Annotated in this window: 57 protein-coding genes (2 of these 57 running past the window's edge); 13 read left to right on the forward strand and 44 right to left on the reverse strand. The window is 71.5% G+C overall.

Translation table 11 applies throughout. The features are described 5' to 3' along the window. From ABD743_RS28185 to dxr, 5 genes are all read right to left on the reverse strand, one after another. Nucleotides 1-404, reverse strand: partial view of a GNAT family N-acetyltransferase gene (locus ABD743_RS28185; RefSeq protein ID WP_344725370.1) — the 5' portion only. 430 nt of this gene lie to the left of the window's left edge; only the first 404 of its 834 coding nucleotides appear in the window; its start codon is at nt 402-404; the stop codon falls past the left edge of the window. Between the two features lie 224 nt (nt 405-628). Next, complete coding sequence (gene ispG / locus ABD743_RS28190; RefSeq protein WP_344725371.1) at nt 629-1,771, reverse strand: flavodoxin-dependent (E)-4-hydroxy-3-methylbut-2-enyl-diphosphate synthase; 1,143 nt, start codon at nt 1,769-1,771, stop codon at nt 629-631. A 74-nt stretch (nt 1,772-1,845) separates the two neighbouring features. Beyond that, entirely contained in the window at nt 1,846-2,385 is a 540-nt protein-coding gene (locus tag ABD743_RS28195) for a phosphatase domain-containing protein (protein ID WP_344725372.1), read from the reverse strand. Nucleotides 2,386-2,493: 108 nt separating this feature from the next. Further along, the gene (locus tag ABD743_RS28200; protein ID WP_344725373.1) at nt 2,494-3,783 is read right to left on the reverse strand and encodes a M50 family metallopeptidase; all 1,290 of its coding nucleotides are present in this window, start codon (nt 3,781-3,783) and stop codon (nt 2,494-2,496) included. After that, complete coding sequence (dxr, locus tag ABD743_RS28205) at nt 3,780-4,982, reverse strand: 1-deoxy-D-xylulose-5-phosphate reductoisomerase (RefSeq protein WP_344725374.1); 1,203 nt, start codon at nt 4,980-4,982, stop codon at nt 3,780-3,782. Before dxr ends, ABD743_RS28200 begins: the two co-directional genes overlap by 4 nt. Before the next feature lie 110 nt (nt 4,983-5,092). On the opposite strand from dxr, the gene ABD743_RS28210 reads away from it, so the two are divergent. Together ABD743_RS28210 and ligD are read left to right on the forward strand one after the other, a co-directional pair. After that, nucleotides 5,093-5,386, forward strand: a complete 294-nt coding sequence (locus ABD743_RS28210; protein ID WP_344725375.1) for a DUF2631 domain-containing protein — start codon at nt 5,093-5,095, stop codon at nt 5,384-5,386. 6 nt (nt 5,387-5,392) lie between these two features. Then, entirely contained in the window at nt 5,393-6,361 is a 969-nt protein-coding gene (gene ligD, locus ABD743_RS28215; RefSeq protein WP_344725376.1) for a non-homologous end-joining DNA ligase, read from the forward strand. A gap of 64 nt (nt 6,362-6,425) precedes the next feature. Here the strand turns inward: ligD and mug are convergent, their stop codons facing one another. After that, a complete protein-coding gene (gene mug, locus ABD743_RS28220; RefSeq protein WP_344725377.1) occupies nt 6,426-6,986 on the reverse strand; it encodes a G/U mismatch-specific DNA glycosylase in 561 nt (186 codons plus the stop codon). A 95-nt stretch (nt 6,987-7,081) separates the two neighbouring features. Between mug and ABD743_RS28225 the strand changes: the two genes are divergently transcribed. Beyond that, nucleotides 7,082-8,641 carry an HNH endonuclease signature motif containing protein gene (locus ABD743_RS28225; protein WP_344725378.1) on the forward strand — a complete coding sequence of 520 codons (1,560 nt, stop codon included), beginning with the start codon at nt 7,082-7,084 and terminating at the stop codon, nt 8,639-8,641. Nucleotides 8,642-8,715: 74 nt separating this feature from the next. Next, nucleotides 8,716-9,783 (forward strand): ATP-dependent DNA ligase, encoded by a 1,068-nt coding sequence (locus ABD743_RS28230; protein ID WP_344725379.1) that lies wholly within the window; start codon nt 8,716-8,718, stop codon nt 9,781-9,783. 27 nt (nt 9,784-9,810) lie between these two features. Here ABD743_RS28230 and ABD743_RS28235 read toward each other — a convergent pair whose 3' ends face one another. The 11 genes from ABD743_RS28235 to rpsB form a co-directional block, all read right to left on the reverse strand. Continuing rightward, a complete protein-coding gene (locus tag ABD743_RS28235) occupies nt 9,811-10,737 on the reverse strand; it encodes a TIGR03619 family F420-dependent LLM class oxidoreductase (RefSeq protein ID WP_344725380.1) in 927 nt (308 codons plus the stop codon). 219 nt (nt 10,738-10,956) lie between these two features. Beyond that, a complete protein-coding gene (gene rlmN / locus ABD743_RS28240) occupies nt 10,957-12,063 on the reverse strand; it encodes a dual-specificity RNA methyltransferase RlmN (protein ID WP_344725381.1) in 1,107 nt (368 codons plus the stop codon). Then, complete coding sequence (locus ABD743_RS28245) at nt 12,060-12,275, reverse strand: hypothetical protein (RefSeq protein ID WP_344725382.1); 216 nt, start codon at nt 12,273-12,275, stop codon at nt 12,060-12,062. Before ABD743_RS28245 ends, rlmN begins: the two co-directional genes overlap by 4 nt. Nucleotides 12,276-12,326: 51 nt before the next feature. After that, nucleotides 12,327-13,199: a hypothetical protein gene (locus ABD743_RS28250; RefSeq protein ID WP_344725383.1), complete on the reverse strand. Its 873-nt coding sequence runs from the start codon at nt 13,197-13,199 to the stop codon at nt 12,327-12,329. A gap of 76 nt (nt 13,200-13,275) precedes the next feature. After that, entirely contained in the window at nt 13,276-13,815 is a 540-nt protein-coding gene (locus tag ABD743_RS28255) for a hypothetical protein (protein WP_344725384.1), read from the reverse strand. 62 nt (nt 13,816-13,877) lie between these two features. Next, nucleotides 13,878-14,615, reverse strand: a complete 738-nt coding sequence (locus ABD743_RS28260; RefSeq protein ID WP_344725385.1) for a class I SAM-dependent methyltransferase — start codon at nt 14,613-14,615, stop codon at nt 13,878-13,880. After that, a complete protein-coding gene (locus ABD743_RS28265) occupies nt 14,615-15,451 on the reverse strand; it encodes a phosphatidate cytidylyltransferase (protein WP_344725386.1) in 837 nt (278 codons plus the stop codon). Before ABD743_RS28265 ends, ABD743_RS28260 begins: the two co-directional genes overlap by 1 nt. A 34-nt stretch (nt 15,452-15,485) precedes the next feature. Next, on the reverse strand, nt 15,486-16,043 hold the full coding sequence (gene frr / locus ABD743_RS28270) for a ribosome recycling factor (RefSeq protein ID WP_241040025.1): 558 nt from the start codon (nt 16,041-16,043) through the stop codon (nt 15,486-15,488). Next, nucleotides 16,040-16,807 carry a UMP kinase gene (pyrH, locus tag ABD743_RS28275; protein WP_241040024.1) on the reverse strand — a complete coding sequence of 256 codons (768 nt, stop codon included), beginning with the start codon at nt 16,805-16,807 and terminating at the stop codon, nt 16,040-16,042. The genes frr and pyrH overlap by 4 nt, the downstream gene beginning before the upstream one ends. A 40-nt stretch (nt 16,808-16,847) precedes the next feature. Then, nucleotides 16,848-17,663 carry a translation elongation factor Ts gene (gene tsf, locus ABD743_RS28280; protein WP_344725387.1) on the reverse strand — a complete coding sequence of 272 codons (816 nt, stop codon included), beginning with the start codon at nt 17,661-17,663 and terminating at the stop codon, nt 16,848-16,850. Nucleotides 17,664-17,749: 86 nt separating this feature from the next. Beyond that, nucleotides 17,750-18,649, reverse strand: a complete 900-nt coding sequence (rpsB, locus tag ABD743_RS28285) for a 30S ribosomal protein S2 (RefSeq protein WP_241040022.1) — start codon at nt 18,647-18,649, stop codon at nt 17,750-17,752. An 879-nt stretch (nt 18,650-19,528) separates the two neighbouring features. Here rpsB and ABD743_RS28290 point away from each other — a divergent pair. After that, the gene (locus ABD743_RS28290) at nt 19,529-19,942 is read left to right on the forward strand and encodes a M23 family metallopeptidase (RefSeq protein ID WP_344725388.1); all 414 of its coding nucleotides are present in this window, start codon (nt 19,529-19,531) and stop codon (nt 19,940-19,942) included. 18 nt (nt 19,943-19,960) lie between these two features. Here ABD743_RS28290 and ABD743_RS28295 read toward each other — a convergent pair whose 3' ends face one another. From ABD743_RS28295 to ffh, 18 genes are all read right to left on the reverse strand, one after another. Continuing rightward, entirely contained in the window at nt 19,961-20,851 is an 891-nt protein-coding gene (locus ABD743_RS28295; protein ID WP_344725389.1) for a FliA/WhiG family RNA polymerase sigma factor, read from the reverse strand. After that, a complete protein-coding gene (locus ABD743_RS28300; RefSeq protein ID WP_344725390.1) occupies nt 20,826-21,740 on the reverse strand; it encodes a tyrosine-type recombinase/integrase in 915 nt (304 codons plus the stop codon). Before ABD743_RS28300 ends, ABD743_RS28295 begins: the two co-directional genes overlap by 26 nt. A gap of 249 nt (nt 21,741-21,989) precedes the next feature. Continuing rightward, nucleotides 21,990-23,153: a DNA-processing protein DprA gene (gene dprA, locus ABD743_RS28305; protein WP_344725391.1), complete on the reverse strand. Its 1,164-nt coding sequence runs from the start codon at nt 23,151-23,153 to the stop codon at nt 21,990-21,992. Continuing rightward, nucleotides 23,150-24,658 (reverse strand): YifB family Mg chelatase-like AAA ATPase, encoded by a 1,509-nt coding sequence (locus ABD743_RS28310; RefSeq protein WP_344725392.1) that lies wholly within the window; start codon nt 24,656-24,658, stop codon nt 23,150-23,152. The genes dprA and ABD743_RS28310 overlap by 4 nt, the downstream gene beginning before the upstream one ends. After that, nucleotides 24,658-25,014, reverse strand: a complete 357-nt coding sequence (locus ABD743_RS28315) for a YraN family protein (RefSeq protein ID WP_344725393.1) — start codon at nt 25,012-25,014, stop codon at nt 24,658-24,660. The genes ABD743_RS28310 and ABD743_RS28315 overlap by 1 nt, the downstream gene beginning before the upstream one ends. Before the next feature lie 441 nt (nt 25,015-25,455). Further along, the gene (locus tag ABD743_RS28320; protein WP_241040015.1) at nt 25,456-25,779 is read right to left on the reverse strand and encodes a DUF2469 domain-containing protein; all 324 of its coding nucleotides are present in this window, start codon (nt 25,777-25,779) and stop codon (nt 25,456-25,458) included. Next, nucleotides 25,776-26,621 carry a ribonuclease HII gene (locus tag ABD743_RS28325; RefSeq protein WP_344725435.1) on the reverse strand — a complete coding sequence of 282 codons (846 nt, stop codon included), beginning with the start codon at nt 26,619-26,621 and terminating at the stop codon, nt 25,776-25,778. Before ABD743_RS28325 ends, ABD743_RS28320 begins: the two co-directional genes overlap by 4 nt. Before the next feature lie 122 nt (nt 26,622-26,743). Next, nucleotides 26,744-27,688: a signal peptidase I gene (gene lepB, locus ABD743_RS28330; RefSeq protein ID WP_379659116.1), complete on the reverse strand. Its 945-nt coding sequence runs from the start codon at nt 27,686-27,688 to the stop codon at nt 26,744-26,746. A 411-nt stretch (nt 27,689-28,099) separates the two neighbouring features. After that, nucleotides 28,100-28,459, reverse strand: coding sequence for a 50S ribosomal protein L19 (gene rplS, locus ABD743_RS28335; protein ID WP_344725394.1), 360 nt, complete (start codon nt 28,457-28,459; stop codon nt 28,100-28,102). Between the two features lie 148 nt (nt 28,460-28,607). Further along, nucleotides 28,608-29,354, reverse strand: coding sequence for a tRNA (guanosine(37)-N1)-methyltransferase TrmD (gene trmD, locus ABD743_RS28340; protein WP_344725395.1), 747 nt, complete (start codon nt 29,352-29,354; stop codon nt 28,608-28,610). A gap of 22 nt (nt 29,355-29,376) precedes the next feature. Continuing rightward, complete coding sequence (locus ABD743_RS44600) at nt 29,377-29,940, reverse strand: Clp protease N-terminal domain-containing protein (protein WP_379659098.1); 564 nt, start codon at nt 29,938-29,940, stop codon at nt 29,377-29,379. A 13-nt stretch (nt 29,941-29,953) separates the two neighbouring features. Continuing rightward, nucleotides 29,954-30,169: a helix-turn-helix domain-containing protein gene (locus ABD743_RS28355; protein ID WP_241040012.1), complete on the reverse strand. Its 216-nt coding sequence runs from the start codon at nt 30,167-30,169 to the stop codon at nt 29,954-29,956. Between the two features lie 144 nt (nt 30,170-30,313). Further along, on the reverse strand, nt 30,314-30,892 hold the full coding sequence (rimM, locus tag ABD743_RS28360) for a ribosome maturation factor RimM (protein WP_344725396.1): 579 nt from the start codon (nt 30,890-30,892) through the stop codon (nt 30,314-30,316). Further along, nucleotides 30,870-31,109 (reverse strand): RNA-binding protein, encoded by a 240-nt coding sequence (locus ABD743_RS28365; RefSeq protein WP_142049011.1) that lies wholly within the window; start codon nt 31,107-31,109, stop codon nt 30,870-30,872. The genes rimM and ABD743_RS28365 overlap by 23 nt, the downstream gene beginning before the upstream one ends. Beyond that, nucleotides 31,106-31,558 (reverse strand): 30S ribosomal protein S16, encoded by a 453-nt coding sequence (rpsP, locus tag ABD743_RS28370; RefSeq protein ID WP_344725397.1) that lies wholly within the window; start codon nt 31,556-31,558, stop codon nt 31,106-31,108. Before rpsP ends, ABD743_RS28365 begins: the two co-directional genes overlap by 4 nt. A 175-nt stretch (nt 31,559-31,733) precedes the next feature. Beyond that, nucleotides 31,734-32,948: a CPBP family glutamic-type intramembrane protease gene (locus tag ABD743_RS28375; protein ID WP_344725398.1), complete on the reverse strand. Its 1,215-nt coding sequence runs from the start codon at nt 32,946-32,948 to the stop codon at nt 31,734-31,736. 89 nt (nt 32,949-33,037) lie between these two features. Next, nucleotides 33,038-34,123, reverse strand: a complete 1,086-nt coding sequence (locus ABD743_RS28380) for an amidohydrolase family protein (protein WP_344725399.1) — start codon at nt 34,121-34,123, stop codon at nt 33,038-33,040. A gap of 3 nt (nt 34,124-34,126) precedes the next feature. Then, nucleotides 34,127-35,665, reverse strand: coding sequence for a signal recognition particle protein (gene ffh, locus ABD743_RS28385; RefSeq protein ID WP_344725400.1), 1,539 nt, complete (start codon nt 35,663-35,665; stop codon nt 34,127-34,129). Between the two features lie 680 nt (nt 35,666-36,345). Here ffh and ABD743_RS28390 point away from each other — a divergent pair. The 6 genes from ABD743_RS28390 (at nt 36,346) to ABD743_RS28415 (ending at nt 42,507) form a co-directional block, all read left to right on the forward strand. Continuing rightward, nucleotides 36,346-37,419 carry a LacI family DNA-binding transcriptional regulator gene (locus ABD743_RS28390; protein WP_344725401.1) on the forward strand — a complete coding sequence of 358 codons (1,074 nt, stop codon included), beginning with the start codon at nt 36,346-36,348 and terminating at the stop codon, nt 37,417-37,419. Nucleotides 37,420-37,498: 79 nt separating this feature from the next. Then, nucleotides 37,499-38,734, forward strand: coding sequence for a sugar ABC transporter substrate-binding protein (locus tag ABD743_RS28395; protein WP_344725402.1), 1,236 nt, complete (start codon nt 37,499-37,501; stop codon nt 38,732-38,734). Beyond that, on the forward strand, nt 38,727-39,740 hold the full coding sequence (locus ABD743_RS28400) for a carbohydrate ABC transporter permease (RefSeq protein WP_344725403.1): 1,014 nt from the start codon (nt 38,727-38,729) through the stop codon (nt 39,738-39,740). Before ABD743_RS28395 ends, ABD743_RS28400 begins: the two co-directional genes overlap by 8 nt. Before the next feature lie 7 nt (nt 39,741-39,747). Next, nucleotides 39,748-40,587: a carbohydrate ABC transporter permease gene (locus ABD743_RS28405; protein WP_344725404.1), complete on the forward strand. Its 840-nt coding sequence runs from the start codon at nt 39,748-39,750 to the stop codon at nt 40,585-40,587. Between the two features lie 37 nt (nt 40,588-40,624). Further along, on the forward strand, nt 40,625-41,404 hold the full coding sequence (locus ABD743_RS28410; RefSeq protein WP_344725405.1) for a ThuA domain-containing protein: 780 nt from the start codon (nt 40,625-40,627) through the stop codon (nt 41,402-41,404). After that, nucleotides 41,401-42,507, forward strand: a complete 1,107-nt coding sequence (locus ABD743_RS28415; protein ID WP_344725406.1) for a Gfo/Idh/MocA family protein — start codon at nt 41,401-41,403, stop codon at nt 42,505-42,507. The genes ABD743_RS28410 and ABD743_RS28415 overlap by 4 nt, the downstream gene beginning before the upstream one ends. 49 nt (nt 42,508-42,556) lie before the next feature. On the opposite strand, the gene ABD743_RS28420 is transcribed toward ABD743_RS28415, so the two are convergent. The 8 genes from ABD743_RS28420 to ABD743_RS28455 form a co-directional block, all read right to left on the reverse strand. Continuing rightward, entirely contained in the window at nt 42,557-42,976 is a 420-nt protein-coding gene (locus tag ABD743_RS28420; protein WP_344725407.1) for a DUF6924 domain-containing protein, read from the reverse strand. Between the two features lie 88 nt (nt 42,977-43,064). Next, entirely contained in the window at nt 43,065-43,688 is a 624-nt protein-coding gene (locus ABD743_RS28425; protein ID WP_344725408.1) for an AAA family ATPase, read from the reverse strand. 61 nt (nt 43,689-43,749) lie between these two features. After that, complete coding sequence (locus ABD743_RS28430; RefSeq protein WP_344725409.1) at nt 43,750-46,107, reverse strand: [protein-PII] uridylyltransferase; 2,358 nt, start codon at nt 46,105-46,107, stop codon at nt 43,750-43,752. Then, the gene (locus tag ABD743_RS28435) at nt 46,104-46,442 is read right to left on the reverse strand and encodes a P-II family nitrogen regulator (RefSeq protein ID WP_344725410.1); all 339 of its coding nucleotides are present in this window, start codon (nt 46,440-46,442) and stop codon (nt 46,104-46,106) included. Before ABD743_RS28435 ends, ABD743_RS28430 begins: the two co-directional genes overlap by 4 nt. A gap of 111 nt (nt 46,443-46,553) precedes the next feature. Beyond that, nucleotides 46,554-46,892: a P-II family nitrogen regulator gene (locus tag ABD743_RS28440; protein ID WP_241039997.1), complete on the reverse strand. Its 339-nt coding sequence runs from the start codon at nt 46,890-46,892 to the stop codon at nt 46,554-46,556. Nucleotides 46,893-46,895: 3 nt separating this feature from the next. Further along, on the reverse strand, nt 46,896-48,251 hold the full coding sequence (locus ABD743_RS28445) for an ammonium transporter (RefSeq protein WP_379659114.1): 1,356 nt from the start codon (nt 48,249-48,251) through the stop codon (nt 46,896-46,898). A 189-nt stretch (nt 48,252-48,440) separates the two neighbouring features. Further along, nucleotides 48,441-50,150 (reverse strand): signal recognition particle-docking protein FtsY, encoded by a 1,710-nt coding sequence (gene ftsY, locus ABD743_RS28450; RefSeq protein ID WP_344725412.1) that lies wholly within the window; start codon nt 50,148-50,150, stop codon nt 48,441-48,443. A 104-nt stretch (nt 50,151-50,254) separates the two neighbouring features. Further along, nucleotides 50,255-53,239, reverse strand: coding sequence for an ATP-binding protein (locus tag ABD743_RS28455; RefSeq protein ID WP_344725413.1), 2,985 nt, complete (start codon nt 53,237-53,239; stop codon nt 50,255-50,257). 134 nt (nt 53,240-53,373) lie between these two features. Between ABD743_RS28455 and ABD743_RS28460 the strand changes: the two genes are divergently transcribed. After that, on the forward strand, nt 53,374-54,249 hold the full coding sequence (locus ABD743_RS28460) for an alpha/beta fold hydrolase (protein ID WP_344725414.1): 876 nt from the start codon (nt 53,374-53,376) through the stop codon (nt 54,247-54,249). Between the two features lie 337 nt (nt 54,250-54,586). Continuing rightward, on the forward strand, nt 54,587-54,919 hold the full coding sequence (locus ABD743_RS28465) for a DUF732 domain-containing protein (protein ID WP_344725415.1): 333 nt from the start codon (nt 54,587-54,589) through the stop codon (nt 54,917-54,919). 4 nt (nt 54,920-54,923) lie between these two features. Here ABD743_RS28465 and smc read toward each other — a convergent pair whose 3' ends face one another. Beyond that, nucleotides 54,924-57,172, reverse strand: the 3' portion of a protein-coding gene (gene smc, locus ABD743_RS28470; protein WP_344725416.1) for a chromosome segregation protein SMC. Its footprint extends 1,345 nt past the window's final position; the window shows 2,249 of its 3,594 coding nt (coding positions 1,346-3,594); its start codon lies beyond the right edge, outside the window — the gene reads right to left on this strand; it ends in the stop codon at nt 54,924-54,926.

Consider the following 57,172-nt stretch of genomic DNA (forward strand, 5'->3'; position numbering starts at 1 on the left):
GCGGCGACCGCTGGCGCGCCCGCCAGCGCCATCAGCGGCTGGTCGGCACGCACCTCACGGGCGGGCGCCCAGTGCCCGGCGAGGTCGTCCCACAACGGCAGCACCAGCTCGGCCCGACCGACCAGCGAGGAGCACGTGCGCCCGTATCGGCGGGCCCGGTCGGCGAAGCTGCGTAGAGCCGCGCGCTCACCCCGCAGCGGCACGAGGTTGGCGCCGGAGAAACACAGACCGTCGAAACGGGAGCCGACGCCCCACAGCTCACCCCCGAGACGCCAGGGATCCAGCCCCGCCACCTCGACGCGGGCGGCGACCATGCAGGCGGCAACGGGATCACTCTCGAGGACCGCGCAGACGTCCGCGCGGTCCCGGTCGTCGAGGAGCCGCGCTCCGGCGACACGAAGCACCCCATCACGATGCCAGACGGCCGCCGCCATGCACACGACGGGATGGGTCTGAGCACTCCGAAATATCGCCGCGCACGGTAGTCGTGCACCCGATGGCACCCATGCGAGAACCGCCCCGCTCGTCCGGGACATGATCGTGGCGCCCGTTGTGTGCTCGCTCGGCGCTCTGGCCGCGCGAGACCGGGCCGCTCACCAGAGGGCGACGGAACGCAGGTCCGCTGCGCTCACCCCACGGTGACCTGCGGCTCGCCCTCCTCCTCGATCGACTCGGCGATCTTCATCGCCTCCTCGATCAGCGTCTCGACGATGGCGTGCTCCGGGACGGTCTTGATCACCTCGCCGCGGACGAAGATCTGACCCTTACCGTTGCCTGACGCCACGCCGAGATCGGCTTCACGGGCCTCCCCCGGACCGTTGACGACGCAGCCCATGACGGCCACCCGCAGCGGCACCTCCATGCCGGTGAGGCCGGCCGTGACCTCGTCGGCGAGCTTGTAGACGTCCACCTGGGCGCGCCCGCACGACGGGCAGGAGACGATCTCGAGCTTGCGGGGTCGGAGGTTGAGCGACTGCAGGATCTGCGTGCCGACCTTGATCTCCTCCACCGGAGGCGCGGAGAGCGAGACGCGGATCGTGTCGCCGATGCCCTGGCGCAGCAGCGCGCCGAACGCCACGGCCGACTTGATCGTGCCCTGGAACGCCGGTCCCGCCTCCGTGACGCCGAGGTGCAGCGGGTAGTCGCAGGACTCGGCCAGCAGCTCGTAGGCGCGCACCATGACGACCGGGTCGTTGTGCTTGACCGAGATCTTGATGTCGTGGAAGTCGTGCTCGGCGAAGAGGCCCGCCTCCCACAGCGCGGACTCGACGAGCGCCTCCGGCGTGGCCTTGCCGTACTTCTCCATCAGGCGCTTGTCGAGCGAGCCCGCGTTGACGCCGATGCGGATCGGGGTGCCGTGGTCCTTGGCGGCGGCCGCGATCTCCTTGACCTTGTCGTCGAACTTCTTGATGTTGCCCGGGTTGACGCGCACGGCGGCGCAGCCCGCCTCGATCGCCGCGAAGACGTACTTGGGCTGGAAGTGGATGTCGGCGATCACCGGGATCTGCGACTTCTTCGCGATGGCGGGAAGCGCGTCGGCGTCGTCCTGGCTGGGGCACGCGACCCGGACGATGTCGCAGCCCGCCGCGGTGAGCTCGGCGATCTGCTGGAGGGTCGCGTTGACGTCAGAGGTGAGGGTGGTGGTCATCGACTGCACGGAGATCGGGTACTCGGATCCGACTCCGACGGGACCGACCTGCAGCTGCCGGGTGGACCGGCGAGGGGCCAGGGTCGGCGCGGGAGGTGCGGGCATGCCCAGTGAGACGCTCACGGCGCCCAGTATCCTCCGACACCCTCCACCGCCGCTGGCGGCGTGCTCGGGAGCACTCTCTCGTGCACGGAGGGCTACGTGCGGCCCGTGTCCTCCTGGGCCTTGCGCAGCGTCGACGAGTGCGGCAGCCAGGTGGCGAGCTCCACCGGCCATCCGTCAGCCTCGAGCAACGAGACGACTGCGGGGTCGTCGTCGAGCACCGACACCACACTCCGCACTGTGGAGAGCTTCCGCAGCACCTCGCGCTTGACCCAGCGAGCCGGCCGCCGGTCGTCGTCGGCGCGCATGACGAGCGGCTCCACCGGTAGGTCGTGGCGCACCAGCCAGTCCTCGGTGAGCCGCCGGGTGCGCTCGGGCCGGCCGGTCAGGTAGAGCACATCGTGGGCCGCGAGCGCGGCACGAACCCGCTCAGCGCCCTCGACGAGGAGCGGATCGCGGTCGGCCGACTGGAAGAAGTGCTCCCAGCGCTGGGGGCGGGCCTCCAGGTGGTGCAACCGGTGACGGACGTCGGCGAGCACACCGTCGATGTCGAACACGGCGAGAGGGTTGCCCTCGGAGTACGGGTCACGCGGAACCACGGGTGGAGCGGGGACACCCGCCGCGCTGATAGTCACACCTTCAATTATCCAGGTCGCGCAGCAGCCCGCCGCAGGTCGTGGCGGGCACCACGTTTCCGGCGATGACCTGCGGCGATGCCGTCAAGCGCGCTGCCAGGAGAGCCGTCAGAAGAGCTGGACCGGGTTGATGATGTCGGCGACGAACAACAACGCGCTCCACCCGATGAACACCAGCGCCACGACGTAGGCCACCGGCATCAGCTTCGCGACGTCGACCGGACCAGGGTCGGGCAGCCCGCGCAGCTTCGCGATCCGGCGCTTCACCGCCTCCCAGATCGCCGGGAAGATCTGACCGCCGTCCAGCGGCGGGATCGGCAGCAGGTTGAACAGGAACAGCGAGATGTTCAGCCCGGCCAGGAGCTGCAGGAACACCGAGAGCTCGGCGAGCGGAGGAGCGTCGGAGGCCAGGATCTCCCCGCCGATCCGAGAGGCACCGACGATGCCGATCGGACCGTTGACGTCACGCTGCTCGCCGAGGAACACCGCCCCGAACAGACCCGGCACCCGCGCGGGCAGCTGCACGATCGCGTGCCCGGTGCGGCCCACGATGTCGCCGATCTGACCGAAGACGGCACCGACGTCCTTGCGCTCGTAGGCCGAGACGAGGCTGACACCGAGGAACCCGCCCTGGACGGTCTGCGATCCGTCGTCGAAGCTCGCCAGCTCGGTGCGGATCGGGGTCGGGTGCAGGTCGATGCGCTGCCCGTCGCGTTCGACGGTGACCGTCACCGTGCCCGAGGACGCCCGGATCGCCTCCTGCAGGTCGCGACCGTCGAACTGCGTGTACGGGTGCCCGTTGAAGGCGAGGATCCGGTCGCCGGGCCGAAAGCCCGCGGCGGCCGCTGGAGTGGGGGGCGCGCCCGGCGGGCACTGCTCGGTGGCCGGAGCGGTGGCCGAGACGACGCAGGCGCTCACCTCACCGACGTCCGTGGTGGACGTGGGCACACCGATGCCCATCAGCACGATCGCGAACAGGAACACCGCGAGGACGAGGTTCATGAACGGGCCCGCGAACATCACGATGACGCGCTTCCACGGAGCCCGCAGGTAGAACTGGCGGTCGGCGTCCTCGGGCTTCACATCCATCGCCGACTGCTGGCGAGCGTCGTCGATCAGGCCCTGGAACGGACCGGTGCGACGGCTCCTGCCGAGCGTCTCACCCTTGGCGGGCGGGATCATCCCGATCATCCGGATGTAGCCGCCCAGCGGCACGGCCTTGAGTCCGAACTCCGTCTCGCCGACCTTGCGCGACCAGATCGTGCGACCGAAGCCGACCATGAACTCGGGCACCTTGATGCCGAACCACTTGGCCGTGGTGAAGTGACCGAGCTCGTGCCAGGCGACCGAGAACAGGATCCCCACGAAGAAGATCACGATACCGATCACGGTCATCATGTGGTCGCTCCAGCTTGTCCGGTACCGATGCTCGCTCCGCCGGCGCCGCGGGAGACGGCCTCGCGCGCGTGGGCCCGCGCCCACTGCTCGGCCGCCAGCACCTCAGCCACGGTAGCGGGGTCGGCGCGCCAGCCGTCGGCGGCGTCGAGCACGTTCTCGAGCAGGTCACAGATCCCGAGGAAGGGAAGGGCACCGGCGACGAAGGCGGCCACGGCCTCCTCGTTGGCGGCGTTGAGCACGGCCGGCAGACAACCGCCCACGGTGCCCGCCGCGCGGGCCAGCCGGACACCGGGGAAGGCCTCGTCGTCGAGGGGCTCGAAGGTCCAGCTCTGAGCTGCGTCCCAGCGGCACGGCGCCGCGGCCCCCGCGAGCCGGTCGGGCCAGCCGAGCGCGAGTGCGATGGGTAGCTTCATGTCCGGAGGGCTGGCCTGCGCGAGCGTCGAGCCGTCGATGAAGGTGACCATCGAGTGCACGATCGACTGGGGATGCACCACCACGTCGATCCGCTCGTAGGGCACGTCGAACAGCAGGTGCGCCTCGATCAGCTCAAGGCCCTTGTTCACGAGGTTCGCCGAGTTGATCGTGACGACGGGACCCATGTCCCACGTCGGGTGTGCCAGCGCCTCCGCCACGGTGACGCCGGCCAGCTCGGCGCGCCGCCTGCCCCGGAACGGGCCGCCGGACGCGGTGAGCACCAGCCGGTCCACCTCGTCGACCCGGCCACCCCGCAGGCACTGGGCGAGCGCGGAGTGCTCGGAGTCGACAGGGACGATCTGGCCCGGCGCGGCCGCTCCTGTGACGAGGGCTCCCCCGGCCACCAGCGACTCCTTGTTGGCGAGCGCCAGGGTGGCCCCGGAGGCGAGGGCCGCGAGAGTGGGGCCGAGCCCGACCGAGCCCGTGATCGCGTTGAGCACGGTGTCGGCGCCCGCCGTGCCCGTGAGCTCGGTGGCCGCATCCGGACCGGCCAGGACCTCGACGTCCGGCAGCAGCTCCCGCAGCGCCACGGCGGCGTCCGCACGGGCCACGGCCACTCGGCGCACGCCGTGGTCGCGGGCCTGCCGGGCGAGGAGATCGAGGTCGCCACCCCCCGCGGCGAGCCCCGCCACCACGAATCGGTCCGGGTGGGCCGCGATGACGTCGAGCGCCTGGGTGCCGACGGAGCCCGTCGAACCCAGCACGAGAACGGAACGCTTACTCATCGCACTCCCCCGCCGCGCCCGGTCAGCGCATCGCCCAGGCGCAGTGACATCGACTCGCTCACACGCGCACCCATCACCACCCATCATCCCTGCTGCCCTGTTGTGCGACGATGAGGCCCACATCCGTGGATCTGGAGGACGGCGTGGCGAGGAACTCCCGAGAGCTGGCGCAGCGACCCGCGGTCGACCCGTTGGACGAGCCGTCGGCCGAGTGGGGCTGGCACGGCGGATTCCCGCGCGGCTCCGTGATCGCAGGCTGGGTGTCCGTCGTGATCCTGCTGCTGCTCACGATCGGCAACCACGAGGGCAGCACCGAGGACATCTGGCTGGTCGGCACCGCCGCCCTGATCGCGTTCGGCCTGATCCTCCACGCGATCCGCCGCCGCCACGCCTGGCGCCGCTGAGCGACGATGGCCGGTCCCGCCGTCGAGCTGGAAGTCGGTGACCGCGTTGTCCGGCTGACCAACCCGGACCGCGTCTACTTCCCGGCCCGCGGGGAGACGAAGCTCGACCTGGCCCGCTACTACATCTCCGTCTCCGACGGGATCGTACGGGCGCTGCGGGACCGCCCGTGCATGCTCCACCGGTTCCCCACGGGCGTCACCGGCGAGAAAGTGCACCAGAAGCGGCTCCCCAAGGGTGCGCCCGAGTGGGTCCGCACCGTTCGCGTGCATTTCCCGCGCTGGAACCGGCACGCCGACGAGTTGTGCGTCCAGCACCCGGCCGACGTGGTGTGGGCCGTGCAGATGTCCACGGTGGAGTTCCACCCGTGGAACAGCCGCGCCACCGACACCGAGAAGCCCGACGAGTGGCGCATCGACCTCGACCCGATGCCCGAAGCGTCCTACGACGACGTGCGGCGGGTCGCGTACGTCGCCCACGAGGTGCTCGACGAGCTGGGTGCCACCAGTTGGCCGAAGACATCAGGTGGCAAGGGTATGCACGTCTACGTGCGGATCGCGCCGGACCACGGCTTCTCCGACGTCCGCCGGGCCGCCCACGCGTTCGCCCGTGAGGTGGCCCGTCGCTGCGATCTCGTCGATCTGACGTGGTGGCGCAAGGACCGCGACCCGAGGTCGATCTTCGTCGACTACAACCAGAACGCCCGCGACCACACCATCCGCAGCGCCTACTCGGTGCGCGGGGTGCCCGAGGCGGTCGTCTCCACGCCGATCCGGTGGGACGAGGTGGGCGACGCCAACCCGCAGGACTTCACCATCGCCACCGTGCCGGCGCGTTACGCCCAGCTCGGCGACCTGCACGCCGGTATCGACGACACCGTCTTCCTCATCGACGAACTCCTGGAGTGGGCCGACCGCGACGCCCGCGACGGAGCTGCCGAACCGCCGGCCGAGGACGTCCAGAACCTCGACGCCTGATCGGACGCGCGGACGACCCCGGACGCCGCCGGCGGCGCACCTCCGGACGGCCTCCAGCGCAAGGTCAGGAGTCGGCCGCCGCCTCTCGCAGCCGGCCGTACTCCTCCACCATCGCCGCGAGCGACCAGTGCGCATTCAGGCCACTCGGATTGGGCAGCACCCAGATCCGCGTGTCCCCCAGCCGCTCGTCCTGCGGGCCGACCACGGCGCGCGGCGCGTCGAACGCAGCCCTGTAGGCCGTCACGCCGACCACGGCGAGCCATCGGGGCCGACGCTGTTCCACCAGCTCGTGCAGCCGCACCCCGCCCGCCACCATCTCGGCCACCGTGAGCTCGTCGGCGCGTGCCGTGGCGCGCGGGGCCATGTTGGTGATGCCCAGCCCGAGCCCACGCAGCTCATCCTGTTCGGCCGGCAGCAACAGTCGCGGCGTGAAGCCGGATCCGTGCAGGACCGGCCAGAACCGGTTGCCGGGTCGGGCGAAGTGGTGGCCGGTGGCCGCCGATACGAGACCGGGATTGATGCCGCAGAACAGCACACGCAGGGACGGATCGTCGGGCCCGGGCAGCACGTCCTCGAGAGTGCGATCGCGTGCCGCCTCGAGCTCGGCCCGGGTCAGACGGGGCACACGAGTGCCTTCACGGGAGCGCTCACCCCTTGATGATCCCCCTGGTGTTTCCAAAAGCCGGTTCCGGGTGACGAGGTTGACGTAAGGTCGAACGCATGTTCGAAGAAGCCGCGGCGCCGCCTCTCAACGAGGAGAACGCGGTGTTCTGCGACGGGGAGGATTACCGGCGCTGGTCACGCACAGGTCCGCCGGACGCGCACGACGAGCCGTCACGCCGGGGGGCACCGGAGCCGGCCCCTGCACATGAGCAACCGTCGGGATGGGCGGCGTTCGAGCTGGACACCGACACCACCGATCCGTCCAGGCTCTCGGACGCGCAGCTGATCGACGCCATGGTCGGATGTGAACGCACCGCCGCGTGGGCCGAGGCCCGTCAGGCCCGCCTGATGGCGGAGTTCGCGAAGCGCCGCCCGCCCGACGACCCCGCCCCGGCGGCCTCCGACCGGCTCCCGGTCACCAGCCCGTTCGCACCCGACGAGGTCGGGCTCGCCCTGCGGCTGTCACGGGGGAGCGCGAATGCCCGGATCGCCCGGTCCCTCGAGCTCGTCCACCGCCTGCCCGAGACGTTGCAGGCCTGGGAGAGCGGGCAGCTCGACGAACGCCGCGTCACCGCGATCTGCGACTCCGTCCGCCACCTGTCTCCCGAGAAGGCACAGGCCGTGCAGCAGCGGGTTCTCGCCCGTGCCTCCGAGCAGACGCCGGCCCAACTTCGGGCAGCGCTCAACCGGGCGGTGCTGAGTGTCGACCCGGACGGCGGGGCCGAGCGGCACCGCAGGGCCCGCTGCGACCGGCGGGTTGCCGTCGGCGACGAGAGGGACGGGATGGCGTCGCTCTGGGCCCTGCTCTCCGCGCCCGATGCCCGCTCGGCCTACCAGTGGCTCTCGCGCCTCGCCCGAGGCATCGGCGCCGACGACCCTCGTGGCATGAACGCCCGCCGGGCCGACCTCCTCGTCGACCTGCTCACCGGCAAACTCACCTACGCGGCCGCCACATCGGAGAGCAGAGAAGTCGATGGTGTCGATGGTGGGGGTGGCTCGGTCGCCACCGGGGATGCCGGCAACGGCGATGGAGCCGATTCGGTGCCCCCGCGTCCGGTGAGCCCCGGCAAGCCTCTGGTCCAGGTGATCATGCCGTTGTCCACCCTGATGGGCGCCGACGACCAGCCCTGTGAGTTGGTCGGACACGGCGCCGTCCCCGCCGACCTCGCCCGTGAGATCGCCACCGACGCAGTGCTGAAACGCCTGGTCTACGACCCGCTCTCGGGAGCTCTGCTCGATCATGGCCGCACCACATACCGGCCACCGGCCGCCCTCGCCGACTTCGTCCGCGCCCGTGACGTCTACTGCCGCTCACCGATCTGCACGCGCCGGGCCATCGACGCCGAGCTCGACCACATCGTCCCTCACCCCAAGGGCCCCACCAGCGCCGACAACATGGCCGGCTGCTGCTCCCACGACCACCACATGAAGCACGCCCCCGGCTGGCAGGTCCGCGCCCTCGACGACGGTGTGATCGAGTGGATCACTCCGACCGGGCACAGCTACCTCAGCCACCGCTACGACTACCGCCCCGATCAACCGACTTCGCTACCGCCACCAGCCACAGGGGAACCTCCTCCCCCGCAGGAAGCCCACCACTCTGATCCGCCGCCCTGACGCACACCCACCCTGACGACTGTCAATGCGTCGACAGGCTCGACCGGAGCGCCGGTAGTCGCCAGACTGGCGGCGTGCACCTACCTGTGATGCCGCCCGTAGCGCCGATGCTGGCGAAGCCCATCGGCGATATCCCTGCAGGTCAGCTGTACGAGCCGAAATGGGACGGCTTCCGGTCGATCATCTTCCGGGACGGCGACGAGGTGGAGATCGGCAGCCGTAACGAACGTCCGATGACGCGCTACTTCCCTGAGATCGTCGAGGCCGTTCTCGCAGAGTTCCCCGAGCGTGCCGTCGTCGATGGGGAGATCGTGGTCGCCGACACCGCGCGCAACACCCTCGACTTCGAGGCACTCCAGCAGCGGATCCATCCGGCCGCGAGCCGCGTCAAGCTGCTGTCCGAGCAGACGCCCGCCAGCTTCATCGCGTTCGACCTGCTCGCTCTCGGCGACGACGATCTCACAGAGCAGCCGCTGGAAGACCGCCGTGCCGCACTCGAACGTGCCTTCGCCAACGCGGCTCCCCCCGTCCATCTGACACCCGTCACCCGGGATCTGGACACAGCGCGGAAGTGGTTCGAGCAGTTCGAGGGTGCCGGTCTGGACGGGCTCATCGCGAAGAAGCTCGATCTGCGGTATCAGCCCGACAAACGCGTCATGAGCAAGATCAAGCACGAGCGCACCGCCGACTGCGTCGTAGCCGGCTACCGGGTGCACAAGTCCGGCCCCGATGCGCTCGGCTCGTTGCTCCTCGGTCTGTTCGACGACCGCGGCGTGCTCAACTCTGTCGGTGTGGTCGGCGCGTTCCCGATGGCGACGCGACGATCGCTGTTCACCGAGATGCAGCCGCTGGTGACGACGTTCGACGAGCACCCCTGGAACTGGGCGGCGCACGAACAGGGCGAACGCACGCCCCGCAAGAACGAGACCAGCCGCTGGAACGCCGGCAAGGACCTGTCGTTCGTCCCACTGCGCCCGGAGCGTGTCGTGGAGGTCCGCTACGACTACATGGAGGGCGACCGGTTCCGCCACACCGCGCAGTTCGTGCGCTGGCGGCCGGACCGTGATCCGGAGTCGTGCACCTACGACCAGCTCGAACGGCCGGTCCGCTTCAACCTCGCCGACGTCCTCACCAGCGGCTGAAGACGCCGACGAGATCTCCGGGCATCCTCAGACGCGGGCCGCGGTCACCCGTTCCTTGATCTCCAGGGCCGTGTTGATGATCCACGAGGTGCCCTGGAAGGGCTCGCTCTGGGAGAGGTCGATGAACAGCTCGTCGGCTCCGAGCCGGGCCGTCTCGACGATGTCCTCGACCACCTGGTCCATGCTGCCGACCATCGGCCGGCGCTCGCCGCCGATCGGCTGGTCGCTGAGCTCGACGTTCGCCCTGATCACACACTCCATCGCCGAGACGTCCCGGCCGTAACCAGTCGCCTTCTCCCGGATCTGGTCCCAGAGCCGGGCGGTCATCGCCACCGGAATGGCGGCGGGTGTCCACCCGTCGGCGCGGCGAGCCACCTTGTCCAATGCCTTCTCGCCGTGCCCGGATGCGATCACCGGGAGCTTCGACACCGGCTTCGGCCCGACGAACGCTCCGTCGATCGTGATCCGCCCACCCCTGTACTCGACGGGGTCGGCTCCCCAGACGGCCTCGAACACGTCGAACGCCTCGTCGAGCAGTCGGTTGCGGTCGGCGAAAGGCACCCCGACCGCGTCGAAGTCGGAGTGGGCCCAGCCCGATCCGATGCCGGCGACGACGCGGCCGCCACTGATCTGGTCGATGGTGGCCAGTGCCGCCGCGAGCTGGGCCGGATGGTGCAGGGCCGGCACGAGGACGCTGCTGCCGATCCGTACGCGCTCGGTCACCGCGGCGGCGGCTGCCATGGCGGTCAGCGGTTCGCACATCCCCTTGTATGCCTCGGGCCACGGCAGGCCGGGGATGCCGTACAACCCCTCGGAGCCAGGGGCGGCAAAGGTCGGTCGCTCCCCTACCCACACGCTGTCGAAGCCCTGTTCCTCCGCGAGCTTCGCGACTTTGACCACGTCACGCTGCAGGTCGACCCCGTAGCGCTGGGGAAGGGCAAGCCCGAGCTTCATGGCCATCTCCTCTTCTGTCGGCTCTGGCAGCCGGCCCGTTCGCCTGGGCATTCGGAGACAGGAACGTCACGGCTCTCCGCTACGTCGTATTTGACGTGTCAACTACCACTGTTGAGCCAAGCAGCGACGGGATTCGGGGTCAAGGAAGGTGCTCACTATGCCCAGTTCATCCCGCCGACCGGACGTCGTTCGTCCGTCGAACGGCCGCGGGGTCGGGGCTCAGGCTTGCGACGCGGCGAGCTGACCGCAGGCGGCCGCGATCTCCCGGCCGCGCGTGTCGCGCACCGTGCACGCAACCCCCGCCGCCTGCACCCGCGCGACGAACTCGTCCTGCACCCGCCGCGGCGAGGCATCCCATTGGCTACCCGGGGTGGGATTCAGCGGGATGAGGTTCACGTGAACGCGCTTCGTGCCGACCTGCTGGCGGAGCAGCGTTCCGAGGAGGTCGGCCCGCCACGGCTGGTCGTTGACGTCGCGGATCAAGGCGTACTCGATCGACACCCGGCGTCCGGTGGCCTGGGCGTAGCGACGCGCCGCCGCGAGAACCTCGCTCACCTTCCAGCGGTTGTTGACGGGCACGAGCGTGTCGCGCAACTCGTTATCCGGCGTGTGGAGCGACACCGCGAGGGTGACGGGCAGCCCTTCGGCAGCCAGCTTGTCGATCGCCGGAACCAGCCCGACAGTGGAGACGGTGACGCCGCGCGCGGAGATGCCCAGCCCGTCCGGCGACGGCTCGGTGATCCGCCGCACCGCGGCGACCACCCGCTTGTAGTTGGCCAGCGGCTCACCCATCCCCATGAACACCACGTTGGAGAGCCGGGCGGGACGGCCCAGCGCGCCATCGCGGGCAGCGGCCGCGGCCTGCCGGACCTGCTCGACGATCTCGCCCGTGGACAGGTTGCGCTGCAGCCCGCCCTGCCCGGTAGCGCAGAACGGACAGGCCATGCCGCAGCCCGCCTGGCTGGACACACACACGGTGGCGCGGTCCGGGTAGCCCATCAGTACCGACTCGGCGCGGGTGCCGTCGTGGCCCTTCCACAGGGTCTTACGGGTGGCGCCGTCGTCGCACGACTGCTCGAGGACGGGCGTGACGAGCGGTGGGAGCAACGCACGGAGAGTGTCGCGGGCGCCGGCCGGGAGGTCGGTCATCACGTCGAGGTCGGCGGTGAAGCGGCCGAAGTAGTGCCGGGCCAACTGATCGGCGCGGAAGGCGGGCAGGCCGAGCTCACCGGCCACGGCCCGGCGGTCGGCCGGATCGAGGTCGGCGAGATGGCGCGGCGGGGTGGCGCGCTTGGGCGCGTCGAACACCAGAGGCAGGGCAGTCATGACCCATCGATTGTGCCAGGCCCAGCCGTATCGCCCCGCCGGCGAAGGGCGTAGGCCAGAACGGCAGCGCCGAGCGCGGGCCCCCAGACGGGGAACGGGAAGTAGAGCAGCATCTCGGGCCTCCCGCTCGTGACCGTCATGGTCGAGAACGGGATGGCGGCCACCGTGAACAGGGTCGCCACCAGTGTGCCCGGCACGACGGCTGCCGCCACCGGGACGGGCCGTCCCCGCAGCACCGGCAGCCAGCGGGGCCAGACCTCGCCCTAGCCTGCGACGAGGCCGGTGGTGAGAACGGCGCCGGCCAGAGCGGCCAGGCCGAGCAGCAGTCCGTGCAGTCGCATCTCGGGATGGGCAGCCAGTTCCGCGGCGCTGCCGCCCACCGGCCACGGGGTCAGCCACGTGAGCCGGACCAGGCCATAGGGCAGCGCGCAGACTGCGGCGATCATCACCGCCGCCTTTCCCCACCGCGCGGCAGCGTCGGGCCGCATCCATGCAGGGGCCGGACGGCCGGTCCGGGCCTGTAGCAGCGTGTGCGTGCCGAACAAGCCCCAGGCCAGGCCTCCGATCAAAAAGAACAGCAGCACTGCCGCCGGTCCTGCCCGCTCCGCGCTGGTCGTGATGACGTCCAGGTAGCGCAGCAGTACGGCTCCGTCCGCGAGCCCGCTGAGCCAGGCCAGCGCCGCCAGCAGCAGGAGAACGCCGACCGCCCAGGGGCCGCCGCGCCACCGCCAGGCCCCGGCGAGCACCGCGCCGAACAGCACGGGTGGCCCGAGCATCGCCATTGCGTAGCCGACGAGGGTAAGCGGTTGGATTCCGGGAGCGACCAGCCCGAAAACCACGGCGTACACCGCAGCGGTTCCCACCACGGCGACCCTCGTGCCCCGTGTCGGCTGCCGCCGCGCGGCGAGCCACGCGACCACTGTCCCCCAAGCCCCCGCCGCGACGAGGAGGGGTGGCATCGCGGCAGCGGGCAGCACGCCCAGCAGAGTGCCGAATGTGGCCGGATCGCCCGGGGTAAAGGGGTAGCGCTGCGGCTGCGACAACCACCAGAGGCCGAGGCAGACCGCCAGGGCCGACCAGATCAGGGCCGGGACGGACGAGGGAGCAGTGAGTCTGCGTTCACGCGCGATGACCATGGCGGAGACGATCCACCGATCACGCTGTTGTGCCCTCCCAGCTGCGAGGGAACCCGGTCCCCCGCGAGAGGGAGGGTCAGTGCCGGACGCGCTGCCGAGCCTCGTCGAGCAGACCAGTGCGGTACGCGCCGGCCAGCCAGAGGATCCCGCCCGCGACCAACCCGACCAGTCCCTGCGGGTACATGTTCCCCGCGGAGTCCAGGGCGAGCAGCGCGCCCACCGCTCCGAGCACCATCAACCCGCCCCCGGCGGCGAGGAAGACCCGTTCGTCCAGCTGCGACGACAAGAGAATCAGGGCCACACCCACCATCGCGCACGCGATGGGGACCGTGAGCTCGCCGAGGCCGAAGTAACCCAGCACCGTGCCGGCCACCGCCACCAGCGCCACGGTGATGCCGAGCAGTCGGAGGAACCGTCCTCGGCCCCGTGGAGGCAGTGGGACGCCGGTTCCGTATCGCTTCTTCAGGGCGACGATCAGGCCGGCGGTGACTCCCAGGCCCCCCGCCAGCACGACAGTGCCCACGCCGGCGTCGAGCGCCGCCGCACCGATCGTCCACCACGCCCCGCCGGCGATCGGCTCGACGTAGGGCACGTAGGGCTCCGCGGATCCGCGCATGGCTCCACGGTATCCAGAGCGGGCCGCATCTTGTCGGCGACCACCCTCAGCGACCGAGCCACTCACGCCTGCGATATGGCCACTTTTCGGCGCACGTGCACGCGATACCCGACAGGCACCGTGACCCCGGCGGTCTCGGCGACAGCACGCTCGGCCACCGCACGGGAGAACTCGATCCGCAGCACCGCCTCACACGAGGCGCGGTCGGGGAAGCGCCAGGTAGTAGGCACCCGGCGCAGGCTGAAGCCCTGCTTCTCGAAGAAGCGCTCGACGCGCGCCGGGTCGTAGCGCGGGATGTCGGCGCGCATCCAGCGGCCGTAAGGTTCCACCGTTGCGTCCAGGTCGACGATGGCGATCGCCCCACCGGGACGCAACACGCGCTGCGCTTCCGCCAACCCGGGCTCGCAGCCAGGCCCGAAGAAGTACGCGGTGCGCGCGTGCACGACATCGACGCTCGCGTCCGGCAGCGGAAGCGCGGCAGCACCCGCCCGCAGCACCCGTACACCCGTTCCGACACGGCGGCGAGCGCGTTCGACCAGGGGCGGATGCGGCTCGACGCCGGTCACCGACGCCGCCTCCGCAGCGAAAACCGGGAGGTGAAATCCGTCGCCACAGCCCACGTCGAGCACGTCCAGCCCGGCCCACGGCGCGAGCTCACGCAGCACCGTCCACACGGCACCGTCGGCGTCCTGTGCGCGGTTCTCCTGCTCGTAGACCTCGGGCCAGTTCCAGATGTTGGGGCTCGGGATCAGCGGGTCCGCGCCTGCGGCCGCAGCCACGGCAGCGCGCAGCGACCGCATCACTGCACGGGCACGACGATGCTGAGCAGCAACCAGGCCACGACGGCCGTGGGGAGCAGCGAGTCCAGCCGGTCCATCAGTCCACCGTGGCCGGGCAGCAACGTGCCCATGTCCTTGATCCCGAGATCGCGCTTGATCATCGATTCGACGAGGTCGCCCAGCGTGGCGCTGACCACCAGCAACGCGCCGGTGAGCGCTCCCCACCACCAGGCACCACCGAGCAGGAAGTGGACGGACAGCGCTCCCGCGAGCATGCCGGCCACCTGCGATCCGGCGAAGCCCTCCCAGGACTTCTTCGGGCTGATCATGGGCGCCATCGGATGCCGGCCGAGGAAGACCCCCGCGGCGTAGCCACCGATGTCGGACGCCACGCCGCAGATCAGGAACGTGAGCACTCGGCCGAGACCGTCGTCGGCCACCACCATGAGCGTGGCGAAGGAACAGAAGAGCGGCACGTAGGCGGCCGTGAACATCCCGGCCGTGACGTCACGGACGTAGTGCACCGCCCCGGTACGCATCCGCCAGAGCAGCATCGCAAGGGCCGTGAGCACGAACGAGATGGCCAGGCCGCGCAGCCCGAACGGCCACGACAGCCACACCATCGCCTGCCCGCCGAGGAGCAGCACCGCGATCGGCACCTCGATGCCTGCGCCGCGACGCAACGCACCAGCAAGCTCCCAGGTGCCCACCGCCGTGGCTATGGCGAGGACGCCGATGAAGAAGTGCCGTTGGAACAGCAGCGAGGAAAGGATCACCACGCCCAGCGCGACACCGACAGCGATGGCCGCCGCGAGGTCGCGTCCTGCGCGGGAAGGCCGACTGGCCGGAGAGACCATGGCCGTGGCGTGAGAAGAGGAGGCCGTCACCGGGTCAGACTTCGAGGAGTTCGGCTTCCTTGTGCTTCACCAGATCGTCGACCTGGTGGACGTACCGGTCGGTGGTGGCCTGCAGCTCCTTCTCGGCCCGCCCGACCTCGTCCTCACCCGCGTCGCCGTCGCGAACGATCCGGTGCAGCTCGTCCATCGCCTTACGACGGATGCTGCGGATCGTCACACGGGCATCCTCGCCCTTGCCGCGGGCGACCTTGACCATCTCGCGGCGGCGTTCCTCGGATAGCTGAGGAATGACCACGCGAATGATCTGGCCGTCGTTGCTGGGGTTGAGCCCGAGGTCGGAGTCGCGGATGGCCTTTTCCAGCGCCTTCAGCTGACCGGCGTCGTACGGCTTGATGACGGCCATGCGCGCCTCCGGGACGTTGATGGAGGCGAGCTGGTTGATCGGCGTCATCGTGCCGTAGTAGTCGACGGCGACTCGCGAGAACATGTTCGGCGTTGCCCGACCGGTGCGGACGCTCGCGAGGTCGTCCTTTGCCACCGAGACGGCGCGTTCCATCTTCTCCTCGGCGTCGAAGAGCGTCTCGTCTATCACGGCTGCTCCTGCGGGTAGTCGGGCGTGCTGACCAGCGTGCCGATCCTCTCACCCCGCACCGCTCGGGCAATGTTGCCCTCCACCAGCAGGTTGAACACGATGATCGGCATCTTGTTGTCCATGCACAGGCTGAATGCGGTGGCATCAGCCACCGCTAGCCCCTGCTCCAGCACTTCACGGTGGGTGATTTCGTCGAACAACTTCGCGCTGGGGTCGACCTTCGGGTCGGCGGTGAACACGCCGTCGACGCTCTTGGCGAGCAGCAGCGCCTCCGCCCCGATCTCCAGCGCGCGCTGCGCACCCGCCGTGTCGGTGGAGAAGTAGGGCATGCCCACCCCGGCGCCGAAGATCACGACGCGGCCCTTCTCCAGGTGCCGGATCGCGCGGCGCGGGATGTAGGCCTCCGCGACCTGGCCCATCGTGATGGCCGTCTGCACCCTGGTGTCGACGTGGTGCTCGCGCTCCAGGAAGTCCTGCAGCGCCAGGCAGTTCATCACGGTGCCGAGCATGCCGATGTAGTCGGCACGTGCGCGGTCCATACCCCGCTGCTGCAGCTCGGAGCCGCGGAAGAAATTGCCGCCGCCGATCACCACCGCGACCTGGGCCCCGGTGGCGACCACCTCGGCGATCTGGCGAGCAACCGTCTCGACCACCCTCGGGTCGACACCGACGGACCCGCCGCCGAACATCTCGCCGCCGAGCTTGAGCAGCACGCGGCGGAAGCCGGGGTGGGCGCCGTCGGCGCCGGTCCGAAGGTCGGTCATGACTTCCCGTCACTCATCTCGGATCGGAGCAGCCGGCCCGTCAGGCCTGGCCGACCTCGAAGCGGACGAACTCCTTGACCGTGACGCCCGCTGCATCGAGCAGCGCCTTCACACTCTTCTTGGAGTCCTGGACGGACGGCTGCTCGAGCAGGACGACGTCCTTGTAGAAGCCGTTGATCCGGCCCTCGACGATGCGGGGCAGGACCTGCTCGGGCTTGCCCTCCTCGCGAGCGGTGGCCTCGGCGATGCGCCGCTCGTTCTCGAGCACGTCGCCGGGGACCTCGTCGCGGGTGGTGTACTGCGGCCGGGCGGCGGCGATGTGCATCGCAACCCCACGGGCGGCGTCGTCGTCGGCCCCCTCGTAGGAGACCAGCGCGCCGATGGCCGGCGGCAGGTCGGAAGCCCGCCGGTGCAGGTACAGGGCGACCGGCCCGTCGACGTGGATGTAGCGCTTGAGCTCGAGCTTCTCGCCGATGCGAGCGGACAGTGCCAGCACGGCCTCCTCGACGGTGCTCCCGTCGAGCGGGGCCTTCTTCAGCGCGTCGAGGTCGGCGGGCTGCTGGTCGACCGCGACCCGCAGGATCTTGTCGGCGAGCGCCTGGAAGTCGGGGCTCTTCGCCACGAAGTCGGTCTCGCAGTCGAGCTCGACCATCGTGCCGCCCTCGGCGGCGACGAGGCCGTTGGCGGTGTCGCGCCCGGCGCGCTTGCCGACGTCCTTCGCGCCCTTGATGCGGAGCAGCTCGACGGCCTTCTCGAGGTCGCCCTCGGACTCCTCGAGGGCCTTCTTGCAGTCCATCATCCCGGAACCGGTGAGGTCCCTGAGCTTCTTGACGTCGACGGCGGTGTAGTTCGCCATTTCGGTGCCTCTGGTCCGTTTCTCTTCAGGCTGTCGGGACGAGCGACGTTCGGAGCCGGTACCACCGGCCCCGAACGGGAGCGGGATCAGCCCGCGGTCTGCTGCGTGCCGTTGCTGGTGGTGGCCGGCGCAGGCTCGGAGGCAGGGTTGGGCGACTCGCTCGCGGGACCGCTGGCCGTGAGGCTGGCCCCGTCGGAACCGGCGCCGTTGGTGAGCAGGTTCTGCTCCCACTCGGCCAGCGGCTCGTCGGTGGCGACACCCGCCTCCGGCTTGTCCTCGCCGTCTCCCCGGCTGCGGGCCGCCCGCGCCATGAGCCCGTCGGCGGCGGCGCGTGCGATCACCTTGGTGAGCAGCGCAGCCGACCGGATGGCGTCGTCGTTGCCAGGGATCGGGAAGTCGACCTCGTCGGGGTCGCAGTTGGTGTCCAGGATGGAGACCACCGGGATGCCCAGCTTGCGAGCCTCGCCGACGGCGATGTGCTCCTTCTTGGTGTCGACGATCCAGACCGCGCTCGGGACCTTGGTCATGTCCCGGATACCGCCGAGCGTCTTCTCGAGCTTGGTCTTCTCACGGGTGAGCATGAGGATCTCCTTCTTGGTGCGACCCTCGAAGCCCCCCGTCTGCTCCATCGACTCCAGCTCCTTCATCCGCTGAAGGCGCTTGTGCACGGTCTGGAAGTTGGTGAGCATCCCGCCAAGCCAGCGCTGGTTGACGTACGGCATGTTCACGCGGCCCGCCTCGTCGGCGATGGCCTCCTGCGCCTGCTTCTTCGTGCCGACGAACATGATCGTGCCGCCGTGGGCAACGGTCTCGCGGACGAACTCGTAGGCCCGGTCGATGTACGACAGGGTCTGCTGCAGGTCGATGATGTAGATGCCGTTGCGCTCGGTGAGGATGTAGCGCTTCATCTTCGGGTTCCAGCGCCGGGTCTGGTGCCCGAAGTGCACACCCGAGTCCAGCAACTGCTTCATGGTGACGACGGCCACGGCCGGTGTTCACCTCTCATTCGGGCGTGGCCGCTCAGCGGCCACGCGCGCGGTTTTGCGGAGCGCCGGGTTGGCGGCACCGCCCTGGCGTCGCGCCGGTGGCCGGACCCACATGGTGCTGAGCGGGACCGCCCGTCCACCGTTTCCGCCGGCGGGCCGGAATGGCCGAACCGGGCAGGGCACGCGAGCGCGCGAAGTCACCCCTGACAGCAGTCGGGATGCAGGAGAAGTGTACGCCGAGGCGGGGAGGCCCCTCTCCCCGCATCCCCCGGTTGTCCACAACCGCACCCGGCCGTCCACAACAGGGACGAAGGCGGTGGCTTCCGCAGGCCACGGGGTCAGGCTGGGGCGGTGACCGAGGAACGACGGCCGGCGGCATCCCGGGTGCCTACGCGGCCCGGACGCCCGGTGCACGTGGTCGTGTGGGCACTGACCTCGGCGCTGGCTACCGGAGTGATCGTGGCCGGCGCCGGTCCATCCGGCGAAGCCGCCCACCTCACCCTGCACAGGGCCGCGGCTTACGGTCCCGCCTGGCACGACGTAGGGCGTGGGCATCGGACGGGAACGCCGGGAAGCCTCGCACCGCACTCATCGCTCGACGTCGTTCCGGCTGCCACCCCCGACGCTCGCCATCCACCGGCCGGGGTCCCCGCGGCGCCGACCACGGTCAGCGGTAGAGCAATCACCGCCGCAACCGGCTCCACCGCATCCTCACCCCCAACCGGCCCGGCCCCTCCCCCGGAGGTGGCTGATGTCCCTCCACCCAGTGCTTCAGATCCCCGCGCCGGGGCCGGCTCCACCGCACGTCCGCCTGCAGCCGGCATTCCTCCTCCGCCCGGCGCCGGGATCGCCGCTCCGGGGGCCGGCTACGCGTGGCCGATGCTCCCTGCGCCGGCGGTCGTCACGCCGTTCCGGGCGCCCAGCCACCCCTACGGGCCGGGGCACCGGGGCGTCGATCTCGACGGAGCGGCGGGCGGGCCGGTTCTTGCCGCGCGGGCCGGCACCGTCGTGTTCGCGGGGCCGGTCGGTGGCCGCGACCTCGTGTCCGTGCTGCACGACGACGGCCTGCGCACCACCTACGAGCCGGTGCAACCCGTGGTCGAGACCGGTGCGGTGATCCGCGCGGGCGAGGTCATCGGGCTCCTCCAACCCGGGCACGCAGGCTGCACGGCGCAGGCATGCCTGCACTGGGGTGTCCGGCGGGATCGCAACGAGTACCTCGATCCCCTCGTACTGCTCCGGCCGCCGCGGGTGCGCCTGCTACCCGTGCCGATCCCGTGGCCGGATGGCTGAGCGTGAGCGGTCCCGGCGTCACCCTGCGGCGAGCTCCTCGAGCCGGCCCCGCAGCCGTCCCACCAACCGTGAATGCAGCTGGCAGACCCGCGACTCGGTCACACCGAGCAGAGTGCCGATCTCGGCCAGCGTCCGATTCTCGAGGTAGTAGAGCCGCACCACCGTGCGGTCGCGCTCGCCGAGCTGCCCGACCGCCACCGAGAGCTGCCGCAACGTCTCATGGGCCTGCACGATCGCCATGGGGTCGGGGGCACTCTCGTCGGCGAGCAGCTCCGACACGCCACCGCTGTTCTCCTCCAGCGCCTCCACGCTGATCACCTGCACCTGCCGCGTGAACGAGCGCAGCTCGTCCACCGCCACACCCAGCTCGTCGGCCAGCTCCCGCTCGGTCGCCGCGCGGAGCAGGCGCCCTTCCAACCGCTCCTGGGCCCGCTCGAGCTCACGCACGCGCCCACGCACGCTGCGAGGCACCCAGTCCTGCGCCCTGAGCTCGTCGAAGATCGCGCCGCGGATGCGTTGGGCGGCGTAGCTCTCGAACCGCGGGCAGCGCTGCGGGTCGAACCGCTCGATTGCGTCGATGAGCCCGAAGATTCCGCACTGCACCAGGTCGGCGTGTTCGACGTAGGACGGCAGCCCGGCGGCCACCCGGTTGGCCACCGAACGGACTAGTGACGTGTAGTGCACCACCAGCCGGTCGCGGAGCGCACGCGTCGGCTGCTCCAGATAAGCGGCCCAGACGTCATCCACCGGAGACGGCTCGGCCGTTCGAACGGCGGCGTCACCGGGCTCGACAACCTCCGCAAGTTCGGGCGGAGGCTCCACTGTGGCCATGACGACCGGCGGTCCCACGGCTCTGAGCTGCGCCGACTGGACCAGGACACGGTCACGCCCTGGGATGCGCCTGCTCATGAACCACCTTCAACCGCTCGACGGTGACGTGCGTGTAGAGCTGAGTGGTTGCTAGCTTAGCGTGACCGAGCAACTCCTGTACGTAGCGGAGGTCCGCGCCGCGCTCCAACATGTGAGTTGCTGCGGCATGCCGCAGTCCGTGCGGTCCGACGTCCGGTGCGCCCGGAACTGCGGATAGCGCCTGGTGGACGACACCACGGGCCACCCGCGGATCCAGTCGGCCTCCACGGGCCCCCAGAAGCAGGGCAGGCGGCGACCCGCTGCGCACCAGCGCCGGGCGGCCGCAGGCGAGCCACCGGCGGAGTGCGCCCTCCGCCGGCACTCCGTAAACGACCGTGCGCTCGCGATCGCCCTTGCCCACCACACGCAGCGCCCGCCGACCGGCGTCGATGTCGTCGAGGTCGAGGCCGCACAGCTCGGCGACACGGACCCCCGTGGCGTAGAGCAGCTCGAGGACCAGCAGATCCCGCAGCGCGACGGGCTCGCCCTCCGCAGCGCCCGAACCGGCGGCATCGAGCAGCGCGGTGGCCTCTGCCATCGTGGGCACCGCAGGTAGCGCGGAATTCGGCCGCGGCGACGCCAGGCGCGCTCCGGGATCGGAGGGGATCCGGCCGGTACGCCGGGCCCACGCGGTGAAGGTGCGGGCGGCCGCCGCCCGCCGGGCCAGGGTGGAGCGCCCCGCCCCTGCGGCGTGTCCGGCAGCAAGCCAGCGGCGCAGGACCGGGAGGTCGAGATCCCGGAGATCCGCGATGCCGGCAAGCAGACCGGTGAGGTCCGAGCGGTACGCACGCACCGTGTGGGGCGAGCGGCCGCGTTCCAGCGCCAGGTGTCGCAGGAACTCCTCAAGAGCCGCCGCGACACCGGAAGTGAGCTGCGCCGACGAGGTCACAGATCGACGGTGGGCGGCGGAACGCTCCTGGTCAAGCCCTACGGCGAATGCATACCGTACGCAGTTCGATCATGTGCGTCCTGAGGGCACCACTCGCCGCTTTCAGCCATCGTTGCGCCACCTCCGCCCCCGATACCGGAGCGTCCAGCGGCCGACCCTGCCCCACAGCCCGGCACCGGCGTGCACCCGCGCCCCACATCGTCGAGCCGATGCCAGAGCCAGTGGTCCTCGCATCAGACGCGCCACAGTTCAGAGCTGTTCGCCGCGAGGCCGACGCCATCGGCCATCGCAGTGCTCCACGAGACCTCGACGCTCCAGGTCGACGAGGGCGACGCGCACCGCCCCGATCGGCACTCCCGCCTCCATCGCGAGCCACCGTGTGTCCCGGTGGGCCCGGGCGGGGAGGGCGTCGTGCACCACCGCCGCCACGGGATCGAGACCGTCGGTGGGCCGCGCGACGCTCGAATCGAGTGGGTCGGCCAGGTCGAGCCCGAGCCGGCCGACCGCCTCCAGCACTTCCTCCGTGCGTGTGACGAGAAGCGCTCCCTCCCGGACAAGGCGGTGGCAGCCCGCCGAGAGCCCCGACGTGACGGGCCCCGGCACCGCCATCACCAGCCTGCCCAGGGCCGACGCGTCGGCAGCGGTGCGCTGTGCGCCGCTGCGCAACCCCGCCTCCACCACGACCGTGCCCGCGGCCATACCCGCGATCAGCCGATTGCGTACGAGGAACCGGTGGCGGCCGGGAACGGACCCGGGCGGGTACTCGCTGACGACGAGCCCGCTCGTCGCGATCCGCTCCAGCAGCATCTGGTGCGCTGCCGGGTAGGCACGGTCGACGCCGCACGCGAGGACCGCGACCGTCGGCCCCTCGACGGCGAGCGCACCGCGGTGAGCCGCGCCGTCGATCCCGATCGCGGCACCGGAGACGACGGTGAACCCGCGATCGGCCAGGCCCGCCGAGAAATCCCCAGCCACGTGGGCGCCATAGCTGGTGGCCGCGCGTGCGCCCACCACCGCGACGGCCTGCTCGCAGAGCTCTGCGAGCAGGCCGGGGCCACGGACCCACAACGCCAGGGGCGGTGCGAGCTCGCGCTGCCCGGTGAGGGAGAACGCCGCGAACGGCCACTGTGGCCACTCGGCGTGCTCGGGCGTGATCAGCCGGGCGCCGGCAGCCGCGGCGGCGTCGAGATCGGCCGCGGCCCGTCGGACGACCCGCCGGGCGCCCGTCTCCCCCGCTACGGCCTCGCTCACCCGCCCCTCCTGGACCCGTTGCGCCGCCTCCACGGGACCGACCTCGGCGACGAACCCCGCGAGCGCGACGGCGGGGGCCTCGGCCACCCGCGACAGGTAAGCCCTGGCGAGCAGCACGTCCTCCGCGACCTGGGGCGCGCTCGCGGACATCTGCTCGGTCATGCCGCCCTCCGATCGCGGAAGAAGAGGGCGGTCTCCACGAGCTCCCGATCCGGGCGGTCGCGGCCGGCCAGGTCAGCAAGAGTCCAGGCGACACGCAACGCCCGGTCGGCGCCGCGGGCGGTGAGCTCGCCGGCGCGCAGCCCGGCATCCAAGGGTCGGACGGCGCTGCGAGGCAGAGCGAAGCGGGTGCGCAGTACGGGCCCTGGGACCTCGGCGTTGGTGCGCCAGCCCTGCCCCGCCCAGCGCTCGGCTGCCGCCGCACGGGCAGCCAGGACCCTCTCGCGGACCGTGGCCGTGCTCTCGGCGAGGCCGGACGCGTCGGAGAGCGCGGTGACCGGGAACATCCGGGCCCGAAGGTCCACCCGATCGAGCAGGGGGCCGGACAGCCGGCCCAGGTAGCGCCGGCGCACCAGGGAGGAGCACACGCAGTCGCGGTCGTGGGCGGGAGCGCACGGGCAGGGGTTGGCGGCGAGCACGAGCTGGAAGCGCGCCGGGTACTGGACCGTGCCATCGGCCCGTGCGAGCCGTACCTCGCCCTCCTCCAGCGGGGTGCGCAGGGCGTCGAGCATCTGAGCTCCCCATTCCGGAGCCTCGTCCATGAACAGCACGCCGCGGTGGGCGAGCGACACCGCGCCGGGACGGGCCAGGCCGCTACCGCCTCCCAGCAGCGCAGCCATCGAGCTCGAGTGGTGGGGCGCCACCATCGGCGGCACGGTGCTGAGCCCGCTCCCGGGCGGAAGCTTCCCTGCCACCGACCGCACCGCCGCGAGTGCGAGCGCCTCATCGGGGCCGAGCCGCGGGAGCAGCCCGACGAACCGCTGCGCCAGCATCGTCTTGCCCGTGCCCGGCGGGCCCACCAGCAGGACGTGGTGGCCGCCCGCTGCCGCGATCTCCAACGCGTGCCGGGCGTCGTCCTGCCCGACGACGTCGGCGAGGTCGGGCGGCTCAGGACCCTCGTGGCCCGAGGCCGGAACGGCCACAGGCAGGTCGTACTCACCCCTCAGGAAAGCCAGCACCTCGGCAAGGGTGTGTGCCCCGTGGACCTCGATGCCCTCGACGAGCGCGGCCTCCGGCAGAGCGGCGGCCGGCACCACCACCCGCCGCATCCCGGCGCTCCGCGCGGCCAGCAGGCACGGCAGCACCCCGCGCACCGGGCGCAGCCTGCCGTCGAGGGCAAGCTCGCCGAGCAGCACCGTGCCGTCGAGCGACCGCTGGCCGACCACCTCGGACGTGCAGAGGATGCAACACGCGAGCGCGAGATCGAACCCGCTGCCTGCCTTGCGGAGCGTGGCGGGCGAGAGCGCCAGCAGGATGCGTTCGTTGGGCCACGTGCACCCGGAGTTGACGATGGCGGCACGCACCCGGTCCTTGGACTCGTGCAGCGCCGCGTCCGGCAGGCCCAGCAGGTGGACCCCTGGGAGGCCGCCGCCGACGTCGGCCTCGATCTCCACGACGTGGCCCTCCACGCCGAGCAGGGTGACCGACCAGGCGCGCGCGAGCCCCATCAGAACGCCGCCTTGTAGTGGCGCACGGTGACGGGCTTGCCCGGCTCGGCGACGACCGCGAGCACGTCGAACCGGATCTCGCACCACCGCACCTGGTGGGCGGCGAGCCAGGCCTGGGTGACCCGCCGGATGCGGGCTGCCTTGCGCCGGTCGACGGCCTCCGCGGGCTCACCGAACCGGACACCCGAGCGCGTCTTGACCTCGCAGACCACCAGCCGGTCGGCATCGGTGGCGACCAGATCGAGCTCGCCGTGCCGGCACCGCCAGTTGCGGGACAGGACCACAAGACCCCGTTGCTCCAGGTACGTCGCCGCGAGGTCCTCGCCGTGGCGACCGAGCACGTCCTTCGCTGCCATGCCGACAACGATCGACGTCCGGCGTGTGCCGGGGCAGGCGGTTCTCACAACTGTGGACAGTTCGGGGGCGATGGGGACAACCCCGCCTACGGCGCCCGGCGAAGGCCGATGCCATCAGGAGGACGGTGTAGAGCCACGAACTCGGCGTGCCCGATGTGGACGACGGGCGCGTTGCCGATGCACTCACGAAATCCACATCGGAACGTGCAAGTGAAAGTCGTGCGCATCATTCTGGACGCACGTGCGCAGAGCGGCGTTGATCGGTGGAATCGAATTGATCGAGTCCTACCGGGCCGCTCTCGCTGCAGAGGCCGCGGACGGTCCCGAGCTCACCCGCAGTGAGGGGGATGCTCGAACCGACCGTCGACATCGCGACCGTAGCCTGCTCGGACGACCACCGGATGCCCGGCGAATTCCGGTGCAATAGGAAGGAAACCGACGTCAGGAACCGAACTGGTCGCCGCCGGGTAGCCGCAGATCCGGCTTGTCCAGCTCCTCGACGTTCACATCCTTGAAGGTGAGAACCCGGACGTGCTTCACGAACCGAGCCGGCCGGTACATGTCCCACACCCATGCGTCGGACATGCGGACCTCGAAGTAGATCTCGCCGTCGGCGTTGCGTGCGGCGACATCCACTGAATTGGCGAGGTAGAACCGCCGCTCCGTCTCCACGACGTAGGAGAACTGGGCCACGATGTCCCGGTACTCCTTGTAGAGCGTGAGCTCCATCTCGGTCTCGTACTTTTCGAGATCCTCGGCGCTCACGGTTCCATCCCTCCCTCTGCCCCCACCTCGGTCGGCCCGACGGTGACTGTCCCATTGTGGACCAGGGCCGTGGGAAGCCCGACAGCGGCAGCGGCCTCGAGTGCGGCGACGTCGTCATCGTCCTCGACCGCAGCCCCGACGACACCGCCACCGACGCCGACAGGGATGGCGACGTCGCCACGGGCCGCCCGCACGTTGACGAAGGAGAAGCGGTGCACCCGGCTCGGCCCGTGCTCCGTCAGCGCAGCGTCGTGCACCGTCGTGCAGTAGCCCTTGTGCTCGGCAAAGCCGTACTCCGGGAACTCGTCGTGCAGAGCGACCATGATCCGGTCCCGAGTCACCTTGGCCAGCACGGATGCCGCCGCGACGCACGCTGCCACCTGGTCGCCCTTGGGCACCGCGAGCGCGGGGCTGCCGAAGCCACGCACCGGGAACCCGTCCGTCAGAACGTATCCGGGGCGATCGGTCAGCCCCGCCACGGCGCGGCGCATGCCCTCGATGTTGGCGACGTGCACACCTCGCCGGTCCACCTCCTCGGGCGGGATCACGACCACGGCGCTGTCCTGCGCCCAGCGTGTGATCAGCGCGTAGTACTCCTCACGCGCGGCGGGCGTGAGCAGCTTCGAGTCGGTCAGGCCGTCGAGCCGCTTGGCGTCACCCGGCCGGAGGACGCAGGCCGCGACGACGAGCGGGCCGGCGCAGGCACCGCGACCGGCCTCGTCGACCCCCGCCACTGGGCCGAGGCCGTGGCGCTGCAGCGTGGATTGCAAGGTCCAACTGCCCGCGGAACGGCGTACGACGGCACGGGCTGGACGGAGCTCGGGAGGAAGCGTCGGCCGCATCGGGCGGCGGGCCGGCGTACGACGAGGAGCAGGGCGTGCGGGCATCAGATGAGAAGTCTCCACCGGGCGGGCAGGGTCGTACGACACGGGTCCGACGGTCGGGCTCCGAGTCTCGACGGCGATCAGGAGCGGGGGCGACCCGGGAGGAAACCCCATAGCTCCGGATCCTGCCGGTACAACCTGCGCCGCCACGCCGCGAGCGGGAGCGTGCCCAGTAGCCCGAGGCCGAGGGGTGCTCCGGCCGGCGCTGCGGGTGCCGGCATACCGACGGCGGTGGACTGCGGGTCGATGGAGGAGATCCAGCCGAAGCGCGAGACGGGTAGCACGATCACCCGAGCTTGGCCGATCACGTTCGCCACAGGGACGGGCCCGTGGTCGGGCACCCGCGAGTCGGCGGAGTTGTTGCGGCTGTCGCCCATCATCCACAGCTGCCCCTCGGGCACCGTGACCGGCCCGAACGGGCTCTGCTTCGGCGGCCCCGCCGCAGGCAGGTAGTAGATGTAGGGCTCGGTGAGCGGTTCGCCGTCGACCATCACCCGGTTGCGCGAGTCGCAGCAGGAGACCGTCTGGCCCCCGACCGCGATGACGCGCTTCACGAAGTCCTTCTCGTCGGGCGGCGCGAGTCCGATGAGCGATCCCAGCCCCTGCAGAGCCCTGGTCAGCGGGTTCGTCGGCTCCTGTACGTTGATCTCGCTGCTCCAGCTGTCCGGGCCGCGGAACACCACGACGTCGCCCGGAGCCGGGTCGGAGAACCGATAGGTGATCTTGTCGACGAGCACGCGGTCGTTGTTGCACCCGGTGCAGCCGTGCAGCGTGGTCTCCATCGAGCCCGACGGGATCACGTAGACCTTGGCGACGAAGGTCTGGATCAGGAACGTCAGCACCAACGCCACCACGATGAGCAGCGGCAGTTCCTTCCAGAACGCCGGTCGCCTGCGGCGGCCGCCGCGCTTCCTGCCCCCGCCCTGCGCGGACTGGTCGTCGTCGCGGGGGGGTGGGGTTGCGCCGGCCCGGCGGCGGTGCCGACCGGGAACCTCGGGGTTCTGGTCGGACGCGTCGTCGTCGATCAGGCCGTGGTGGATGACAGTCGTCTCGTCGTCGGCGGGATCACGGCGCCTCGGGGGCGGGGGCCGTTCCGCAGCCCGCTGGCCGTTGACGGGCGGGCCGGCGGGGCGACGCGGAGGTGCATAGGAACCTCCGGGCGCGCCTCCGTTGACGGGCGCTCCGTTGTACGTGCCCCCGCGCTGCGGAGGGGCCCCGAAGCCGGGAGGCTGACCTCCCGTAGCCGGCCCGACCGGCGAACCGCCGTAGGACCCCGCATACGGCCCGCCCGGTGACGCGGCGTTGGGACGCTGCCCCTGGGATCGCCCGGGCGCCGGCTGGTCCGCCGGCGGATAGCGCCGGGGCGGGGCCCGCCGGTCGTCGGGGAGCTCGGGTAGGGCCACGCCCACGAGGCTACGTCAACCTGACCGGGACAGTCAGGACGCGGACGGAGTCTCGCGCTTCTCCTTGATCTTCGCGGCCTTGCCGCGGAGCTCGCGGAGGTAGTAGAGCTTCGCCCGGCGGACGTCACCGCGGGTGAAGACCTCGATCTTGTCGAGGTTCGGCGAGTGCACCGGGAAGGTGCGCTCCACGCCGACACCGAACGACACCTTGCGGACCGTGAAGGTCTCCCGCGACCCGGCTCCCTGGCGGCGGATGACGACGCCCTGGAACACCTGAACGCGGGATCGAGTGCCCTCGACGACCTTCACGTGCACCTTGAGCGTGTCACCCGGCCGGAAGGCGGGGATGTCGGAGCGCAGCTGCTGTGCGTCCAGGGCGTCCAGGGTGTTCATCGCGAAGATCCGTCCTCGGTCCGTGATAGCGGTCGTGCGGGGGCGCCCTTCCAATCGTCGAGGATCGGTGGCGCCGACTGGCCCGACGCACGTGCGTCTGACGCTGGCAACCCGTCCATAGTGCCAGACGCGATCGGGTGCAGTGAAATCACCCGCCCCTCAGGTGGGTGAGAAACTCGCGGTCGGCGTTGTCGAGGGCCTCGTCGGGCATGGCGGCGAGCAGATCCGGGCGCCGCTGCGCCGTGCGTTCGAGAGCACGATCACGCCGCCAGCGTGCGATCGCGGCGTGGTTTCCGCTGCGCAGCACCTCGGGGACGGTGAGCCCCCGCCAGGTCACCGGCCGGGTGTAGGCCGGCCCTTCGAGGAGGCCGTCGGAGAAGGAGTCCTGCTGCGCCGATGCCGGATTGCCGAGCACGCCGGGCATGAGGCGCACCACCGCCTCGACCATCACGAGCACGGCCGCCTCACCGCCGACGAGGACGTAGTCGCCGATGCTCACCTCGTCGACGGGCATCCGGGTCGCCGCCTCGTCCATCACCCGTTGGTCGATCCCCTCGTACCGGCCGCAGGCGAACACCAGGCGCGGCTCGGTGGCCCAGGCCTCGGCCGTGGCCTGGGTGAACGGCCGGCCCGCCGGTGTGGGCACCACCAGGCGCGCCGGACCGTGTTCCGCCAGCACGTCGTCGAGCGCTTGCCCCCACACCTGCGGGCGCATCACCATCCCGGGCCCGCCGCCGTAAGGGGAGTCGTCGACGGCCTGGTGGACGTCGCGCGTCCAGCTCCGTAGGTCGTGCACCGCAAGATCGACGAGGCCCGCCGCGATGGCCCGGCCCAGGAGCGCCTCCCGCAGCGGGGCGAGGTAGGCGGGAAAGATGGTGACGACGTCGATCCGCACCGGGGCACCGTACGCGGGACGGTCAGCCGGCCTGCCGGCCGCGGACCAGCTCGTCCACGATCACGCGCGTGGCGTCGAGGCCGACTCCGTGGGAGGCGAGGATCTGCTGCGCCGCCCCGGTCTCCGAATGCAGCATCCCCAGCAGGATGTGCTCGGCGCCGATGAAGTTGTGCTTCAACCGCAGCGCCTCACGCAGGGCCAGCTCCAGCACCTTCTTCGCCGCGCGGTCGAACGGGATGTGACCGCGCGGGGCGCGTCCACGGGCGGCCCGGGTGCGTTCCAGCGCACCCGGCCCGAAGGCCTCCTCGACCTGGCGGCGCACCTCGTCGAGGTCGATGCCGAGGGTGGCGAGCGCCTCGGCGTCCGGGGGAGGGCTTCCGTCCGGCCGTAGTCGGCTGATCTCCGCATTCACTACGGCGCCGTCGACGCCCAGGGACTTCAGGATCACAGCAGCCGGATTGGGCCGCCCCACGACCATCGCGGCCAGCAGGTGCTCGCTGCGAATGGAGTCCGCCGCCCTGCCGCGCGCCTGCTCCTGCGCGGCCACCACCACCAGGCGTGCCTCGTTACTGAAACGTTCGAACATCTCCCCGCTCCCCTCAGAACCCGAACCGGCGGTACTTCTTGTGCACTGCCTGCCTGCTGACCCGCAGCACCTCGGCGATCTGCTGCCAGGACCACCCCTGCGCCCGCGCGTTGGTGACCTGGAGCTCTTCCAATGACTCGAGCAGCACCCGCAGGGACGCCACCGCGGCCAGGCCGACCGCCGGATCCCTGCTCGACGCGGCTGCCGCCACTTTCGTCGCATCCGTCATGCCGTCAACCTACGTTGACAGCAGACCCGTGTCAACCCTGGTTGACGGCGGGCGCGTACCCCGCGCCGAATGCAGGCCGAATGCAGCCGGAAAAGCAGCACGGCCCCCGCAGCTGTGCTGCGGGGGCCGTGAAGGTCGCTCAGTTCATTCCAGGTCGAGCAAGCCCTCGGGCGGGGTGAGCACAACCCTGCCGCCGTCGATGTCGACGGTGGGCACGATCGCGCGCACGAACGGCACGAGCGCATCCGGCCGGTCGGGCCGGACCAGCACGAGGAGCTCCCCGCCCGGACCGTGCACGACCTCACGGACCGACCCCACGACGGAGCCGTCCTCCAGCTCGGCCCGCAGACCTTCGAGCTGGTGGACGTGGAACTCGTCCGGATCCGTCGGCGGCGCAACCGTGTCGGAGCCGATCAGGAGGCGGGCGCCGCGCATCGCCTCGGCGGCGTCGCGGTCGGGCACCTCGACGAACCGCACGAGCAGCCGGCCGGAGTGCGGCCGGGTGGACTCGACGGTGACCGCGGCATCCGGCATGCCGGCGCGCCGCGCGGTGAGCACGGAACCGGACGTGAACCGCTCGTCGGGCGAATCGGTGTGGACGTCGACGACGAGCTCGCCGCGCAGGCCGTGGGCCCGGGCGGCGATGCCGACGAGCAACTCGGTGCTGTCGCTGACCGGCACCGCTCGCTCGGCAGTGCCGTTACCGGTCGGTGTCGACGACATCGACCCGCACGCCTCGGCCGCCGATGCCACCCACGACCGTGCGGAGCGCGGTGGCCGTGCGGCCTCCGCGGCCGATCACCTTGCCGAGGTCCTCCGGGTGCACGCGCACCTCGAGAGTGCGTCCCCGGCGCGTGGTGACGAGCTCCACCTGCACGTCGTCCGGGTGGTCGACGATGCCCCGGACGAGGTGCTCGAGAGCGTCCGCGAGGACACTCACGACTCGGTGGCCTCGGTGGCCGTGGTGGCCTCACCCTCGGCGGAGTCGGCCTTGGGCCGGCGGTCGCCCCGCTTCTTCGGGGTGGTGGCCTCGGTGGTGGGCTCCTCGCTCGCGGCGGCGAGCGCAGCCTGGAAGCGGGCGAGCTTGTCGGCCTTCTCCGGCTGCGGCTTGAGGGTGCCCTCGGCGCCGGGCAGGCCCTTGAACTTCTGCCAGTCGCCCGTGATCTCCAGCAGGTGCTGCACGGGCTCGGTGGGCTGCGCGCCCACGCCCAGCCAGTACTGCGCCCGCTCGGAGTCGACCTCGATCAGGCTCGGCTCGTTCTTCGGGTGGTACTTGCCGATGGTCTCGATCGCCCGGCCGCTGCGGCGGTTGCGGGCATCGGCCACGACGATGCGGTAGTACGGCTGACGGATCTTGCCCAGCCTCATCAGCTTGATCTTGACGGCCACGCTGGTCGTTGCTCCTCGCGGATCGTGGTGCTTGTGGTGAGTCCGCGCGGCTCGCGTGGGGTTACGGGCAGCGCTTCGTCGACGTGTGCGGCCGCGGCACGGTAGAGGGCCAGCCGCATGACCGATCCGTCATTCTGCCAGACACCTTCGGGCGATGACGCACGGAGCCGCCAGGTCACCCGGTCGGCATGAGGCCCAGGAGGCCGAGCATCAGCACGACTCCGGGCAGGAGGTTGTTCACCTGGTGCGCAACGATGCTGGGCAGCAGCCTGCCTGTGTACAGGCGCGCCACCGCGATCGGGATCGCGACGATGAGCAGCAGCGGCGTACGGGTGAACTCGAAGTGGGCCATCGCGAAGAGCAGTGTCGTGACGCCGAAGGCCACCCAGCGGTTGGCGAGCCGCTCGATCCCGCCCCACAACAGGCCCCGGTACACGATCTCCTCGCACAGTGGAGCGAGGAACACCACGATCACCAACACCACCGCGGCCAGCACCGGACCGGTCCTGACCGACCCGAACACGTCTCCGACCGCCGAGCTCGCATCCGGCCCGACGATCGCGACGTACACGAGCGAGGCCGGCACCGTGAGGGCCAGCCCGCCGAGCCCGAACGCGACACCGAGCCCGACGTCGCTCCACGACCACTGCAGACGTAGGTCGGTGCGCGGCCCGTTGCCGCGCAGCACGGTGATCAGTACCGCGGTGGCGGCCGCCAGCACGGTGGGCACGGCCAGCGCGAGGATCAGCCCGGCGACCACCGGCAGGTTGCCGAGCACGGCCCAGCCGATGAGCACGGACGTGAGCAGGAACACCGCCTCGACGAGCACGTAGGCGCCCAGGCCCCAGCGATGCGTGCGGGCCGGGGCACCGGCGAGTGCCCGTCCCGCCGGATGCCGGGGCGACCGCCTGCCGACGGGAAGAGGGGCGGACGGGTGGGGGTCCGGCATCGATGGGTACGCGCTCGGCGGATACATCGGGTAGGGGCCCGACGTCCCCGGCCCGGCCGCGTACGGCTGGTAAGGACCGGGCGGGTACGAACCCTCGGCGTACGGCCCTGGTCCGGGCTGGGCCACAGCGGCGCCGGGGGGCTCTGCCGGCGCCCCTGATGCCGCCTCCTGCGACCACGGGGACCACTCCGGGGCAGCCCATGGCGAACCGGCGGCGGCCCCGGAGTGGGTGGCGCCGTTGTGGCCGTTGCCGTTCGAGCCGTTGCCGTTGGGGGAGCTGCCGTTGCCGCTGCTGTCCGGGCTGCCGTCGCTCGTTCCGCCGGCGGCGGCGTTACCGGTCAGGCTGCTGTTCGCGCCGGTCGGACCGACGTCGCTCGGCTCGAGGCCGTCAGGTTCTCGCGAACCCTCCTCGGGCGACTCGTTCCCGTCCGCTGTTGCCACATATCTGACGCTACCGGCCACGGGCTTCGGGCGTCTGCCCTCGCCCCGCAGGCGTGATCACGCCGGAATACAGCGCGCAACCGCCCGCTTCAGCCCGTGGCGTGCACCGGCCGTCCGCGGAGCATCACGAGCGCCGGCTCGCGCAGGACCGAGAGGTCGGCACGCGGGTCGGACCGGTAGACCACGAGGTCCGCCCGCGCACCGGGCTGCAACCCCGGACGCTCGAGCCACTCGCGGGCCGACCAGCTCGCAGCGCCGATCGCGGCGGTGGCGGACATCCCTGCGCCGTGCAGGGCCTCGATCTCGTCGGGCAGCCGCCCATGGACGATCCCGCCGCCCGCGTCCGTGCCGGCGTACACGGGAACCCCCGCCTCGACGGCCCGCCGGACGACGCCCACGGCGCCCGCGTGCAGCTTCCGCATGTGCGCCGCGTACGTCGGGTACCTGGTGGCCGAGTCGGCGATCTTCGGGAACGTGTCGAGATTGATCATCGTGGGGACGAGTGCGGTGCCACGGGCGGCCATCTCCCCGATGAGGTCGTCGGTGAGCCCGGGCCCGTGCTCGATGCAGTCGATACCGGAGCGGATCAGGCCCGGAAGGGCATCGGCGCCGAACACGTGGGCGGTGACCCTGGCCCCGGCGGCGTGGGCCGCCTCGACCGCGGAGACGAGCACGTCGTCGGGCCACAGCGGGGCCAGATCCCCCACCGACCGGTCGATCCAGTCGCCCACCAGCTTCACCCAGCCGTCGCCGTCCGCGGCCTGCTCGGCGACCACGTCGGGCAGGAGCGCCGGATCGTCGAGCTCGGCGGCGACCCCGGGGATGTAGCGCTTGGGCCGCGCGACGTGCACGCCTGCGCGAATGATCTCCGGCAGGTCGGCGCGCGCCTGCAGAGGGCTGGTGTCGAGCGGCGAGCCGCAGTCGCGGATCAGCAGGGTGCCGGCATCACGGTCGGTGCGCGCCTGCGCATCGGCCTCCTCGAGCTCGACGGCGCCGGACGAGCCCAGCCCGATGTGGCAGTGCGCGTCGACGAGCCCCGGCACGATCCAGCCGCCGTCGATGAGCGTCTCGGCGCCCGGGATGCGGTCGACGAGCACACCGGACCCGTCGACGAACAGCTCCACCGTCTGCTCGTCACCGTCGGGCCCGAGCAGCACCCCCCGCACGCGATACACGCGCTACTTGCCCTTCGGGAACTTCAGCTTGCTCGGGTCGAAGCCGGGCGGAAGCTGGTCGAGCCCCGGCGGGAGCTCACGCAACGACGGCGGCAGGCCCGACAGGTCGGGGACGCCGCCCCCGAACCCGGCCGGCAGGGCACCGGCGCGGGCCGGTGTGGGGCCGCGGCCCTTGCCCTTCTTCCCCTTGCGACCCTTCGCCTGCTTGCGCGTGGCACTGCGACCGCCGAAGCCGAACTGCCCGGCCATCTGCTTCATCATCTTGCGGGCTTCGAAGAAGCGGTTGACCAGCTCGTTCACGTCGCTGACGGAGACACCGGAGCCGTTGGCGATGCGGAGCCGCCGCGACCCGTTGATGATCTTGGGATCGGCGCGCTCCCCCGGGGTCATGCCGCGGATGATCGCCTGCAGCTTGTCGAGGTGCTTGTCGTCGACCTGGGCGAGCGCGTCCTTCATCTGGCCGGCGTTGGCGCCCGGGAGCATGCCGAGGATGTTGCCGATCGGCCCCATCTTGCGCACGGCGAGCATCTGCTCGAGGAAGTCCTCGAGTGTGAGCTCCCCCGAGCTGATCTTGGCTGCGGCCTTGGCCGTCTGCTCCTCGTCGAACGCCTGCTCGGCCTGCTCGATCAGCGTGAGCAGGTCGCCCATCCCGAGGATGCGGCTGGCCATCCGGTCGGGGTGGAAGACGTCGAAGTCGGCGAGCTTCTCACCGCTGGACGCGAACAGGATGGGCTCGCCGGTGACTTCCCGCACCGACAGCGCCGCGCCACCGCGGGCGTCGCCGTCGAGCTTGGTGAGCACCACGCCGCTGAAGCCCACGCCGTCGCGGAACGCCTCGGCGGTGGCAACCGCGTCCTGGCCGATCATGGCGTCGACGACGAAGAGCGTCTCGTCGGGACGGGTGGCGTCGCGGATGTCGGCGGCCTGGCGCATCAACTCCTCGTCGACACCGAGGCGGCCCGCGGTGTCGACGATGACGACGTCGTAATGCTTCTCGCGGGCGTGCCCGACGCCGCGGCGCGCGACGTCGACAGGGTCACCCACGCCGTTGCCGGGCTCCGGAGCGAACGTCGGCACCCCGGCCCGCTCACCGACGATCTGCAGCTGGTTGACCGCGTTGGGCCGCTGGAGGTCGCACGCCACGAGCAGCGGTGTGTGCCCCTGCCCCTTGAGCCAATGGGCGAGCTTGCCGGCCAGGGTGGTCTTACCGGAACCCTGGAGGCCGGCGAGCATGATCACGCTCGGCGGCTCCTTCGCGAGCCGCAGGCGGCGGGTCTCGCCACCGAGGATCGCGATGAGCTCGTCGTTGACGATCTTGACGACCTGCTGGGCGGGGTTGAGCGCGCCAGAGACCTCCGAGCCCTTGGCCCGCTCCTTGATGCGCGCGATGAATCCGCGGACCACCGGCAGCGCGACGTCGGCCTCCAGCAGCGCGATGCGGATCTCGCGCGCGGTGGCGTCGATGTCGGCGTCGGAGAGGCGCCCCTTGCCACGGAGATTGGCGAGGGTGCCGCTGAGGCGCTCGGAGAGGGTGTCGAACACCCGTCCCAGGGTACTGGGGCCGGATCGACGCGCGCTGCCCCGGAGCGCGGTCGCGGCACAATCGGAATGACCCCCGTGCCGCCACATGCACGGGGTTCGGCAAGACCGAGCCGCATCGGATGAGATTCCGGGAGACATCGGCCGGCTGTGCGGGTGCTGCGGATCGACACCGCGCGGTCGACGTGCTACTGCTGGTCCCAAGCTCTGACCGCCCGACGGGCGCTGGTTCCTCTGCGCCGGTGCTGAGCCGCGGATCCCCAGAGTTGCGGCGGACGGCGTGGCCGCTGGGGCGGACCATTGCCGGGCCTCGGTGTTCCTCATGATCATCGGTTCGGGGTCAGGAAGCGGGTCTCTGTGCAGCTGCGAGGCCCCAAACGTTGATCAAGGACCACGGGCGGCGCACCTGGCAGGGGCGCCTCGGCTTCCTGGCCGATCACCCCCGCTGACATCCGACCCGGCGGCGCCGCTCTCCGACGATGGACCGCCGAGCCAGGTCAGGGGTGCTGGTTTGGACATGATCACCAGTTCGGGCCCGGCGGCCGGGTTATGTCCTGCCGCCGGGCCCGAAGTATTGATCACGGGGTCGGGCCGCCGGTCGGAGGAGGCGGCTGGCCGACCCAGGGACGCCGCGATCAGGTTTGACGGTCATCGCCTCAAGGTCTTGCACGTCGATCCCGTCCATGACTACGTTCACTGCGCTGTCGATCCGTATCGACACCAACGGGGGGCGACGCCGGATGGTGACCAGTAGGGACGTCGCCCGGGTCGCGGGGGTCTCGCAGAGCACGGTCTCCTACGTCATGAGCGGCCGACGCTCGATCTCGGCCGCGACCCGCCGCCGCGTCGAGGCGGCGATCGAAGAGCTCACCTACCACCCCAACGCAGGGGCCAGGGCACTCGCGAGCCAGCGCACCCAGGTGATCGGTCTCGTCGTGCCGTTCACGCCCGGCGCCGACACCACGGGCCTGCTGCCGTTCATCGAGACCATCGCCTCGTGCGCGCGGGAGGCCGATCACGACGTCCTCCTCGTCACCGCGAACGAGGGGTCGGCGGGGCTGAAGCGGCTGGCCGGCCGGTCGTTGTGCGACGCGATCGTGATGATGGACATCGAGACCGACGACGCCCGGATCCCGGTGGCCGCAACGCTGAGCGTGCCGGTGATCCTCATCGGCGTTCCCGCCGACAACGCCGGCCTGCATTGCGTCGACCTGGACTTCCCGCTGGCCGGACGCATGGCGGTGGACGAGCTGGCCGCGCTCGGGCACCGGCGGGTCGTTCTCGTGGGGCACCCGGCCGAGGTCGTGGAGCGCGGCGTCAACTTCGTCGGCCGCTTCGAGCGCGGAGCCACCGACGCGGCGAGCGCCCACGGGGTCGCACTGGAGGTGGTGGCGCCGGTGGCCCCCGGCCGGGACGGTGCCGAGGCCGCCGTGGAGCAGGTGCTCGCCGTCGGCGGTGAGCGGCCGGGGGTGGTCGTGCCGAACTCGCAGGCACTCCAGCCGGTGCTGCAGGTCCTGATGGATCGCGGACTCCACCCGGGTCGCGACCTGTCCCTCATCGCGCTGTGCACCGACGCCGCCGCCGAGGCCGTCACGCCGGCGGCCACCAATGTCTCGCTCGAACCGCGCGACGTGTCGCGGCGGGCGATGCAGATCCTGTTCCAGCTGCTCGACCGCGGCCAGGAGCCGCCCGACGAGCTCGTACAACTCATCCCCCCACGCCTGACCCGACGACGAACCACCCTCCCCTCCCCCTGACCGCGGGTTGCGGTCGTACCGGTTCCACCAGGCGTGCGATCGATACGTATCGACAGTGAGATCGACGAGAGGACCAGACATGGCTCGACGAGGAGCACGACTGGGCAGAACCGCACTGGCGACGGCCACCGCTCTCGTAGCGGCAGCCGCTCTCGCCGCCTGCGGAGGAGGTGGTGGGAGCGGCTCCGGAGGGCCGGTCACCAGCATCCGCGTCCTCGACTACTACAACAACGAACCCGATCGCACGGTCTACGCCCAGACCCTGGACGCGTGCGGCCGGCAGGCCGGCGTCACGATCGAGCGCGAGGTCGTGCCCGGGGCCTCGCTGATCGCCAAGGTCCTGCAGCAGGCCTCGTCCCGGACCCTCCCCGACGTCCTGATGATCGACAACCCCGACCTGCAGCAGATCGCGGCGACCGGCGCCCTCAACCCGGTCACCGACTTCGGCCTCTCCGCGGACGGCTACGCCGAGGGCATCGTCAGCGCCTCGACCTACGAGGGCAAGGTGTACGGGCTCCAGCCGGTGACCAACACGATCGGCCTCTTCTACAACGAGGACATGCTGGCTCAGGCCGGCGTGACCCCGCCGAAGACGTGGGACGAGCTCAAGGCGGCCGCCGCGAAGCTCACCTCCGGCAACCGGTACGGCCTCGCGTTCTCCGCTCCCGCGAACTACGAGGGCACCTGGCAGTTCCTGCCGTTCATGTGGTCCAACGGCGGCGACGAGACGAACATCGCGAGCCCGCAGGTCGCGCAGGCGCTGCAGCTGTGGGTCGACCTGGTCGGCTCGGGATCCGCGTCGAGGTCGGTCGTCAACTGGACACAGGCCGACGTCGCGGAGCAGTTCGGCGCGGGCAACGCGGCGATGATGGTCAACGGTCCGTGGCAGTTCCCCGTGCTCGACGAGATCGCCGGCCTGAAGTACGGCGTGGTGCCGATCCCCGTGCCCCAGGCAGGGGTCACCGAGGTCGCCCCGCTCGGCGGCGAGACGTGGACACTCCCCCGCACCGGCGACGACGCGCGTCAGAAGAAGGCAGCGGAGATCGTCGCCTGCCTGAACTCCGACGCCAACCAGATGGACCTCGCCACGAAGCGCAGCACCGTCCCCACGAAGACGGCGCTGCTGGACTCCTTTGTCGCAAAGGCCCCGAAGATGGCCGCGTTCACCGAGCAGGTGAAGACCGCGCGGTCGCGCACCGGCAAGCTGGGGGCCGACTGGCCCGCCGCCGCCACCAAGATCTACACGGCCGTGCAGAGCGCGATCACCGGCGGCGCCACGCCGGACGCCGCCCTGCGCCAGGCCCAGAATGGCTGAGCGCAGCCGGCCGGTCGGGGGCGCCACCACCGACCGGCCGCCGATCATGACGGTGGCACCGCCGGGCCCCGCGGCGCAGGGACCCTCGCCCGTCGAGCGACACCGCGCGCCGTGGGCCTCGGCGCGGGGTCGGGAGCGGCTGCTGCAGCTGGCGTTCCTGCTCCCGGCCGTCGTCTACCTGTTGCTCTTCTTCGGCTACCCCGTGGTGCAGAACGTCCTGATGGGGTTCCAGGAGTACACGACCGCCACGTTCTACACGGGCGAGGCGCCCTGGGTCGGGTTCGCCAACTACGGCGCGGTCCTGACGTCGGCGGTGTTCGACCAGGCGCTGCTCAACACCGCGCTGTTCACCGTGGGGTCGATCGCGGGGCAGTTCGTGATCGGGCTGGCGATCGCGGTGTTCTTCCAGCGCCGCTTCCCGCTCAGCGGGGTGCTGCGGTCTTTGCTGCTCCTGCCGTGGCTGATCCCGCTGATCGTCTCCGGGGCGGTGTGGCGCTGGATCCTCGACCAGGACAACGGTGCCCTCAACCGCTTCCTCGGCGGGCTGGGCCTGGTCGGGGAGAACCCGGGCTGGCTCACGAGCACGTCTCTCGCGCTCATCGCGGTGATCGGCGTCAACATCTGGATCGGGATCCCGTTCAACACCACGATCCTCTACGGGGGTCTGCAGGACATCCCCGAGGAGCTCTACGAGGCCGCGGCCCTGGACGGGGCCACCGGGTGGCGCGCGTTCCGGCACGTCACGTGGCCGTTGCTGCGGCCGGTGGTGAACGTCGTGCTGGTGCTCGGCGTCGTCTACACGATCAAGGTGCTCGACATCATCCTCGGGCTCACCGCCGGCGGCCCGGCGAACGCCACCCAGACGATCGCGACGCAGTCCTACCACCTGTCCTTCCAGGAGTTCGAGTTCGGGCAGGGCGCCGCCCTGGGCAACGTCCTGATCGTCATCTCGCTCGTTTTCGCGCTTCTCTACCTGCGCGCCAACCGACGCGCCGGGCTGGGGTGATCTCGTGATGTCAGTGCTCACTCGCCCAACGACGCACCGGCCCGTCCGGCGCACGTGGGGGAACACGCTGGTCGGGGTGCTGATCCTCGCCGTGATGCTGTTCCCCGTCTACTGGATGGTCAACGTCTCGCTACAGCCCAGCGGCTCGGCGGTCAGCACCCCGTGGTTCCCGCTCCACGTGAGCTTCGACGGGTACGCCACCGCCGTGCGCGAGCAGGGCGGCCACCTCGCGACCAGCCTGGTGGTGGCGCTGGGGAGCGTGGTGTTCAGCCTGCTGATCGCCACGCCCGCCGCGTACGCGCTCGCGCACTTCCGGGTGCGCGGTGCGGGAGTGGTGCTGTTCGCGATCCTGATCAGCCAGATGATCCCGGGAATCGTCGTGGCGAATGCCCTCTACAGCGCCTATAACGACCTCGGGCTGCTGAACTCGGTGCTCGGGCTGATCCTCGCCGATTCCACGCACGGCATTCCGTTCGCGATTCTTATCATGCGGGCGTTCCTCGGCAGCATTCCGACCGAGGTGATCGAAGCTGCCCGGGTGGACGGGGCGGGTCAGATCCGCGCGTTCGTCTCGATCGTGCTGCCGATGAGCCGCAACGCCCTGATCACGGCCGCGCTCTTCACATTCCTGTTCACCTGGAGCGACTTCCTCTTCGCCCTCACCCTCACCACCACCGAGGACGTCCGGCCCGTGACGCTCGGGCTCTACCAGTACATCGGGAGCTTCGTGAACGACTGGAGCGCGGTGATGGCCACCGCGGTCCTCGCCTCCCTCCCCGCCGTGGTGCTGCTGGTGGTGGCGCAGCGCTTCGTCGCCGCCGGTGTCAACAGCGGCGCCGTCAAGTGACCCGCAACGACCTCGACGACGAAAGGCAGAACCGGCTGTGACCGACCCGTCCTCCGCCCCCATCCGCGTGACCGTGTGGGGGGAGAACCGCCACGAGCAGATCGAGGAGCACGTCGCGAAGATCTACCCGCAGGGCATGCACACGACGATCGCCGAGGGCATTCGTGAGAATCTGCGCGACGGCTGCGTCGTGCGCACCGCCACCCTCGACGACCCGGAGCACGGCCTCACCGAGGACGTCCTGGCGGCCACCGACGTGCTCACCTGGTGGGGCCACGCCGCCCACTCCGAGGTGTCCGACGAGGTGGTGGAGCGCGTGCACCGCCACGTCCTGTCCGGGATGGGCCTCGTGGTGCTGCACTCCGGCCACTGGTCGAAGATCTTCGTCAAGCTGATGGGAACGAGCTGCACGCTGCGGTGGCGCAGCGAGCACGACCGCGAGCTGATCTGGACGGTCGACCCGACGCACCCGATCGCCCGGGGCGTGCCGCATCCGCTGATCATCGACGAGGACGAGATGTACGGGGAGTTCTTCGACATCCCCGCGCCCGACGAGCTCGTGTTCGTCAGCTCGTTCAGCGGTGGTGAGGTGTTCCGCAGCGGATGCACGTTCCGCCGCGGCCACGGGAAGATCTTCTACTTCCGCCCCGGCGACCAGGACTTCCCGACCTACCACCACCCCGACGTCCGCCGCGTGATCGCCAACGGCGTGCAGTGGGCCCGCACGGACCGGCCCGAGCGGGCACACCCGGTGCTGCTGCGCTACGAGACCGGCGAGTTCTTCACCGGCGCGGCCTACAGCGGGCCGATCGAATGACCCACCGCACGATCCCCGGCGGCGAGCCGGTTCGGGTGGTTCTGGCCGGCGCGGGGAGCATGGGCCGCGCCTGGCTGTCGACCATCATCCTCGCGCCCGACGTCGAGCTGGCAGGAGTCGCCGACATCGACGTGGGGACCGCACGGTCGGCCGTTACCGACGCGGGGCACCCGGATCTCCCGGTGGGTGCCGATGCGGTGGCCCTCGCCACGGCGGTGGGCGCCGACGCCGTGGTCGACGCCACGGTGCCGGCGGCGCACCACCCGGTCACCACCGCGGCGCTGTTCGCCGGCCTGCCGGTGCTCGGCGAGAAGCCCGTGGCAGCCACGCTGGCGCAGGCCTTGTCGCTGGCCGCGGCCGCGGAGGTGACGGGTGAGCTGTTCATGGTGAGCCAGTCGCGACGGTGGAACCCGCAGCTGTTCGAGCTGCAGGCGATGGCGGGCGATCTCGGCGCGATCGGCACGCTCACCACCGAGTTCTTCCGGGCCCCGCACTTCGGCGGGTTCCGGGAGGAGATGGACCACCCGCTGCTCCTCGACATGGCGATCCATCCGTTCGACTCGGCCCGGTTCGTCCTCGGCTCCGAGCCGGTCGCGGCCTACTGCGAGGCGTACAACCCGCCGTGGAGCTGGTACGCAGGCGATGCCGCCGCCACGGCGATGTTCGAGATGGAGGGCGGCGTCCGCTACATCTACATCGGCAGCTGGTGCAGCCCCGGCGCGGAGACGTCGTGGAACGGCGTGTGGCGGGTCAGCGGCGAGAAGGGCTCCGCCCGCTGGGACGGCGACACCGAGCCGGTGCTCGATGCCGACGTGCAGCCCGTGACACGGACGCCCGCCCCGTACTCCGGTATCGCCGGGGCGCTTCAGGTGTTCGTCGACGCCCTCCGCACCGGCGCCACACCCATGGGCGAGGTGCACGAGAACGTGCCGAGCCTCGCCATGGTGGAGGCGGCGGTGCGCTCGGCCGACAGCGGCGGGCGGGTGCTGATCGACGACGTCCTCCAGCAGGCCCATGAGCAGGCGCTGCGCGAGGAGACCCGCGCGGACGTCCGGACGGCTCTGGCCGGGTGGACGTCGGTGCGGCACGCGCTGACGACCTGACGTCCGGGCACCATGGGCGCCGTCCGGGTGGGACGGCGCCCATGGTGACTCAGAAACCTCGGAAGACCCCGTCGGCCTGGACGGCGTCGGCGAACTCGAAGAAATCCATGTTGCTGATCGAAAGATTGTTCTCGATCTGGTACAGCTCTGACGCGACGGTGCGGAATTCGCGGCCTCGTTCTTCCAGCAGATCGATGACGAGGACGGGCCGGTCGGCCGAGGTCAGCGTGATCCGGTCCACGACGAATATGCATGATTGAAAGCCGATGGCCTCCCGGGTGGCCATCGCCAGGATCTGCTGTGTCGTCCAGCCGTCGAAGGCCGGATCGTCGATGAACTCGACGTCCGCCAGGAAGCCGTCTCCATCGCTGGGCGCGACGATCGCTGCGCGAACGGCGAGCCAGGCCTGTTGATCGGAGAAGTCGGTGCGCAGCACCGGCGCGGAACCTGTTCTGGTCAGTGTGGCCACGGTGGCCTTTCTCGGAGGAGCGTCATGGGCTTCGCGGAGCGCATGACCCCGGGTGCCGGACCGGCTCGCCCCGGCCCGGCACCCGGGGTCAGCTCCCCTCGACCGGATCGGTGTCCAGCCGAAGACCATCGAGTGCCGCGGCGCGGTCGAGCACGGTGACGCTCGACCAGCCCGCCGGCATGCCCGCGAGGAGTTCCGTGGTGGTGGCGGTGGCCCGCTGCGCGTGCCCGGCGAAGGAGCGCTCAGGCACCAACCGGCCGCGCTCGCACTGGCCCCGCCGTGCATCGGCCGGGTCGACGTGCATCCAGAGCAGGTGTGCGCTGCGGCCGGCGGCCGTGGCGAGCCGGGCGACGACCGCGCGGGTGCGCCGGTCGGTGGCGGGTAGGTGGACGACAACGGTGGGCGCGCCCGAGAGAGCGGCGATCAACACGGCGAGGCGGTGCAGCAGGTGCACCAGCGGCCGGTACCACGCGTAGGGCAGCACGCCCATGACGCGGCGCAGCGCTCCCCGTTGCGCCTCGGAGTCGAGAACGACGACGCCCGGCTCGTCCGGTAGACCGTCGAGCAGGGTGGACTTCCCCGCTCCGGGTATGCCCGCCACGAGCAACAACGTGCGGCCGGGCAGGCTGAGGCGCACCGCCGAGCGATCCGTAGAGGTTGTCGGCGCGGCCGGGACGTCGGCGGACGCGGCGGTCGAGCTCGCTCTCGTCACGATTGCACAACGCCCGTTACGGGTGATTCGTTCCGATCGTCACGAATTAGTGCACTGGTCGCTACGCCGCTGCCGCGAGCACCGCTCGTTCGATCCGGCGCCGCTCCGCCTTGTTCAGCGCTCCCCCGGCGCCACCGGCACCGGCGACGCAGAACGAGTCGACGACCGATGCGCCCAACGTCGCGACGCGGGCCCATCGCAGGTCGGCCCCGCACTCCTCCAACGCGGCGGCCACCCGGTGCAGCAGCCCGATCCGGTCGGTGCCCCGCAGCTCCAGCACCACCGCCCCGGTGGCCTCGTCGTCGAACCACAGTACCCGCGGCGGAGCGGGTGGCTCGCCGCTCGGACTGATCGGGGCGTAGTCCCGTTCCTTGCGGGCGAGTGCGTCGGACAGCGTGAGGCTGCCGTCGAGCACCCGCACCAGGTCCGACCGCAGCAACGCCGGATCGGGGAGTCCGCCGAAACGCGGGGAGACGGTGAAGGTGAAGACCGCCGCCTGCTCGGCGGTCGGCAGCTCGGCTGCGTGCACCTCCAGCGAGTGCAGCGCCAGCACACCGGCCGCGGCGGCCAGTGCGCCCGGCCGATCCGGGACCGCGACCATCACCGTGGCGGGGTCGGTCCGGTCGTCGAGCCGGATCTGCGGCTTCCTGTCACGGGTGACGGTGGCCGCGAGCTCCGCGGCAGCTGCACTGACTGCAGCGGGGGCGGGCAGCGGTTCGCCGGCCAGCAACGCGCGGCACCGGCGCGCGAGATCCTGGATCAGCATCTGCTTCCACGGGCTCCAGACCCCCGGTCCGGTGGCGAGCGCATCGGCTTCGGCGAGGTTCTCGAGGATGTCGAGCACGAGGCCGCTGCCGCGCAGGGTCTCGACGACGCGCCTGATCGTCGCCGGGTCGTCCAGATCGCGGCGCGTGGCCGTGTGCGGCAGCAGCAGGTGGTGGCGCACCACCTGACCCAATATCGCCACGTCGGCGTCGGCGAACCCGAGCCGCCGGCCCACCTGCAGGGCCAGCGACTCGCCGACGACGGAGTGGTCTTCCGTGCGACCCTTGCCGATGTCGTGCACGAGGGCACCGACGAGCAGCAGGTCCGGACGCGAGACGCGAGTGGTCAGCCGGGCGGCCTGCGCACACGTCTCGACGAGGTGCCGGTCGACGGTCCACAGGTGCGCACGGTCGCGCGGCGGCAGGTCGCGCACGGCACCCCACTCGGGGAAGAGCCGCCCCCACAGTCCCGTGCGATCGAGCGCCTCGACGACATCCACGAGCGGGCGACCCGTGCCGAGCAGCGACAGCAGCTCGCTCAGCGCGGCGCGCGGCCACGGCTCTCGCAGCTCGGGAGCGGTGTCGGCGAGCCGGTGCAGCGTGCCGGCGGCGATCGGTAGCCCGGTGCGCGCCGCGGTGGCCGCCACCCGCAGCACCAGCGCGGGATCGCGGGGAGCCGCAGCGTCGCGGGCGAGCACGACCTCGCCGCCGTGCTCGACCACGCCGCTGTCCAGCGGACGCCGTACAGGTGGGCGCCGCAAGGCGGCCAATCCCCGCCGGGGCAGCGCGTTGCGGGCCGACCGCAGCCCCACCTCGGTGGCGAATGCCACCGACCGCGCCGCTCCGGACAGGGCACGCGCGAGCTCGAACCGGTCGGCGATCTCCAGTGCCGTCGCCACCTCGTCGGCGTCCTGCGCCCGCAGCACGTCACGGGCGCGCCCGGCGAGGCGATGCAGCTCGGTACGCACGTCGAGCAGCAGCCTGCGGGCCTCGACGACGTCTCCCGACGGCCGGTCGACGAGCTGAGCGGCCGCGAGTGCGTCGAGGAGTTGGATGTCGCGAAGCCCGCCGTGGCCGTTCTTCAGGTCCGGCTCCACCCGGTGCGCGACGTCGCCGACCTTGCGCCAGCGCTCCTGGGCCGTGTCGGCGAGCTCGTCGAACCGCCCGCGGATGCCGGCCCGCCACGCCTGCCGCACCGCCGCGCGCACCTTGTCCGAGAGCGCGGCGTCACCGGCGATGTGCCGGGCCTCCAGCAGGCCGAGCGCGGCACGCAGGTCGATGGTGGCCACCTGGACGGCCTGGCCGGGGGTGCGCACCGAATGGTCGAGGCCGATCCCGGCGTCCCACAGCGGGTACCACAGCTGCTCGGCCAGCCGCTCCACGTCCTTGCGGCCGTCGTGCAGCAGCACCAGGTCGAGGTCCGACCATGGGGCCAGCTCGCGGCGACCCAACGCGCCGACCGCCACCAGCGCCGCGCGGTCGGTCAGCCCGATGGCCGCCGCCCGCGACGTCAGCCAGAAGTCGTGCAGATCCACCAGCGCCGTTCGCAGCGCCTCGGGCCCGAGCCGGCGTTTGCCCACGCCCGACTCGAGGAGCACGGCCTTCGCCCGGACCAGGTCCTCTGCGTCCCCCGACGCCACAGTCACCGCACTCACAGCGCGTCGGCACCCCGCGCTCCGGTGCCGACCAGCACGACGGTGTCGACCGGGGTGACCCACAGTTTGCCGTCACCGATCTTGCCGGTGCGGGCGGCAACCGACACCGCTTCGATCACCTTCTCCACGGTGCCGTCGTCGACCACGATCTCGACGCGAACCTTGGGCACGAGCTCGACGTGGTAGTCCCCGCCGCGGTAGATCTCGGTGTGGCCGCGTTGTCGTCCGTACCCCGAGGACTGGCTGACGGTCAGTCCGGCGACGTCCAGACGATCGAGCCCGGCCCGGACGTTCTCCAGTGCGAACGGCTTGATGATGGCGGTCACGAGCATCATCGCGATCCTCCGATCGGTGACGAACAAGACAGTGCGAGAAGAACGCGGCGGGGCCCGCCGCACGATCATGCTGTGCAGCGGGCCCTTGGAACCGACGAACAGATCTGCAGGTCAGATGGCGTCGGTACCGCGTTCACCGGTGCGGACCCGCACCACGCTCTCGACAGGAGTGACCCAGACCTTGCCGTCACCGATCTTGCCGGTGCGGGCCGCCTCGACCACGGCGTCGACGACCTTGTCGGCGAGGGTGTCGTCCGCGACGACCTCCACCCGGACCTTGGGCACGAAGTCCACGGAGTACTCAGCGCCGCGGTAGACCTCGGTGTGGCCCTTCTGCCGCCCGTACCCCTGCACCTCGCTGACCGTCATGCCCAGCACGCCGATCTGCTCCAGCGCGCCCTTGACGTCCTCCAGTACGAACGGCTTGACGATCGCCGTGACCAGCTTCATCGCTCAGCTCTCCTTGCCTGCGGTTGCGCGAACGTGCTCCGCGGCCGCATTGGTGGCTGCGGACGGCCGAGGCGTCCCGAGGCCACCGGTGCCGTGGAGAGTGGAGAAGTCGTAGCCGGTCTCGGCGTGCTCGATCTCGTCGATGCCCGTGGCCTCCTCCTCGGGGCTGACCCGCAAGCCCATCGTCGCCTTGACGATCAGCGCGAGGATCAGGCTCACGATGAAGGAGAACAGCAGCACCGCGACAGCACCGACGGCCTGGCGCCACAGCTGGTCGACGCCGCCGCCGTAGAAGAGCCCGTCGACCGCGGCCGGCGCGCTGGAGGTGGCGAAGAAACCGACCAGCAGCGTGCCGACGAGGCCGCCGACGAGGTGGACACCGACCACGTCGAGGGAGTCGTCGAAGCCGAAGCGGAACTTGAGGCCGACGGCGAGGGCACACAGGACACCGGCGATCGCACCGACCGCGATGGCGCCGAGCGGCGACACCGACGAACACGACGGGGTGATCGCGACGAGGCCTGCGACCAGGCCGGACGCCGCACCGAGGCTGGTGGGCTTGCCGTCACGGATGCGCTCGGTCAGCAGCCAGGCCAGCATCGCGGCCGAGGTGGCGACGAGCGTGTTGACGAACGTGATGCCCGCGACGCCGTTGGAGGCCACGGCCGAACCGGCGTTGAAGCCGAACCAGCCGAACCACAGCAGGCCGGCACCGAGCATCACCAGCGTGAGGTTGTGCGGGCGCATGGGCTCACGCGGCCAGCCGCGGCGCTTGCCGAGCACCAGCACGAGCGCGAGCGCTGCCGCACCGGCGTTGATGTGCACCGCCGTGCCACCCGCGAAGTCGATGGCCTTGAGGTTGTTGGCGATCCAGCCGCCGTTCTCGGCGGTGACGCCGTTGAACGCGAAGACCCAGTGCGCCACCGGGAAGTAGACGATGGTGGCCCAGAGACCGGCGAAGAGCAGCCACGGACCGAACCGCAGGCGGTCGGCCACAGCACCGGAGATCAGGGCGACCGTGATGATCGCGAACATCGCCTGGAACGCGACGAAGACCGTGGCGGGAATGGTGCCGACCAGCGGGATGTCGACCGGCGGACCTCCCTCGGTGGCGAGATAGGTGCCACCGAACAATCCCTGCAGACCGGCGAACTCCGCCGGATTGCCCAGCAGGCCACCGCCCACGTCGTTGCCGAACGCGACGGAATAGCCGTAGAGCACCCAGAGCACGCCGACCAGTCCGAGCGAGGAGATGCTCATCATCATCATGTTGAGCACGCTCTTCGACCGGACCATGCCGCCGTAGAACAGCGCCAGACCGGGTGTCATCAGCAGCACCAGCGCCGAGCTGGCCAGCATCCAGGCGGTATCGCCGGTATCGGGCACGTCAACTCCTTTCCCGTCATCGCCGCTTGCCGGGAGATGGCGTGTGGAGCGGCAGGTTCCGGGAACTATCCGATCGGCATGTTTCATTCGCCGTCCGCCGCTGTTTCGCTGCGGTGAACGCGCCGACCCGTGGAGTTACATCCGCATTACACGGCTGGACACTCAGGCCAAGAGTGCGTCGACAAATGCTGCAGGCTCGAAGGGTGCCAAGTCATCCGGCCCCTCCCCGAGCCCGACGAGCTTCACCGGCACGCCCAGCTCCCGCTGCACCCGGAAGACGATGCCGCCCTTCGCGGTGCCGTCGAGCTTGGTGAGGACGATGCCGGTGACGTCGACGACCTCGCCGAAGACGCGCGCCTGCGTGAGGCCGTTCTGGCCGGTGGTGGCGTCGAGGACGAGCAGCACCTCGTCCACGGCGGCCTGCCGGGAGACCACGCGCTTGACCTTGCCCAGCTCGTCCATCAGGCCGGTCTTGGTGTGCAACCTGCCCGCGGTGTCGAGCAGCACGGCGTCGGCACCCTCGTCGGAGCCCTGCTTGACGGCATCGAAGGCGACGCTGGCCGGGTCGGCGCCCTCGGGGCCGCGCACGACCGTGGCCCCCGCCCGCTCGCCCCAGGTGCCGAGCTGTTCGGCAGCGGCGGCGCGGAAGGTGTCGGCCGCGCCGAGCACCACGTGCCGCCCGCCTGACACCAGCACCCTGGCGAGCTTTCCGGTCGTGGTCGTCTTGCCGGTGCCGTTGACCCCGACGACCAGCAGCACAGCCGGCCTGCCGTCGTGCGGGAGCGCGCGCAGCGAGCGGTCGAGGTCGGTCCGCAGCGCCTCGGTGAGCACCTCGCGCAGCAGCTGCCGCGCCTGGTCCGACGTTCGGACGGCGCGCCGGGCGAGCTCGGTGCGCAGGGTGTCCACCAGCTCGGACGTCATCTCGGGGCCGAGGTCGGCCTGCAGCAGCATGGCCTCCACGTCCTCCCAGGACTCCTCGTCCAGCTCGCCTGCGCCGAGTAGCCCCAGCAGGCCCTGCCCGAAGCCGGAGCGCGACCGGGCGAGGCGGCCGCGGAGCCGCTCGAGACGACCCTCGACCGGGGCGATGTCCGTGGGAGCCGCGGGCGCCGTCGGAGCGGCGCCGTTGGTGGTAGGCGGCGTGGTGGGGGCGGCGGGCTCCGCGGGTGCGGTCTCCACGGGCGGCGCAGACTCACGCGCCGGAGCGCGCTCGGCAGGCGGTGCGGGCGGTGTGGCGTCCACCGGCGGGGCGGACTCGGCAGGCGGCGCGATCGGCGCGGCATTCACCGGCGGAGCGGACTCGCGCGCCGGAGCGGACTCGGCCGGGGGCGCAGGAGGCGCGGATTCCGGGGCCGGAGCGCGCTCGGCCGGCGGGGCGGGCGGTGCCGCGCCCACGGGTGAAGTGGACTCTCGTGCCGGAGTCGCCTCGGCAGGCGGAGCCACCGGAGCGGCATCGACGGGCGGCGCCGACTCACGCGCCGGGGCCGACTCGGCAGGCGGAGCCACCGGTGCCGCATTCACCGGTGGGGTGGCTTCCCGGGCCGGGGCCGACTCAGCGGGTGGCGCGCTGTCCGCCCGTGGCGCGCGCTCGGCCGGCGGCGCGGTGTCCGTCGGGGTGCGCTCGATCTCGGGAGGCGTGGCGGGGATGGGCGGCCGCGCGACGGTGTCGGTGCCCGCGGTGAAGTTGAACCCGCTCTCCGCCCGGTAGGTACCGCGCCGCGGTGGGGCGGTGCCCGGACTCGTACCGCCCTCGACCTCCCCGGGCTCGCGCAGGCTGATCCGGCGTCGCTGCCGGAGCACCAGCCCCAGCGCGACGGCGACGAGCAGGACCACCACCGCGACCGCGACGATGATCCACAGGGTCTCGGTACTCACAACTCAAGCCTGTCATGCGAAGCAGCGGCACGGGCGGCGAGCACCCCGTCCCCACCCCTCCGTCACCGGATGAACACCTGGGAGACGCGGACGCCGACGCGTGGTCACTCCCCGGAGGCCGGTGCGTAGCGGCAGACCGTGCCGATGCTGACGGTGCTGCGCAGGTGCGCGGCGAGCTCCGGATCCACCGAGTCGACACGCCGCAGCGCGTCGCGGATCCGCGCACCCACGGTCTTGCGCGCGCGTTCCGACTCGTCCCCGAGTCGCCGGTCCCGCCCGCCGAGCCCCGCGGCGGAGGTCAGCTCCGCCACGAGCGCCTCGCGTTCAGCGTGCAGACGCTCGGCCCGGTGGGAGTCGTGGAATTCGACTGCCTCATCGATCTCACCGTCGAGCTCGCCGAGCCGGGAGCGGTAGCGGGCCTTCGCCCGATCGTCGAGCACGGGGTCCGAGCCCGTCGCCGGGACATCGCGCCCCAGCAGCGTGAACACGTGCACGTCCTGTCCCGGTGCCGCGATCAGAACGGCGAGGTCGCGCAGGCCCTTGACGTCGGGCAGGTGCTCCACCCGGCCCCGATACGCCAGACGCCAGGTGCCGCCGTCGCGTTCGAGAACCGGTTCGGCCGAGCCCGCCTGCAGGCGGGTGAGTGCCTCGCTGCTGCGCCGCGACCATGCCGCGGCACCGAGCCGGTCGCACTGCGCCACCGCGGCCGTCAGGTGGGCCGCCGCCGCGCCCCGGCGGCCGAGCGCGGCCGCCAGCACCCCGAGCAGATGATCGACCGGCCCGTTGTAGGCCGCGCATCCGCCGACGACGACGTGGGCGCCTGTGAACGGCGTCAGCAGGTCGTAGACCCAGGTCCGCTGCGCGTCGGTGCCGACGGCGGCGAACACGGTGGCGGCGACGGCGACGACCTCGAGGTCGTACTTCTGCAACACGTCCTGCACGGCGAAGTCGCCGAGGAGCGCGGCCGCCTCGGCGTCGCGGCCCTTCACCGCGGGCGCGAGCGCCCGCAGGAGCGGGAAGACGGACCACGTGGGGTCGTCCTCGGGCATTGCCGCATCGAGCACGACCTCGGGGCCGCCGATCGACATGAGCGATGCCCGCAGGGTGGTGAAGCAGCCGAACGCGTCCGGTTCTCCGATCGCCGATCCCAGCGCCAACGCCTCGGCCGACAGCTCCACGGCCTCCTCGACCCGCCCGGCGATCTCGGCCAGGGCCGCCCGCCGGGTCAGCGCACCGAAACGCCCACGTGCGTGACCGAGCGCCGCGGCGAGGTGCACGTAGCGATCGAGCTCCAGCCGGCCGTCGGGGTGACCGAGCTCGACGAGCGCGGTGGCCCGCAGCTGGTGCGCCACCGCGAGGAGCTCCCGGTCACCCGCCCGGGTGGCCGCTCCCAGCATGTCGTCGAGCACCGGCAGCCGCTCGGATGCCCGGCCCGGCACCCAGTGCACGTCGTGCAGCGCGAGCAGGGCTTCCGCGCGCGACTGCGGGTCGGCCGCCAGCTCGACGGCCCGCATCGCGGCCGCGACCGCCTGCGGGTCCACCCGCCGCGAGTCCGCGTGCCGCCGCGCGCGGGCGAGGGTCGCGAACGCGCTGCTGTGCAGCGCCCGGTTGCCACGGGTCCACGCGGCCAGCGCGTCGACGGCCTCCTCCAACAGCGCGATCGTCGTGACGTACTCGGCCGGGTCGCGCCCGCCCAGGCCGTAGAGCCCCTGCGCGGCCCTGGTGACCACCTCCCACTCCCCCTCGGCCCGCCCGAGGCGAACAGCGTCGTCGAAGGCGCTGCGCGCACCGTCGGTGCGTCCGATCCGGGCCCGAGCGGCGCCGAGCTCCAGGAGCAGGTTCGCCCGGCGGGCCGTCGCCACAGGCGGGTGGGAGGAGGCGATCACCTGCAGGGCCTCCTCGTAGTGCCGGCACGCGTCCTCGTGCCCCAGCCGGGCCGTGGCCTCCCGCGCCGCGAGCTCCGAGTACTGCACGGCCTCGTCCGCCAGTTCGGCCCGCCCGGCCGCGACGAAGTGGGCGGCCAGCCGGGAGAGCCGATCACCCGTGGGCAGCTGCGGGCTCGACTCCCGCAGCGCGGAGCCCACCGCGGTGTGCAGGCCTGCCAGCCGCGTGGAGGGACAGTCGGCGAGCAGCACCTCCCGGTAGAGATCGTGGACGAAGGCGAGCCCCGGTCCGTCGACCACGAGGACTCGCGCGATCACCGCCTCGTCGATCAGCCCGGAGATCTCCTCGACCGCGCACCCGGACGCCCGCGCCAACACCTCGAGCTCGACACCCTTGCCCGCCACCGACACGGTCGTGAGCATCGCCGTGCACGCTTCCGAGAGCTGTCCGAGCCGCTGCCGCAGGACGTCACGAACCCCATCGGGGATTCCGTCGCCCGCCCTGAGCCGGCACATCTCCCGCATGAAGAACGGGTTGCCCCCGCACCGGCGCCGGATCTCCTCCGCCCGCTCGACGCGCGCCTGCGGCCCGACGGCACGCCGGACGAGCGCGGCCGCGGCCTCGACGTCGAGCCCGTCGAGCCGGAGCACCGGCGCGGTGCCGAGGCCGGGCAGCGCCACGACCTCCGTGTCGCGGTACGCACCGAGCAGCAGCACCCGCTCGGCCGCGAGCTGGGCCCGGAGGAAGGACAGCAACCCCACTGACCGGTCGTCCGCCCACTGGAGGTCGTCGAGCATCACGACCACAGGCGTGCGGACGCTGAGCGCTGCCAGCACGCGGGCGACCGCGTCGAACAGCTCGAACTGCAGTGCCGGGGCCGGTCCGTCCGAGGACCAGCCGGCTGCGGCGTCGAGGAGCCGGGCGGCCGGGCCCAGTTGTACCTCCGCCCGATCCACCGCCCGCAGCACCTGCGTCCAGGGCCAGTACGGCGGCGACACCTCACCGTCCCAGCAAACGCTCCGTAGCACGCGCGCTCCGCGCGCGGTGGCCCTCCGCGCGACCTCGGCCAGCAGCGCCGACTTCCCGATCCCCGGCTCCCCGGACACGAGCAGGAGCTGCCCGGATCCGCCGATGGCCTCGACGAGCGCTGCTTCCGCGGTGGCGAGCGCGCCTTCGCGTCCGACGAGCGAGCGGTCCTGATCCACCTCCCCATTCTCGCGAGGCAGCCGGCCCGGATCTCGCGGCCCGCGAGACGAGATCTCGCGCCTAGTGGTGGAGGGGGCATTCGAGGGGTTGCCCCCTCCCTACCGACCCGACCGTCATCAAGGGGGAACACCTGGTGTCCACGACACCCGCTCTCACCGAGGGCATCCACGACATCGAGCTGGACGGCGTCACCATGCGCTACCACGTGGCCGGCAGCGGCCCGGTGTGCGTGCTCCACCCCGGGGGACCCGGCGCTGCGTGGGAGTACCTGCGCGCTCCGCACCTCGAAAAGGGCCTGACCTGCGTGTACGTCGAGCCGGTAGGCACCGGCGGGTCGGGGCGTCTCCCCACGCACCCCAACGGGTACTCGCTCGACCGCTACGTCTCGTTCGTCGATGCGCTGATCGACCATCTCGACGTGCCACAGGTGCACCTGCTGGGCCACTCGCACGGTGGCTTCGTCGCCCAGCGGTACGCGATCACGCATCCGGACCGGCTCACCGGCCTGGTCCTCTACGACACCGCACCCGCAGCAGGCCCCGAGCTCATGGCGGAGGCCGGACGGCAGATGGACGAGTTCCTCGCACGTTTCCCGGACCGGCCGGAGGCACAGGAGGCGATGGCGACCTGGAAGACCCTCGCCACGGAAACCGACGAGGAGTACACGCGCTCGATGCGTGGACTGCTTCCGGCCTACTTCGCCGACTCCCGCATGACCGAAGCGTTCGCCACCCTGCGCGCGGAGCTGCGGGCCTGGGCGGTCACCTCCGACGAGGGCCCGTGGCAGCACCACGAGGCCCTCGCGACGCTGCACACACCCACCCTCGTGCTCGTCGGGCAGTGGGACTTCATCTGCGGCCCGAGATGGGCGCACGAGCTGCACAAGACGATCCCCGGCTCGCAGCTCGTGACGTTCGGGCACAGCGGACACTTCGTGCACATCGAGGAGCCTGAGGAGTTCGCCTCCGCGGTGGCCGGCTTCGTCGAGCGGACCGTGGCGGCGGGTTGAACCGTCAGCTCACCGTGCGGAGGCGCATGAAACGAACTGCTGGGACGGCCCGATGTCCTACTCGGCCGCCTGGAACGCAGCCGCCGACGCTGCTCGCTCCCCTGATCGCGCCGGAGGACACCGCCTCCTAGGCCGGCATCCGTACCGGCGGCCTTCGGGCCGTCTTCGACGACTGAGGGGACCCCGACATGCCTCTACGGCTCTCCATCCGGCTATCCGGGCCGTCCAGCTCCGCGACCATCGTCCGCCTGCGCGCCGCGTACCGGGCGCGTCGAGCCGGCCGATGAGCCGCGCCGGGTTCATCCGAGCCGGCGTGGTCGTGGTCTTGGTCGCTGTCGTGACGGTCGTCGTCGCCGCCATCCAGCCCGATGCGGTCGCCCCGGCCGCTGCGCCGGCGGGGTCGCCGCCGAGCATGCCGGCCGCGCCACTGATTCTGGGCGAGAGACAGGCCACGTACCTCGAGTACGTGCGGCAGGTTGCCCCGGGGATACCTGAAGGTGCCGCGGTCCAGTTCGGGTGGGATACCTGCAGAGGGGTCAACTTGGGAAAGGTGAGCGTGACCGAGGCCGAGGCCGTCATCAGCGACGGGATTCCCGCCGCGGCCCACAGTCAGCTCGCCGCGGCCGCGATCAATGTGCTGTGCCCGAACGGGGAAGGCGCCGCCGAATGAACTGTCAGCTCGCGGCGCGGAGCCGCTGGCTGATCACCGTGGTGATGCCGTCGCCCCGCATGGAGACGCCGTAGAGCGCGTCGGCGACCTCCATCGTCGGCTTCTGGTGCGTGATGACGATGAGCTGGCTCGTCTCCCGCAGCTCCTCCATGAGGGAGATGAGCCGGCGCAGGTTCACGTCGTCGAGGGCGGCCTCGATCTCGTCGAGCACGTAGAACGGCGAGGGGCGCGCCCGGAAGATCGCCACGAGCAGCGCCATCGCCGTGAGGGACCGCTCGCCACCGGACAGCAGGGACAGCCGCTTCACCTTCTTGCCCGGCGGCCGCGCCTCCACCTCGATGCCGGTGGTGAGCATGTCGTTCGGGTCGGTGAGGACGAGGCGGCCGTCGCCGCCGGGGAACAGCGTGGCGAACACGATCTCGAACTCGCGGGCCACGTCCGTGTAGGCGGTGGTGAAGACCTCGAGGATCTTGTCGTCCACCTCGCGGACGACGGTGAGCAGGTCACGGCGGGTGTTCTTGAGGTCTTCCAGCTGGGTGGAGAGGAACCGGTAGCGCTCCTCGAGCGCCGCGAACTCCTCCAGGGCAAGCGGGTTGACCTTGCCGAGGAGGCTCAGGTCCTTCTCCGCGCGCTGCGCCCGCCGCTCCTGGGTGGCGCGGTCGTAGGGCATGGGCGGCGGCGCCACGACGTCCTCACCGCGCTCCTTCGCCGCCTCGTACTCGGCCATCTCCGCGGCCGACGCGGGCACCGGCGTATCCGGGCCGTACTCGGCCACGAGATCCTCGACGGCGAGTCCGTGGTCGGCGAGCACCTTCTCGGTGAGCTGCTCCAAGCGCAGGCGGGACTGCGCGCGCAGCACCTCGTCGCGGTGCACGGCGTCGGTGAGCTTCTCCATCAGCGCGGTGAGCCGCTGCGTGGTGGCCCTGGCTTCGCCCAATGCGCGCTCGCGGGAGTCGCGGGCGGCCGCGGCGGCGTCCCGCTCGGTGGCGGCAGCGGACAGCGACACGGCGATCCGTTCGGAGGCCGTCTCGCCCGCGCTGACGACGAGGGCGGCGATCTCGGCGGCGCGGTGCCGTGCCTCCCGTGCCGCCGCAGCCCTGGCTCTGGCCTGCCGCTCCGACGACGCCTGCCTGCGCAGCGACTCGGCGCGCCCGGCGATGGCCCGCGCCCGCTCCTCGACGGTGCGCAGGGTGAGCCGGGCCTCCACCTCCTCGGCGCGCGCGGCAGCGAGCAACTCGGCGGCGGCGTCGCGGATCTCGGTGTCGGGTTCGTCGTCGACCGGCTCGTCCTCGGCCACCGCGAGCTGCTGCTCGGCCGCCTCCAGCGCGAGCAGCGCGTCGGAGCGCCGGGCCTCGACGGCGTCACGTCGCTCGCGCAACCGCTGCGCCTCCGCCGTGGCCGACCGCACAGCCTGCTCGTAGCGCCCGAGCTGAGCAGACGCGGCGGCACGGCGCTGTTCGGCCGCCGTCTGCATCCGCTGAGCGGCCTCCACGTCGGTGAGCCGGGCGGCCTCTTCGGCGCGCGCGCCCTCCAGGGCCGGACGGAGGCCTGCCAGTTCGTCCTCGACGGTCTCCCGTTGCTCGACGGCCTCCTGCACGGCGGCCTGGACGTCGAGCGCACTCGATGCAGTGCCGGATCCGCCGGATGCGCGCGCGCTTCCGAGCACGTCACCCTCGGTGGTGACGGCGGTGAGCTCCGGGTGCGCGTCGACGGCGGCACGGGCGGCGTCGAGGTCGTCCACGACGACGACGCCGTGCAGCAGCCTAGCGACGGCACCGGCGAGCACCGGCTCGGCGGAGACGGCCTCACAGGCCCAGCGCCCGGCAGGCGCCTGCCCCAGGTCGGGAGAGCCGCTCTTCTGCGCGGCGGAGCCCACCACGAGCGACGCCCGGCCCGCATCTCGGGTCCGCAGCAGGCGCAGGGCGTCGACGGCGGCGTCGGACGAGGACACGGCCAGCGCGTCGGCGAGGTCGCCGAGTGCCGCCGCAACCGCGGCCCGCGCCCATGGCTCAACGGTCAGAAGGCCGGACACCGCGCCGAGCACGCCGTCGGAGTCCGTGAGCGCGCCGGACCCGTCGCGGCGGGCGAGCCCCACCGACAGCGCATCGACCCGGGCCCGCCAGTGCGCGCGCTGCTGCTCCAGGTCGCGCTCCCGGGCCACCAGCTCGGCCACTCTCGTGCGGGCGCCCTTGTGGGCCTCGACGGCCTCTGCGGAGCGGCGCTCCAGCTCGCGCAGCGAGCTCGAGAGCGAAC

This window comes from Pseudonocardia yunnanensis, assembly GCF_039534065.1.
Taxonomy (GTDB): Bacteria; Actinomycetota; Actinomycetes; order Mycobacteriales; family Pseudonocardiaceae; genus Pseudonocardia; species Pseudonocardia yunnanensis.

What these genes read in the sequence shown, in the direction of transcription:
- rlmN (WP_344725381.1), bottom strand. Translation starts at nt 12,063, where the DNA reads ATGACTGCCCTGCCTCTGGTGTTCGACGCGCCCAAGCGCGCCACCCCG.
- ABD743_RS28210 (WP_344725375.1), top strand. Translation starts at nt 5,093, where the DNA reads ATGAGGCCCACATCCGTGGATCTGGAGGACGGCGTGGCGAGGAACTCC.
- ABD743_RS28445 (WP_379659114.1), bottom strand. Translation starts at nt 48,251, where the DNA reads ATGCTGGCCAGCTCGGCGCTGGTGCTGCTGATGACACCCGGTCTGGCG.
- ABD743_RS28260 (WP_344725385.1), bottom strand. Translation starts at nt 14,615, where the DNA reads ATGCGGTCGCTGCGCGCTGCCGTGGCTGCGGCCGCAGGCGCGGACCCG.
- ABD743_RS28235 (WP_344725380.1), bottom strand. Translation starts at nt 10,737, where the DNA reads ATGAAGCTCGGGCTTGCCCTTCCCCAGCGCTACGGGGTCGACCTGCAG.
- ABD743_RS28200 (WP_344725373.1), bottom strand. Translation starts at nt 3,783, where the DNA reads ATGATGACCGTGATCGGTATCGTGATCTTCTTCGTGGGGATCCTGTTC.
- ABD743_RS28395 (WP_344725402.1), top strand. Translation starts at nt 37,499, where the DNA reads ATGGCTCGACGAGGAGCACGACTGGGCAGAACCGCACTGGCGACGGCC.
- ABD743_RS28315 (WP_344725393.1), bottom strand. Translation starts at nt 25,014, where the DNA reads ATGGCAGCGAAGGACGTGCTCGGTCGCCACGGCGAGGACCTCGCGGCG.
- rplS (WP_344725394.1), bottom strand. Translation starts at nt 28,459, where the DNA reads ATGAACACCCTGGACGCCCTGGACGCACAGCAGCTGCGCTCCGACATC.
- ABD743_RS28250 (WP_344725383.1), bottom strand. Translation starts at nt 13,199, where the DNA reads ATGGTCATCGCGCGTGAACGCAGACTCACTGCTCCCTCGTCCGTCCCG.
- ABD743_RS28435 (WP_344725410.1), bottom strand. Translation starts at nt 46,442, where the DNA reads ATGATGCTCGTGACCGCCATCATCAAGCCGTTCGCACTGGAGAACGTC.
- ABD743_RS44600 (WP_379659098.1), bottom strand. Translation starts at nt 29,940, where the DNA reads ATGTTCGAACGTTTCAGTAACGAGGCACGCCTGGTGGTGGTGGCCGCG.
- ABD743_RS28255 (WP_344725384.1), bottom strand. Translation starts at nt 13,815, where the DNA reads ATGCGCGGATCCGCGGAGCCCTACGTGCCCTACGTCGAGCCGATCGCC.
- dprA (WP_344725391.1), bottom strand. Translation starts at nt 23,153, where the DNA reads ATGACCGAGCAGATGTCCGCGAGCGCGCCCCAGGTCGCGGAGGACGTG.
- dxr (WP_344725374.1), bottom strand. Translation starts at nt 4,982, where the DNA reads ATGAGTAAGCGTTCCGTTCTCGTGCTGGGTTCGACGGGCTCCGTCGGC.
- ABD743_RS28440 (WP_241039997.1), bottom strand. Translation starts at nt 46,892, where the DNA reads ATGAAGCTGGTCACGGCGATCGTCAAGCCGTTCGTACTGGAGGACGTC.
- ABD743_RS28295 (WP_344725389.1), bottom strand. Translation starts at nt 20,851, where the DNA reads ATGAGCAGGCGCATCCCAGGGCGTGACCGTGTCCTGGTCCAGTCGGCG.
- ABD743_RS28310 (WP_344725392.1), bottom strand. Translation starts at nt 24,658, where the DNA reads ATGGGGCTCGCGCGCGCCTGGTCGGTCACCCTGCTCGGCGTGGAGGGC.
- ABD743_RS28400 (WP_344725403.1), top strand. Translation starts at nt 38,727, where the DNA reads ATGGCTGAGCGCAGCCGGCCGGTCGGGGGCGCCACCACCGACCGGCCG.
- tsf (WP_344725387.1), bottom strand. Translation starts at nt 17,663, where the DNA reads ATGGCGAACTACACCGCCGTCGACGTCAAGAAGCTCAGGGACCTCACC.
- ligD (WP_344725376.1), top strand. Translation starts at nt 5,393, where the DNA reads ATGGCCGGTCCCGCCGTCGAGCTGGAAGTCGGTGACCGCGTTGTCCGG.
- ABD743_RS28290 (WP_344725388.1), top strand. Translation starts at nt 19,529, where the DNA reads ATGCTCCCTGCGCCGGCGGTCGTCACGCCGTTCCGGGCGCCCAGCCAC.
- ABD743_RS28390 (WP_344725401.1), top strand. Translation starts at nt 36,346, where the DNA reads ATGACTACGTTCACTGCGCTGTCGATCCGTATCGACACCAACGGGGGG.
- ABD743_RS28415 (WP_344725406.1), top strand. Translation starts at nt 41,401, where the DNA reads ATGACCCACCGCACGATCCCCGGCGGCGAGCCGGTTCGGGTGGTTCTG.
- pyrH (WP_241040024.1), bottom strand. Translation starts at nt 16,807, where the DNA reads ATGACCGACCTTCGGACCGGCGCCGACGGCGCCCACCCCGGCTTCCGC.
- ABD743_RS28405 (WP_344725404.1), top strand. Translation starts at nt 39,748, where the DNA reads ATGTCAGTGCTCACTCGCCCAACGACGCACCGGCCCGTCCGGCGCACG.
- ABD743_RS28355 (WP_241040012.1), bottom strand. Translation starts at nt 30,169, where the DNA reads ATGACGGATGCGACGAAAGTGGCGGCAGCCGCGTCGAGCAGGGATCCG.
- ABD743_RS28325 (WP_344725435.1), bottom strand. Translation starts at nt 26,621, where the DNA reads ATGCGGCCGACGCTTCCTCCCGAGCTCCGTCCAGCCCGTGCCGTCGTA.
- ABD743_RS28225 (WP_344725378.1), top strand. Translation starts at nt 7,082, where the DNA reads ATGTTCGAAGAAGCCGCGGCGCCGCCTCTCAACGAGGAGAACGCGGTG.
- rimM (WP_344725396.1), bottom strand. Translation starts at nt 30,892, where the DNA reads ATGTCGTCGACACCGACCGGTAACGGCACTGCCGAGCGAGCGGTGCCG.
- ABD743_RS28265 (WP_344725386.1), bottom strand. Translation starts at nt 15,451, where the DNA reads ATGGTCTCTCCGGCCAGTCGGCCTTCCCGCGCAGGACGCGACCTCGCG.